This window comes from Paraburkholderia fungorum, assembly GCF_003610895.1.
GTDB lineage: Bacteria > Pseudomonadota > Gammaproteobacteria > Burkholderiales > Burkholderiaceae > Paraburkholderia > Paraburkholderia fungorum_B.
Window position 1 is genome coordinate 1 of sequence record NZ_MCAS01000041.1, and the last position, 57,671, is coordinate 57,671.

General features: G+C 63.1%; 48 protein-coding genes. 26 read left to right on the forward strand and 22 right to left on the reverse strand.

Going from position 1 to position 57,671, the window contains the following annotated elements; genetic code table 11:
• The first annotated feature begins 61 nt into the window (after positions 1 to 61).
• Positions 62 to 1,197, forward strand: a protein-coding gene (locus tag BCY88_RS30085) for an IS3 family transposase (protein WP_259461555.1) whose coding sequence is annotated in 2 segments (ribosomal slippage) — positions 62 to 320 and positions 320 to 1,197 — 1,137 coding nt in all. Because the reading frame shifts where the segments join, the coding sequence is not laid out codon by codon here.
• A 177-nt stretch (positions 1,198 to 1,374) separates the two neighbouring features.
• Here the strand turns inward: BCY88_RS30085 and BCY88_RS30090 are convergent.
• The 3 genes from BCY88_RS30090 to BCY88_RS30100 form a co-directional block, all read right to left on the reverse strand.
• The gene (locus tag BCY88_RS30090) at positions 1,375 to 2,778 is read right to left on the reverse strand and encodes a methyl-accepting chemotaxis protein (protein WP_120347800.1); all 1,404 of its coding nucleotides are present in this window, start codon (positions 2,776 to 2,778) and stop codon (positions 1,375 to 1,377) included.
• Between the two features lie 337 nt (positions 2,779 to 3,115).
• Positions 3,116 to 4,105: an alpha/beta fold hydrolase gene (locus tag BCY88_RS30095; protein ID WP_120347801.1), complete on the reverse strand. Its 990-nt coding sequence runs from the start codon at positions 4,103 to 4,105 to the stop codon at positions 3,116 to 3,118.
• 87 nt (positions 4,106 to 4,192) lie between these two features.
• Positions 4,193 to 5,683, reverse strand: a complete 1,491-nt coding sequence (locus tag BCY88_RS30100) for a flavin-containing monooxygenase (protein WP_120347802.1) — start codon at positions 5,681 to 5,683, stop codon at positions 4,193 to 4,195.
• A gap of 145 nt (positions 5,684 to 5,828) precedes the next feature.
• Here BCY88_RS30100 and BCY88_RS30105 point away from each other — a divergent pair, with 145 nt between their 5' ends.
• A complete protein-coding gene (locus BCY88_RS30105; RefSeq protein WP_120347803.1) occupies positions 5,829 to 6,518 on the forward strand; it encodes a TetR family transcriptional regulator in 690 nt (229 codons plus the stop codon).
• Between the two features lie 107 nt (positions 6,519 to 6,625).
• Here BCY88_RS30105 and BCY88_RS30110 read toward each other — a convergent pair whose 3' ends face one another.
• The 3 genes from BCY88_RS30110 to BCY88_RS30120 all read right to left on the reverse strand — a co-directional run bounded on the left by BCY88_RS30110 (position 6,626) and on the right by BCY88_RS30120 (position 9,633).
• Positions 6,626 to 7,807: a tetratricopeptide repeat protein gene (locus tag BCY88_RS30110; protein ID WP_120347804.1), complete on the reverse strand. Its 1,182-nt coding sequence runs from the start codon at positions 7,805 to 7,807 to the stop codon at positions 6,626 to 6,628.
• A gap of 100 nt (positions 7,808 to 7,907) precedes the next feature.
• Complete coding sequence (locus BCY88_RS30115; protein WP_120347805.1) at positions 7,908 to 8,588, reverse strand: PspA/IM30 family protein; 681 nt, start codon at positions 8,586 to 8,588, stop codon at positions 7,908 to 7,910.
• A 430-nt stretch (positions 8,589 to 9,018) separates the two neighbouring features.
• On the reverse strand, positions 9,019 to 9,633 hold the full coding sequence (locus BCY88_RS30120) for a MarR family transcriptional regulator (protein ID WP_120347806.1): 615 nt from the start codon (positions 9,631 to 9,633) through the stop codon (positions 9,019 to 9,021).
• A 474-nt stretch (positions 9,634 to 10,107) separates the two neighbouring features.
• On the opposite strand from BCY88_RS30120, the gene BCY88_RS30125 reads away from it, so the two are divergent.
• On the forward strand, positions 10,108 to 12,603 hold the full coding sequence (locus BCY88_RS30125) for a penicillin-binding protein 1A (protein ID WP_120347846.1): 2,496 nt from the start codon (positions 10,108 to 10,110) through the stop codon (positions 12,601 to 12,603).
• 455 nt (positions 12,604 to 13,058) lie between these two features.
• Positions 13,059 to 13,910 (forward strand): lipid A biosynthesis lauroyl acyltransferase, encoded by an 852-nt coding sequence (locus BCY88_RS30130; protein WP_259461557.1) that lies wholly within the window; start codon positions 13,059 to 13,061, stop codon positions 13,908 to 13,910.
• Between the two features lie 724 nt (positions 13,911 to 14,634).
• Here BCY88_RS30130 and BCY88_RS30135 read toward each other — a convergent pair.
• Genes BCY88_RS30135 through BCY88_RS30145 form a run of 3 tightly spaced genes read right to left on the reverse strand, consistent with a single transcriptional unit; the run spans position 14,635 to position 20,475 of the window.
• Positions 14,635 to 16,149 carry an efflux transporter outer membrane subunit gene (locus BCY88_RS30135; RefSeq protein ID WP_120347807.1) on the reverse strand — a complete coding sequence of 505 codons (1,515 nt, stop codon included), beginning with the start codon at positions 16,147 to 16,149 and terminating at the stop codon, positions 14,635 to 14,637.
• 4 nt (positions 16,150 to 16,153) lie between these two features.
• Complete coding sequence (locus BCY88_RS30140) at positions 16,154 to 19,276, reverse strand: efflux RND transporter permease subunit (RefSeq protein WP_120347808.1); 3,123 nt, start codon at positions 19,274 to 19,276, stop codon at positions 16,154 to 16,156.
• On the reverse strand, positions 19,273 to 20,475 hold the full coding sequence (locus tag BCY88_RS30145) for an efflux RND transporter periplasmic adaptor subunit (protein WP_120347809.1): 1,203 nt from the start codon (positions 20,473 to 20,475) through the stop codon (positions 19,273 to 19,275). Before BCY88_RS30145 ends, BCY88_RS30140 begins: the two co-directional genes overlap by 4 nt.
• A 228-nt stretch (positions 20,476 to 20,703) precedes the next feature.
• Here BCY88_RS30145 and BCY88_RS30150 point away from each other — a divergent pair, with 228 nt between their 5' ends.
• On the forward strand, positions 20,704 to 21,321 hold the full coding sequence (locus BCY88_RS30150; RefSeq protein WP_120347810.1) for a TetR/AcrR family transcriptional regulator: 618 nt from the start codon (positions 20,704 to 20,706) through the stop codon (positions 21,319 to 21,321).
• An 85-nt stretch (positions 21,322 to 21,406) separates the two neighbouring features.
• Here the strand turns inward: BCY88_RS30150 and BCY88_RS30155 are convergent, their stop codons facing one another.
• Complete coding sequence (locus BCY88_RS30155) at positions 21,407 to 21,619, reverse strand: hypothetical protein (protein WP_120347811.1); 213 nt, start codon at positions 21,617 to 21,619, stop codon at positions 21,407 to 21,409.
• Between the two features lie 255 nt (positions 21,620 to 21,874).
• Between BCY88_RS30155 and BCY88_RS30160 the strand changes: the two genes are divergently transcribed.
• Positions 21,875 to 22,924: a LysR family transcriptional regulator gene (locus tag BCY88_RS30160; RefSeq protein WP_120347812.1), complete on the forward strand. Its 1,050-nt coding sequence runs from the start codon at positions 21,875 to 21,877 to the stop codon at positions 22,922 to 22,924.
• A 70-nt stretch (positions 22,925 to 22,994) separates the two neighbouring features.
• Here BCY88_RS30160 and BCY88_RS30165 read toward each other — a convergent pair whose 3' ends face one another.
• The 8 genes from BCY88_RS30165 to BCY88_RS30200 form a co-directional block, all read right to left on the reverse strand.
• Positions 22,995 to 23,384, reverse strand: coding sequence for a cupin domain-containing protein (locus BCY88_RS30165; protein WP_120347813.1), 390 nt, complete (start codon positions 23,382 to 23,384; stop codon positions 22,995 to 22,997).
• 159 nt (positions 23,385 to 23,543) lie between these two features.
• Complete coding sequence (locus BCY88_RS30170) at positions 23,544 to 24,395, reverse strand: AraC family transcriptional regulator (protein WP_259461556.1); 852 nt, start codon at positions 24,393 to 24,395, stop codon at positions 23,544 to 23,546.
• A gap of 17 nt (positions 24,396 to 24,412) precedes the next feature.
• The gene (locus tag BCY88_RS30175) at positions 24,413 to 24,643 is read right to left on the reverse strand and encodes a DUF2795 domain-containing protein (RefSeq protein WP_120347815.1); all 231 of its coding nucleotides are present in this window, start codon (positions 24,641 to 24,643) and stop codon (positions 24,413 to 24,415) included.
• A 23-nt stretch (positions 24,644 to 24,666) separates the two neighbouring features.
• Positions 24,667 to 24,921, reverse strand: coding sequence for a hypothetical protein (locus BCY88_RS30180; RefSeq protein ID WP_120347816.1), 255 nt, complete (start codon positions 24,919 to 24,921; stop codon positions 24,667 to 24,669).
• Between the two features lie 278 nt (positions 24,922 to 25,199).
• Positions 25,200 to 26,537: a C45 family autoproteolytic acyltransferase/hydrolase gene (locus tag BCY88_RS30185; RefSeq protein WP_120347817.1), complete on the reverse strand. Its 1,338-nt coding sequence runs from the start codon at positions 26,535 to 26,537 to the stop codon at positions 25,200 to 25,202.
• 142 nt (positions 26,538 to 26,679) lie between these two features.
• Positions 26,680 to 28,413, reverse strand: a complete 1,734-nt coding sequence (locus BCY88_RS30190; protein ID WP_120347818.1) for a ClcB-like voltage-gated chloride channel protein — start codon at positions 28,411 to 28,413, stop codon at positions 26,680 to 26,682.
• 112 nt (positions 28,414 to 28,525) lie between these two features.
• Entirely contained in the window at positions 28,526 to 29,263 is a 738-nt protein-coding gene (locus BCY88_RS30195; protein ID WP_120347819.1) for a glutathione S-transferase, read from the reverse strand.
• A gap of 183 nt (positions 29,264 to 29,446) precedes the next feature.
• The gene (locus tag BCY88_RS30200; RefSeq protein ID WP_120347820.1) at positions 29,447 to 30,538 is read right to left on the reverse strand and encodes a YeiH family protein; all 1,092 of its coding nucleotides are present in this window, start codon (positions 30,536 to 30,538) and stop codon (positions 29,447 to 29,449) included.
• Between the two features lie 120 nt (positions 30,539 to 30,658).
• On the opposite strand from BCY88_RS30200, the gene BCY88_RS30205 reads away from it, so the two are divergent.
• The 8 genes from BCY88_RS30205 to BCY88_RS30240 all read left to right on the forward strand — a co-directional run bounded on the left by BCY88_RS30205 (position 30,659) and on the right by BCY88_RS30240 (position 38,706).
• Complete coding sequence (locus BCY88_RS30205) at positions 30,659 to 31,561, forward strand: LysR family transcriptional regulator (protein WP_120347821.1); 903 nt, start codon at positions 30,659 to 30,661, stop codon at positions 31,559 to 31,561.
• A gap of 159 nt (positions 31,562 to 31,720) precedes the next feature.
• Entirely contained in the window at positions 31,721 to 32,494 is a 774-nt protein-coding gene (locus BCY88_RS30210) for a sugar phosphate isomerase/epimerase family protein (protein ID WP_120347822.1), read from the forward strand.
• A gap of 118 nt (positions 32,495 to 32,612) precedes the next feature.
• Positions 32,613 to 33,596, forward strand: a complete 984-nt coding sequence (locus BCY88_RS30215) for a sugar kinase (protein ID WP_120347823.1) — start codon at positions 32,613 to 32,615, stop codon at positions 33,594 to 33,596.
• 245 nt (positions 33,597 to 33,841) lie between these two features.
• Positions 33,842 to 35,131 (forward strand): MFS transporter, encoded by a 1,290-nt coding sequence (locus tag BCY88_RS30220; protein ID WP_120347824.1) that lies wholly within the window; start codon positions 33,842 to 33,844, stop codon positions 35,129 to 35,131.
• A 4-nt stretch (positions 35,132 to 35,135) separates the two neighbouring features.
• The gene (locus tag BCY88_RS30225) at positions 35,136 to 36,101 is read left to right on the forward strand and encodes a 2-hydroxyacid dehydrogenase (RefSeq protein ID WP_120347825.1); all 966 of its coding nucleotides are present in this window, start codon (positions 35,136 to 35,138) and stop codon (positions 36,099 to 36,101) included.
• Positions 36,098 to 37,300: a LacI family DNA-binding transcriptional regulator gene (locus tag BCY88_RS30230; RefSeq protein WP_120347826.1), complete on the forward strand. Its 1,203-nt coding sequence runs from the start codon at positions 36,098 to 36,100 to the stop codon at positions 37,298 to 37,300. Before BCY88_RS30225 ends, BCY88_RS30230 begins: the two co-directional genes overlap by 4 nt.
• Before the next feature lie 72 nt (positions 37,301 to 37,372).
• Entirely contained in the window at positions 37,373 to 38,182 is an 810-nt protein-coding gene (locus BCY88_RS30235) for a YhfC family intramembrane metalloprotease (protein WP_120347827.1), read from the forward strand.
• A 155-nt stretch (positions 38,183 to 38,337) separates the two neighbouring features.
• A complete protein-coding gene (locus tag BCY88_RS30240; RefSeq protein ID WP_120347828.1) occupies positions 38,338 to 38,706 on the forward strand; it encodes a DUF3022 domain-containing protein in 369 nt (122 codons plus the stop codon).
• 1 nt (position 38,707) lies between these two features.
• Here the strand turns inward: BCY88_RS30240 and BCY88_RS30245 are convergent, their stop codons facing one another.
• Positions 38,708 to 39,145 carry a PGDYG domain-containing protein gene (locus tag BCY88_RS30245; protein WP_120347829.1) on the reverse strand — a complete coding sequence of 146 codons (438 nt, stop codon included), beginning with the start codon at positions 39,143 to 39,145 and terminating at the stop codon, positions 38,708 to 38,710.
• Between the two features lie 278 nt (positions 39,146 to 39,423).
• The gene (locus BCY88_RS30250) at positions 39,424 to 39,912 is read right to left on the reverse strand and encodes a Spy/CpxP family protein refolding chaperone (protein WP_120347830.1); all 489 of its coding nucleotides are present in this window, start codon (positions 39,910 to 39,912) and stop codon (positions 39,424 to 39,426) included.
• A gap of 187 nt (positions 39,913 to 40,099) precedes the next feature.
• Between BCY88_RS30250 and BCY88_RS30255 the strand changes: the two genes are divergently transcribed.
• The 3 genes from BCY88_RS30255 (at position 40,100) to BCY88_RS30265 (ending at position 42,847) form a co-directional block, all read left to right on the forward strand.
• A complete protein-coding gene (locus BCY88_RS30255) occupies positions 40,100 to 40,984 on the forward strand; it encodes a LysR family transcriptional regulator (protein ID WP_120347831.1) in 885 nt (294 codons plus the stop codon).
• Between the two features lie 82 nt (positions 40,985 to 41,066).
• Entirely contained in the window at positions 41,067 to 41,525 is a 459-nt protein-coding gene (locus BCY88_RS30260; RefSeq protein WP_046569023.1) for an Lrp/AsnC family transcriptional regulator, read from the forward strand.
• 224 nt (positions 41,526 to 41,749) lie between these two features.
• On the forward strand, positions 41,750 to 42,847 hold the full coding sequence (locus tag BCY88_RS30265; protein ID WP_120347832.1) for a saccharopine dehydrogenase family protein: 1,098 nt from the start codon (positions 41,750 to 41,752) through the stop codon (positions 42,845 to 42,847).
• Between the two features lie 197 nt (positions 42,848 to 43,044).
• Here BCY88_RS30265 and BCY88_RS30270 read toward each other — a convergent pair whose 3' ends face one another.
• Both BCY88_RS30270 and cydX read right to left on the reverse strand, forming a co-directional pair.
• A complete protein-coding gene (locus tag BCY88_RS30270; RefSeq protein ID WP_120347833.1) occupies positions 43,045 to 43,662 on the reverse strand; it encodes a P-loop nucleotide/nucleoside kinase family protein in 618 nt (205 codons plus the stop codon).
• Positions 43,659 to 43,808, reverse strand: a complete 150-nt coding sequence (gene cydX, locus BCY88_RS30275; protein ID WP_120347834.1) for a cytochrome bd-I oxidase subunit CydX — start codon at positions 43,806 to 43,808, stop codon at positions 43,659 to 43,661. Before cydX ends, BCY88_RS30270 begins: the two co-directional genes overlap by 4 nt.
• 303 nt (positions 43,809 to 44,111) lie before the next feature.
• Here cydX and BCY88_RS30280 point away from each other — a divergent pair, with 303 nt between their 5' ends.
• From BCY88_RS30280 to BCY88_RS30325, 9 genes are all read left to right on the forward strand, one after another.
• Complete coding sequence (locus BCY88_RS30280) at positions 44,112 to 44,552, forward strand: hypothetical protein (RefSeq protein WP_120347835.1); 441 nt, start codon at positions 44,112 to 44,114, stop codon at positions 44,550 to 44,552.
• Between the two features lie 225 nt (positions 44,553 to 44,777).
• The gene (gene corA, locus BCY88_RS30285; protein ID WP_120347836.1) at positions 44,778 to 45,755 is read left to right on the forward strand and encodes a magnesium/cobalt transporter CorA; all 978 of its coding nucleotides are present in this window, start codon (positions 44,778 to 44,780) and stop codon (positions 45,753 to 45,755) included.
• 361 nt (positions 45,756 to 46,116) lie between these two features.
• The gene (locus tag BCY88_RS30290; protein WP_120347837.1) at positions 46,117 to 47,079 is read left to right on the forward strand and encodes a sugar ABC transporter substrate-binding protein; all 963 of its coding nucleotides are present in this window, start codon (positions 46,117 to 46,119) and stop codon (positions 47,077 to 47,079) included.
• 360 nt (positions 47,080 to 47,439) lie between these two features.
• Positions 47,440 to 49,035: a sugar ABC transporter ATP-binding protein gene (locus tag BCY88_RS30295; protein WP_120347838.1), complete on the forward strand. Its 1,596-nt coding sequence runs from the start codon at positions 47,440 to 47,442 to the stop codon at positions 49,033 to 49,035.
• Positions 49,032 to 50,087, forward strand: coding sequence for an ABC transporter permease (locus tag BCY88_RS30300; protein ID WP_120347839.1), 1,056 nt, complete (start codon positions 49,032 to 49,034; stop codon positions 50,085 to 50,087). Before BCY88_RS30295 ends, BCY88_RS30300 begins: the two co-directional genes overlap by 4 nt.
• A 255-nt stretch (positions 50,088 to 50,342) precedes the next feature.
• Positions 50,343 to 51,386 carry a LacI family DNA-binding transcriptional regulator gene (locus tag BCY88_RS30305; RefSeq protein WP_120347840.1) on the forward strand — a complete coding sequence of 348 codons (1,044 nt, stop codon included), beginning with the start codon at positions 50,343 to 50,345 and terminating at the stop codon, positions 51,384 to 51,386.
• Positions 51,387 to 51,926: 540 nt separating this feature from the next.
• Positions 51,927 to 53,708, forward strand: a complete 1,782-nt coding sequence (locus tag BCY88_RS30310; protein WP_120347841.1) for a methyl-accepting chemotaxis protein — start codon at positions 51,927 to 51,929, stop codon at positions 53,706 to 53,708.
• Between the two features lie 329 nt (positions 53,709 to 54,037).
• Positions 54,038 to 54,799 carry a hydratase gene (locus BCY88_RS30315; RefSeq protein WP_120347842.1) on the forward strand — a complete coding sequence of 254 codons (762 nt, stop codon included), beginning with the start codon at positions 54,038 to 54,040 and terminating at the stop codon, positions 54,797 to 54,799.
• Positions 54,800 to 55,636: 837 nt separating this feature from the next.
• The gene (locus BCY88_RS30325; protein ID WP_120347844.1) at positions 55,637 to 57,559 is read left to right on the forward strand and encodes a PrkA family serine protein kinase; all 1,923 of its coding nucleotides are present in this window, start codon (positions 55,637 to 55,639) and stop codon (positions 57,557 to 57,559) included.
• The last annotated feature ends 112 nt before the right edge of the window (positions 57,560 to 57,671 follow it).

The window sequence follows — 57,671 nt, forward strand, 5'->3', positions numbered from 1 at the left end:
TGTAGTGGTCCAATGGTCCTGGACACCTCTAAAGGGGATAATTCTCCAACTGAGGTGAGAGATGAGCAGACGGAACATAACTGACGAATTCAAGGCTGAAGCGGTGCAACTGGTGGTTGCCCAGGGCTATTCATTCTCCAAGGCCTGTGAGGCGCTGGGCGTAGGAGACACGGCCTTGCGGCGATGGGTTGCGCAGTGGCGGGCCGAACAGGCTGAGCCGCCGCGCACTGAGATTCAGGTCAAGGCCGACCAGCGACGCATCCGGGAACTGGAGGCGCGGGTGATCGAGCTCGAAAGGGAGCGCGAGATCCTAAAAAAGTCCACGGCCTTCTTCGTCAAGGAAATGGATCGCTCATCGAAGTGATCCATTCGCTGAAGAAGGCCTGGCCGGTGAGCGTGATGTGCGAGCTGCTGAAGGTGCCTCGAAGCAGCTATTACGCCGTTTCCACACGGCCCGCCAGAGTTGCTGCTGCGCCCGCGCTGCTCAAGGCGGTGCGCGAAATTCACGGCGAAAGCCGCGCCAGCTATGGCAGTCGCAGAATGGCTCAGGCCTTGCAGCAGCGAGGCCACGCGATCGGGCGTTACCGTGCCCGATCGCTGATGCGCGAGGCACAACTGGCGGTGGCGCGACGACGAACGCACCGTTATCGCAAGACTGACGGTGAAGCGCTGGTGGCTCCCAACCTGCTTGAGCGTCGGTTCGAGCCGTCGTCGATCAATCAGGTATGGGCGGGCGATATTACGTACGTGAGAACGCTTCAGGGCTGGTCCTATCTGGCCATCGTGATGGATCTGTATTCACGCCGTATCGTCGGCTGGGCGTTTGCGCAACTGCCCGATACGGTACTGGTTATCAGGGCTTTGCAGCAGGCGCGCGAGCATCGACGGCCGCCACCGGGCCTGATGTTCCACTCGGATCAGGGATGCCAGTACACCAGCGCGCACTTCGTGAACGAGCTGAAGGCAAACGGCATCATCCAGAGCATGAGCAGAAAGGGGAACTGCTGGGATAACGCGCCGGTGGAGCGCTTCTTTAGAAGTCTCAAAAGCGAATGGATCGACGATAAAGGGTACCCCGACCACGCATATGCGGAACGCGACATCGGGGCCTACATCGACGACTTTTATAACTACAGGCGCATCCATTCAGCGGCAGACGGTCTGCCACCGGCACGATGCGAAGCTGCACTTTTTTAGAATTCACCTTTCGGGGTGTCCAGGTTTACTTGACCACTACAGTGCCGCCCCGCACAGGGGCAACACTAATAAACCAATAGCACAACAAGGAAAGGCCAACACCACAAAAACACAGCCAAGCCAGAACAAGGAAAGGCCAAAACCACAACCAAAGCGCCGCGAAGGCAACCTCCCTCATCAAACCTTATACCCAATCCGAACCCCACCCCAATGCCGCCCGGCAACAAACACCGGCGCCGACGCATCCTTCATCAAAACAAACTGCCCACCGCCCATATCGCGCCGATACGTCTGCAGCAAAAACTTCTTCACATGCGACGCAGCCGCAATCCCGGTTCGATCGTCGAACATCCGCCGATTCCGGCAATTCGCCATATTCCAGACCACATCCTCGCACTGCGCCAAAGAAAACTTCAGATTGTGCGTAGGCAAATAGCCGCGCACATCGACTGCGGCACAAAACGCCACGCGTGGGTCAAGCCCAAGCAACGGCTCCTGAATAGCGGGCAAAACCCGATCGGTAAAAGCGGTAAACCGGGTAACGAACTGCGCCGGATTGCTCCCGGCAACGGGCACATAGTGCTGATCGAACAGATCCTCAATCGACACTTCACCACGAGCGACCGCCGTCTCAAACACCTTGCTCACCGCGGCCGCAGCCCGCTGCACGGCTTCGATAAACGGTGTATCCGTCGTCTCCACACCAGTTGCCGCAGTCAGTTCGATCAGCGTCTCGGATACGCCAAGCAGATTCCCGAGCCTGTCCTTCGCCTGCACGAAGTTCTCGCTCGAATCTTCGACGCCGCTCGCCATCTCCAGCACCTGCGCCTCAAGCCCGTTGCATTGCGCCTCGATGTCGCCGGTCAACGCGGCGATCTGTCCAGCCTCGTCGTTGAGCTGCGTAATCGCATCGCCCGTCGCATGCACGACGTCGCCGATCTTGCGGGTGCCTTCGCGGACCCGGTGCGCGCGCGCCGTGTTCACCGAGCCCTCGCTGATCAACTGCTCGGTCTGCTGAGTGAGCTGCGCCAGCGTCGTTTCGATCTGGCCAGTCGCTTGCGCGGTCTTTGCCGACAGGTTCTTCACCTCGGCCGCCACCACCGCGAAACTCCTGCCGGAGTCGCCGGCGCGCGCGGCTTCGATCGCGGCGTTCAGCGCCAGCAAATGGGTCTGGCGGGCAATCAGCGAAATTTCCTCGGAAACGCGGCTCACGTGCGCCAACGCGCTGCGTAACGCGCCAATCTGACTTTCGATCACCGTCACGCCTTCCACCAGCCCGTGGATGTCGGCGAGCGACGCCTCCAGCGTCTGCTGCGACTCCTGCACACCCGTTGCAGCGCCGGCCGACACGCTGCGCATGGCGCGCGCAGCCGTGGCAATGCGATGATTGCCCGCGAGCGTCTGCGCGGCGGATTCGCGCAGCGCGCGGCACACCTGCGCCTGATGCTGCACGCGTGCGGCAACTTCTTCGACGTGGCCCGATACGTCGCAGATTTCAATTCCCAGTTTGCCCGCTTGCGCGGCTATATCGCCGACGACCGTTTGTGAACGGCCGGCCCGGCGAAAGCTGAAACGCGTCATGCTGGTCTCCTTGATGGCGCGGTTGGGTAGCGGTCAATTAGCGCGGTCACCGGTTGCGGATGCCGCGTCTTCTCCCTGTGTTTACGGCGCGCTTTCGGTCGACTTGATGCGGGGTATCCCGCAGTCGTTATGATGTGCACTCGCCGTGCGAACCCGCCGCCACTCACACCGCCATCCGTCTCTTACCCGCCAACCATGCTCGACTCCTTCGCACGCGTTTCAGGCTGGCAGCAGTTCTATCATCTGTGGGAGCTGATTGTGATGCTCTGCAAATTTCTTTGGGGGCTGCTGCGCCTGCTCGGAGGCGGCTGAGCGCGCAGCCTGCAAGCAGGAAGGGTCAGACCGGCGCGGGGCGCACGCCTTGAGCGACCGGAGCTGCGGCGGCGCTCGTGTGGAGAAACGCGCGCAGATCGGTCATCACGCGCTCGGGCGCTTCTTCCATCGGGATATGACCGAGTCCCGGATACATCAGCGATTTTGCCCCGGGAATGCGGCTCGCAAACTCGGCGGCGTGCGCGGGCGGGATCCAGCGATCCTTTGCTCCCCACAACACCAGTGACGGCACCTTCAGCGTCTTCAGCACGTCGGTATCGACGTCCTTGAAGTCGAGCGTCGGCACCATCTTGCCGATCGCCGTGCGCGTGCCTTCGCCGTGGAAGAATTCGACGTAACGCCGCAGTGTCACCGCGTCGATCTTGCGCGGATCGCCGTACACGTTGCGCACGGCGCTCTTGATAATGACTTCGGGTAGCCACCACGGCGAACTGACTCGCACCAGCGCGCTGTTGAAGAGGCCGATGTAAATCGGCAGCTTCATCGGAAAACCCGCCGAGTCGATCAGTACGAGCCGTTCGACGGCCTCGCGGTGGCGCGCCGCGTAGTCCCACGAAATCAGGCCGCCGAGCGAGTTGCCAATCAGCGTTGCGCGCGAGATGCCCAGTGCCTGCATGAACGTATCGATGAAACGCCGGTAGGTGGGCAGGTTCATCGTTTCGATTTCGCCGGTGCTCAAGCGCAGCGGCCCGGTTACGCCGAACGGCGGCAGGTCGAGGCGGATCACGCGGTGCTCGCGCTTGAGTTCGTCCGCGACGCGGTTCCACGTATGCAAGGAAGAAGCGAAACCGTGAATCATCACGAGCGTGTCGCCGCTGCCTTCATCGACGTAGTGCACGTCGGCGCCCATGATCTTGACGAACTTCGAACCGCTTTGCGTATAACGCCGCTGCAGTTCGGCGCGCGAGACGCTGGTGATGCCGAGTCGCGCGGCGAGCGAGCGGGGCGGCAGTGGTGTGGTTGATGCGGGCGTCGCGGATTCGATGCTTGCCATGGTTGTTGTCTCCCTTTAGTTTGAGTTAGATCGCCTCATCATCCGCCCCAGCCTCGCGATGCAGGCCTTCGCTTGCCGCACGCTGCCTCAAGGCGCGAAGCGATAATCGTGCGGCCGCACACGCCGCGTGCGTTTGCGAAAACTGAATGTGAAGCCGGGCCACAACGCGGTGACCTTGCCGCTCTTCGTCTGATACCAGCTATGGCAGCCGCTGACCCACACGGAGTGTTGCATCTGCTTCTGCAGACGCTCATTGAAATCGCGCTGGACGTCCGGCCGCAGGTTCATGGTGCGAGCCTTGCGTTGGCGCAGGACGCGCAGGCAATCGGCGATGTACTGCACCTGCGACTCGATCATGTAGATCATCGAGTTGTGGCCGAGCCCGGTGTTCGGGCCGACGATCATGAAGAAGTTCGGGAAGTTGGCGACACTGGTGCCGAGGTAGGCCTGCGGGCCGTCGCGCAGCCACGCCGCGCCGAGATCTGCGCCTTCGAGGCCTGTCACGTCGAACGGCGCGCCCACGTCGTTGACCTGAAAGCCCGTGCCGCAGATGATCGCGTCGGCTGGGTGATGCGCGCCGTCGTCGGTCACGATGCCGTCAGCGACGACTTCGCGGATGCCGGTCGTCACCACCTCGACGTTCGATTGACCGAGCGCCGGATAGTAATCGCTTGAAAGCAGCACGCGCTTGCAGCCGAGCCGATAATTCGGCGTCACCTTGGCGCGCAGCGCGGGGTCTTTGACGCGCCGCTCCAGGTAGCTCATGCCGAACTTCATCGGGAAATTCATCAACTTGGGATTGACGACGAACGCGATCGCGCGCGATTCGAGTTGCCAGTAGATTGCGTTGCGCACGAAGCGTTGCGTGAACGGCAGATGGCGGAACAACCAGCGCGCGCGAGGGCCGACGGGTTTGTCCGGCTTGGGCATGATCCACGGCGCGGTACGCTGGAACAGTTCGAGTTGTGCGACACGTGGCTGAATCTGCGGCACGAACTGGATGGCGCTGGCGCCGGTCCCGATTACCGCGACGCGCTTGCCTTCGAGCGGATAGTGGTGGTCCCAGCGCGCGGAATGAAACAGCTTGCCTTCGAAGCGTTCGAGCCCCGCGATCTGCGGCATGGCCGGCCGCGATAGCGGACCGCTCGCCGCGATCACCACATCGGCCTCGATGCTTTCGCGTGTGCCGTTCGAGTCGATTTCGACTTGCCACGTTTGCCGCGCTTCGTCGAACCGGGCCGAGGCCACGCCCGCATTGCAACGCACATAGCGCTCGACGCCGTACTTGCGCACGCAATGCTTGAGGTAAGCGAAGATCTCCGCCTGGCCGCCAAACGCGCGCGACCACGCCGGATTGGGTTCGAACGAGAACGAATACAGATGGGACGGCACGTCGCAAGCCGCGCCGGGATAGGTGTTATCGCGCCACGTGCCGCCAATATCGCCGGCTGCCTCGTAAATCGTGAACGACGTGATGCCCATCTGCAGGAGACGGATCGCCATGCCGATGCCCGCAAATCCGCTACCGACAATGGCAATGCGCGGTGTGGCGGGTCGGGCGGATGCGGCAGGCGTCACGGCGGGTCTCCAGGGTAGACAGAATCAGGGTGTCTACATATGTCTACACCCGCATAAGGCGCAGGGTAGACAACTGTACACTTCGCGTCAAGATCGTTTAGAGTACGACTATTAAACGCGCGAGCCACGCTCTGACTGAAAGCTCATGAATTCCGTACCCGAAGCGGCCCCCGCCGCCGACCACGGCGCTGCGGCCGGGCAGGACCTGCCGCCCGGCAAGCGCAAACTGATCGAAGCCGCGTTGCGTCTGACCGCGGGCGGGCGCAGCTTTGCAAGCCTGGGTTTGCGCGAACTGGCGCGCGAGGCGGAGTTGAATCCCAACACGTTCTACCGGCACTTCGATACGCTCGACGACCTGGCGCGCGAGGCGGTGGAATCGGTCAGCCGCCGCTTGCGGCCGATGCTGCGGCGCGAGCGCTGGCTGGCCGCGCACGACGAGCCGCAAAGCGTACCGCGTCGCGCGTGTGTGGCGTTCTTTGCGTTTGCGCTGGAGAATCGCGAAGCGTTTCTGAGCGCGCTGGTGGAGTATCACGGCACCTCGCGGGCGTTGCGCGAAGCGGTACGGGCAAATCTCCACGAGGTGTCGGCGGAAATGGCGGACGACGTCGTGCAACTGGAGTTGATGCCAACGCTTGCCCGCGTCACCGTCGACGAAGTCTGCACGCAGATCGTGCTGCAGCTGTTTCATCTGTCGGCGGAGTACATCGAGGGGAATAGCGCGCGCCGGGAGGCGCTGATCGCGTATGCGGAGCGCTTCATCGTCCGGCTGTTCGCGGGGTCGGTGCTGCTGGCGCAGCATGAGCCGGCGAGGGCGTTTGCGTCAGGCAGAGCCTGAAGAAGAGGGAATCGGCATAAAAAACGGGCTCCATGCAGGAGCCCGTTTTCATTGCGGCGTGATCAATTGAGGTTCGCTTGACGAGATCTCAAGCGGCGCTGAATTTCTCAGGTATCGCTCCAGTTGCTGGAATCGTCGTTACTGCCGAGGTCGACGCCACCGCCGCTGTTGTCGTTCCAGTCGTTCGAGCCCTGGCCGAAGTCGAGGCCGCCGCCATTGCCGCCGTCACCGCCGCGGCGGCGTGTTTCGTCATCGACAATCACGTCACGCTCCACGACGCGCTCACGCCCGGAGTTCAGTGCCTCGCCGAGCAGCACGCCGGTCAGCAGACCACCCATGCCGCCACCGAAGCCACCGCCGCCTTGTTGCACGATGACCTGCGGCTGCTGCTGATACGGTCCTTGCTGCGGATAGGGCTGCGGCGGGTTGCCGAAGCGCTCGGCCTCCTGCGCATAGGGCGACTGCTGCGTGCCGGCAGCCGGCGCGGCATACGGATCGGGCCGCCCCTCGGCCCGGGCGCGCATGCTGCCGATGCGCTGCTCCAGTTCGTCGAGCTGATACGGCGGCACCGGATTCTTGCCGTTCGACAGCGTTTCGACGACACCACGCAACTGCTCTTCGGTCGATTCGACTTCCTTTTCCAGCGCCTCATGACCTTGCGCGGTGGAGAGCTTCACGTCTAGCTTCAGCGAACGCACGGCGTTGAGCATTTCGGTCGCGCGCTTGAGTTGCACGCGACGATCGTCGTCGGCGCGCGAATCGTCTTGCGAGCGGGCGCGCCGCAAGGTCCAGCGCAACACCAGCGCGATCACGCCGATCAGCAGAACGATGCCGATCCACATGCCGATGCCTGGGCCATGCCGTTGCGGCGCTTGCGGCACCATGGCGGATTGCTGCATGACGGCCGGCGAATTCTGTTGTACGAACGGGTTGGCCGCGCGGCTCGTGGTGTTGCCGCCGGCACGCTCCGCGTCTTTCCGGATTCGTGCTTCGGTTTGCGCGAAACGCGTCGGATCGGTGAAGCGGATTTGCGGGTCGAGTGTCTTGGCCTGTTGCACCTGGGCGAGGGCGTCGGCATAGCGGCCTTCGCGATCGAGCACCTGGCTGTACAGATAGTGCGCGCGAGCATTGTTCGGATGCGCCTGCAGGACTTCGCTCAAACCGGCATCGGCTTGCTGCCAGTTGCCTTGCGACATGGCGGATTCGATCTGCTGGACCGTCGGTACGGCGAACGCCGCAGCCGACACGAACAGCAGTGAGGCGAATGTGCTTGCGAGAAATTTTTTCATTTGCGGACCGGGTGCGATGCACCCGTCTCCTTCAGTCGATACCGGTGGCCGGCATACCGGCTGCGTGTGTCACTGCAGCCGGTATTTACTGCTGTTGCGATTACTGAGCCGGCGTATTGATCTGCTTCTTCAACGCTTCGAGACGATCTTCAACGGACGGGCCGCGGTTCAGATCCGCGAGCTTGTCGTCAAGCGCCTTGCCGCTCTTCACATCGGCCGAATTCAGGCGCGCGTCCGAACGGGCATTCGACAACGCAACCTTGTCTTCCAGCTTCTGGAAATCTTCAGACAGATTCTTGCCGCCGATACCGCCCAACGCGGTGGCTGCCACATCTTTAGCCTGAGCGATCTGCTGCTTGGCTTGCAGAATGTTCGAGCGCGCGTTCAGGTCGTTACGACGGCCACGCATGTCGTCGATCTGGCTCTTCAGTTGCGCAACCGACGGCTCCAGCGTGGTCAGTTCCTTCGCCAGCGCATCGCGTTCGGCTTCGGCCGTGGCTTGCGCGCCGAGGGCTTCGCGCGCGAGCGTTTCGTCGCCGGATTGCAGCGCGCGCTTCGCGCCGTCTTCGTACTTCTTCGCCTTGTCGGCGGCAACGTCGCGCTTGCTTTGCTGCGTGGCGACCTGTGCCTGAATCTCGATCAGCGAGTTCTCGGCTTTAGCGATGCTGTCGTCGAGTTCGCGCACGATCTGGCGTGAATCGCGCGACGGGTCCTGTACGGAATCGGCTGCGTCGTTCAGGAGACCTTTAAGCGTGCGTGAAATGCTGTCAAAAAGCGACATGAAAACCTCCAAAGAATGAAATCGGCGCTGAATAATTCCCACGCGCTTTAAATGCTTTCCAATGCTACTTTACGCCGCTGCGCGAGAAGCTGCGCAACGTTCGGACCGGAGTTCGGGGCGCACTCGCCGATTGCAATAGCGGTGCGGTAAATTTACGTTTTGAAACCGATTTACCCATAGCCGCAACTGTTAAAACGCGCGACCGATCATTTAGCCGCTCGCGGATATTACACCACGCACTCTCTTAAAACCGCCTTAAAGGGCGCGATGACACAAGCGCTAACTCTATGCGCGGCCGGCATCCGTGCGACGGGCGTCCGTGCGCTGAGTGTCCGCATGGCGAGTGTCGCGGATGTGAACAGGGGCGGCGTGCCGGTGGCAACGCGTCGATGTGCGGTGGGTCAGGTCGTTCGATCGTGAAATTTTCCCTTCAGGCGAAGCGGCCGCCTTCCGTGCTCGGATCACCTGGCGGGCCGTCTTCGTCCCGTGCGGCGCTGACGCGCGGGCGTTTGAGCACATTGCGCACCTGTGCTTCCGGATCGTCCGGCTTCGGCGCCGAGTCCGCAACGGCTGCGGCTTTGGCAGCGGTGACACGCGCCACGGCTTCGGCTGCTGCGGCGGCTTCGCGTTCCTCGGCGGTAGCGGTGAGCGCGGCCAATACACCGGCCGGCAGCAACGGCCCGGGGCTTCCACCCGCCGGGGTGCCCAGCAATTCATCCGCATGCGATGCGGCCGCGGCGTCTGCCGGCGCGGCGGATTCGTTGCCGCGGCGGGTTGGCTGGGTTGCATCAAGCGCCGCCCGTGCGTTGCGCGTACCGTGCGCGACGCGCTGCAGCGCCGCGTCGAGCGCGTCCGGCGCGCGTGGCGCGCGCAGCCGGTCGACGATGCCGGCCGCTTTCACCTGCTCGCTGGTCGCGCCGAAGCTCAATACCGCGCGCCGCATCAGTTCGCTGACGCTAATGCCCAGGTTTTCGGCGATGGCGGCGATCGCGCGTTTCTGGGCGGGCGAGACAAATACGACGATGCGTTCGCTGGGCTTGTTCATGGTCGGCTCGCATACTTGTTGGCATTGGCGATTCAAAGCGTGTGTCGGGCGTACGCCGGCGCGCGCATCGGTGACGACCCGCGCGCCGAGTCCATCATATGACGAGTTGCACCGATGCGGAACGGGCGCGACATGAAAATCCCGTGACATCAACGAGTTGTAGCGTTTCCGGCGGGCTTGTCCACAGGCCTTTCAACAATTTCTGTTGATAACCCCGGCGGCCTGCGCCGAACCCGTGTCCGCGCGCTTCTCCGGCTGCCGCGATCTACCGCCGTGACGCCGCGCGAAGGGAATTCTTACAAAAAAACTGTCTTGGACCGCAGCTGATTTCTTTAAAATGCGCTGTTACGTTGCGCCGAACGATGTCCTGGGCGTGCCGTGCGGCCGCCCGGGGGCATAGGGCCGCGCGGTGTTTTGCGCCTCATGCGCGCCTCATGCAGCAAGGCGTTCGGTTACGCGCCCACTATTCCAGTCATGCCAATCATCAAACGACCGCATTCTTCAAATTCTCCGGCTGGTGAAGACCGGGACGCCTACCACCGCACGCCAGGACGCAACGCTGCTTCGCGCGACGCCGAAGCTGGCCGGCGCTCGATCGGCGCGACCATCGTCATCTGGTTTGTCGGCCTGCTGGCGACCATCGCCGTGGTGGGCGCGCTGATCGTCGGTTACGCGCTCGTCGTGATGGGGCCGCAGCTCCCCTCGCTCGACGCGCTGACGGACTACCGTCCGAAAGTGCCGTTGCGGGTCTACACCGCGGACCACGTGCTGATCGGCGAGTTCGGCGAGGAGCGGCGCAGCATCGTGCGCTTCCAGGACATTCCCGACCAGATGAAGAAAGCCGTGCTCGCGATCGAAGACTATCGCTTCTATGAGCACGGCGGCGTCGACTTCGTCGGCATTCTGCGCGCGGGCATTTCCGACATCACGCATGGCGGCGCCTCGCAGGGGGCGAGCACGATCACGATGCAGGTCGCGCGCAATTTCTTTCTCTCGAGCGAGAAGACCTATACACGCAAGATCTACGAAATGATGCTGGCGTACAAGATCGAGCGCGCAATGACCAAGGACCAGATCCTTGAGGTCTACATGAACCAGATTTATCTGGGTGAGCGCTCCTACGGTTTTGCCGCGGCCGCGCGCGTGTATTTCGGCAAGGATCTGAAAGACATTACGCTGGCCGAAGCCGCGATGCTGGCGGGTTTGCCGAAAGCGCCGTCCGCGTATAACCCGGTGGTCAATCCGAAACGCGCGAAGATTCGTCAGGAATACATTCTGAAGCGCATGCTCGAGCTGAAATACATCAGCCAGGACCAGTACGATCAGGCGGTCAAGGAAGAAATTCACACCCGCAATCCTGGCAACGAATACAGCGTGCATGCTGAGTACATCGCCGAAATGGTTCGCCAGATGATGTACGCGCAGTACAAGGACGAAACGTATACGCGTGGCCTGAACGTCACCACGACGATCGATTCCGCCGACCAGGACGCCGCCTATCGCGCCGTGCGCAAGGGCGTGATGGATTACGAGCGGCGCCACGGCTATCGTGGACCGGAAGGTTTCGTGCAATTGCCGGCGCCGGGCGACGACCGCGATCAGACGATCGACGACGCGCTCACCGATCACCCCGACAACGGCGAAATCATCGCAGCGGTCGTGACGGATGCCAATCCGAAGCAGGTGAAGGCGCAACTGGTCGACGGCACTGAAGTGACCATCAGCGGCGACGGCCTGCGCTTTGCAGCCGGCGGCCTTTCCGCACGCGCGACGGCTGCCACGAAGATCCGGCCGGGCTCGATCGTGCGCCTCGTCGCCGACGACAAGGGCAACTGGCAAATCACCCAGCTTCCGCAAGTGGAGGGCGCGCTGGTTTCGCTCACGCCGCAGGACGGTGCAATTCGCGCGCTGGTGGGCGGCTTCGACTTCAACAAGAACAAGTTCAACCACGTCACGCAGGCGTGGCGCCAGCCGGGTTCGAGCTTCAAGCCGTTCATCTATTCGGCGGCGCTCGACAAGGGGCTTGGACCGGCCACCATCATCAACGACGCGCCGCTGTACTTCCCGCCGAGCACACCGGGCGGTGACGCGTGGGAGCCGAAGGACGACGACCAGCCGGATGGTCCGATGCCGCTTCGCCTCGCGCTGGAGAAGTCGAAGAACCTGGTGTCGATCCGCATCCTGTCGTTCATCGGCACCAAGTACGCGCAGGATTTCGTCACGCAGCGTTTTGGTTTCGACGCCGACAAGACCCCGCCGTATCTGCCGATGGCGCTCGGCGCGGGCCTCGTTACGCCGCTGCAGTCGGCGGGTGCCTACTCGGTGTTCGCAAACGGCGGCTATCGCATCAATCCGTATCTGATCAGCGAAGTGACGGATGCGCGCGGCGAGCCGCTCTCGAAAGCGCAGCCGCTGACCGCCGGCCGCGATGCGCCGCGCACGCTCGAGCCGCGTAACGCGTACATCATGAACAGCCTGCTGCATTCGGTGGCCACGGCCGGCACGGGTGCGGGCACCAACGTGCTGCATCGTTCGGACTTGCAGGGCAAGACAGGTACGACCAACGACGCGAAGGACGGCTGGTTCGCCGGTTACCAGCAATCGCTGGTGGCGGTGGCGTGGATGGGTTACGACCAGCCGAAGAGCCTTGGCAGCCGCGAGTTCGGTGCGCAGCTCGCGTTGCCGATCTGGGTCGAGTACATGCAGCGCGCGCTGCGCGGTGTGCCGCAAGGCGAGCCGGCTCAGCCGGACGGCGTGACCTCGGTCGACGGCGAGTTGTTCTATACGGACATGACGCCGGGCAACGGGTTTGTGGCGAGTATCGGTCTCGATTCGGCGAATCCGACCGCGGGCGCGAGCGACGCGGTCGGCGGCGTCGGGCCGGCGGGTATGACACCGCCGGCGGTGCCGAGCGTCTCGTCGAATGAGAAAAAGCAGATCATGGATTTGTTCGAGACCAACAAACCTTGATATTTCCCAGTCTCCGAAGGGGACGTCCTTCGGAGGGCGCTTAAGGGGGTGGCGGACGTGTGCGGCTTACCGGGAGCCGCACGCGCAAGTTTTAGAAAGGATGGCGAAATTGTGGCTCTGCGCTGCCCGGCGCGGATCCAGGGCGCTATTCGGGTGAACCCCGCCCGCAGATTTTGTTCCCACCCCTGCGCAGTGTGTTTTAATCACGCCTGCGAATGTTTTCAGACTGGCCCTATACGGACGCCCGATTCCGAAGCGGTTTCGGCCTCCAGCACTGCTGCGTCTAGCCGCGAGTGGGGCGTCCGCCCTCGAAAGTCGCGCCGCACCAGACCCGTTTGACGCGCGCACATGCCACTTCGCCCGTGGGCAGCCGTCAGGTTGCAGCGGCCGGTGTGTTTATCACTCTGCATCCACCGGGCTGTTGCCTCTTGAAAAGTCGAATACTCATCTTCCTGATGACAGGTCTGCTGCGTGCGTTCGCTCTCCTGCCATACGGCATTGTCGCGCGTATCGGCACGGGCATCGGTGCATTGCTGTACCGGATTCCGAGCGCACGCCGGCGCGTTGTGCACACCAATCTGAGGCTGTGTTTCCCCGACATGAGCGACGAGGCGCGTGAACGCCTCGCGCGCGCGCATTTCTGTCATGTCATCCGTAGTTATGTCGAACGCGGCCCGCAGTGGTTCGGTAATGCGCGGTCGCTGGCGCGCCTTGTCGAAGTGGAGAGCGCGATCGACCTCACCGACATGCAAGGGAAGCCGACGATTTTTGTCGGTTTCCATTTTGTCGGTATCGAGGCGGGCTGCATGATGTATTCGACGCGGCATCCGGTTGCGTCGCTGTATACCCCGATGTCGAATCTGCTGCTTGACGCGATGGCCAAGCGCCAGCGTGGGCGCTTCGGCACGGAGATGATTCCGCGTAGCGATAGTGTGCGGCGCGCCTTGCGTGTGCTACGCGAGGGCAAGCCGGTGATGCTGGCTGCCGATATGGATTTTGGGTTGCGGGATTCAGTGTTTGTGCCGTTTTTTGGCGTGCCGGCTTGTACGCTGACTTCGGTGTCGCGGATGGCGCGGGCGGGGAATGCGCGGGTGGTGCCGTTTGTGACTGAGGTTTTGCCGGGGTATCGTGGGTATAAGCTCACTATCTTTGATGCGTTAAGTGATTTTCCTTCGGATGATGTTTCGGTTGACGCCCGGCGGATTACGGAGTTTCTGGAAACGCAAGTGCGACGGATTCCTGATCAATATTATTGGGTGCATAAGAGGTTTAAGAATCGGCCTGTTGGGGAGGCTGGGGTTTATTAGCGGTTTTTTTTTGTTGTTGGCCTTTCCTTGAATTGTTAGTGGTCTATTAGCGTTGCCCCTGTGCGGGGCGGCACTTACTTTCTTTGCCGCCGCAAAGAAAGATAAGCAAAGAAAGCGGCTCACCCCGCTAGCTCATAAGCGGGTCCCCCGCGCAGCCACGGTAGTGGTGCACCTGGAATCTGTGTTCTCGCACACTCCGCGTTAGTGACAAGGGCGTCATTCTTCCGGCGGCGCTGCGCGCGCCGAACGGTACTTCACCTCGCGGCGCGTGGGTGGGCTACCGAAATGTCTACCCCCCATTTCGTTGCGCACTCAAGTACTTACGCCGGATGTCCAGGTGTTATCAACAAGCCTCTCCACAAAATCTGTGGATAAGGCCTCCCTTCACCAAACCCCCTTCCTTGTTATTCTTGCGGGCGATCGACGCTGCCTCGGTCCATGTCGTGCGTAATAAAGCGATTTGCATCAAGTAGTTAAAGGCGTAGCCCCGTAGTTATCAACAACCCTCTCCACATAAACTGGGGATAACGTTGCAGCTTGTTGAGGCCTCCCAACGGCCTTCGGCATCAACACGCTGCTTGTTCAGCACCCCCTGGTTCATTCCGCACCGCAAACAGAAAACCCCGCGCGCTCAACGGGTTAGCCCGCTTGTCAGAACGTTGTCAACAGCCTCATCAACATAAACTGGGGATAAATCCGCCGCCATCCGTACGGAATCCCAGGTTTAGTTGGAAACGCCCCCGTTCGTTGCAGGAACCGCCGGCACCGACGCGGCAGCAGATGGCGCTGATTCGACCGGTGGATTGCCCATCGCCTGGAATAAAGCCGCCGTGTCCGTGAGCCGCGCGCCCATGTAGCGGATCTCATCGAGCTGCGCGTTGCGGAACTGCTGCTCGCTCGAACGCGTCGATGCGATCGGTAACGCGCCTAGCCGGTAGCGTCCCGATGTTTCGTCGAAAATCCCCTGCGCGGAGCGTGCGGCAATGTTCGCGGCGTCGAGCGCTTGCGTGTCGTGCTGTAACGCTGCAAGCGTGTCAGCGACGTTCTGGAAGGCGCTCAGCACAGTCTGCTTGTACTGCGAAACCGTGGCGTCATATGTGTCGATCGCCGCGCGGCGCTGGGCGAACAGGGCGCCGCCGTGAAACAGCGGTTGCGACAACGACGCGCCAATACTCCAGATCGCTCCCGCGCCGGACAACGCGACCGGCCAGCTAAAGCCGCCTTGTCCCATCGACGCACTCAGCGAGAGACTCGGGAACATCTGCGCCGTCGCAACGCCGACATCGGCCGCCGCGGCCTTCAGCGCCGCATCCGCAGCCTGAATGTCGGGCCGGCTGCGCAGCAATTCGGATGGCACCACGACCGGTACCTGCTCAGGCACATGCAGTTGCGCAAGGTCGAGGTCGTCCGGCGCGGCGTCCGGCGTGCGGCCAAGCAGCACCGCAAGGGCATGACGGGTGGTCAGCCATTGCTGCTTCAAACCCGGCAAACTTGCCGACAGGCTCGCCGCGCTTTGTTGCGCGCTCAACTGATCGGCGTGCGAGACCGCGCCCAATGCGTAGCGCCGTTGCGTGTCGCGTGCCTGGTCGTTGGCGAGCGTCACGAGCCGTTCGGTCGTGTCGATCTGCGCACGCAACGCCGCACTGGTGATCGCCGCCGTCACGATGTTGGCGGCCAGCGCGCGGCGCGCGGCGTCGAACTGGTAGGCCTGCACGTTCACGCGCGCGGCGAGCGCGGCATCGGCAAGGCGCGAAGCGCCGAACAGGTCGAACGTGTAGTGCGCCTGCAATTGGCCCACGAAGACGTTGTAGAGGAACGTATTCGGCCCGGCCTCGGGGATCGCCAGCGCGCGGTTGCGGGTGGCCTGGCCGCCCAGGTCGACGGTCGGCAGCATCGAACTGCCGATTTGCGCGCGCAGTTGCTCGCGGGCGGCCGCGAGGCTCTTGTCGGTCGCGGCAAGCGTCGGGCTGTTGCGCAAGCCTTCGTCGACGAGGGCGTTCAACCCCTCCGATTGATAGAGCTTCCACCATTCGGGCACGGGCTTCGCGCCCACCACGAATTGCTGGGTGACGCCCTTTGCGGGCACGGTTTGCGTCGGCTGCGCTTCTGCGCCGTAATGGGCCGGCTGCGGCATCGCGGGCGGCTCGCCGTTCGGGCCGAACGAGCAGGCGGCAAGGGTCAGCGCGGCGCCGCTGAGAAGCGTCACGCGCACATGTCGAGGGAATGCGAAAGTAGCCATGATCTCAGTTCCCCGTATGCGTCGTGCCGGACGGCGCCGGTGGCTCGCGCTCGTCGCTTCGCACTCTGAACGACATCGCGTACAGGGCCGGCAGATAGAACAGCGTAAGGATGGTCGCGCTCGTAATGCCGCCCATCAGCGCGGTGGCCATCGGGCCGAAGAAGTTGGAGCGCAGCAGCGGAATCAGCGCGAGCACGGCGGCTGCCGCAGTCAGCGTGATCGGCCGGAAGCGCCGTACGGTCGCGCCGACGATCGCGTCGAAGCGCTTATGCCCGGCCGCAATGTCCTGTTCGATCTGATCGACCAGAATCACCGAGTTGCGCATGATGATGCCGAACATGGCAATTACCCCGAGCATCGCGACGAAGCCGAACGGCTGGCCGAACAGCAGGAGCGTGGCGACCACGCCGATCAGGCCGAGCGGCGCGGTCAGCACCACCATCAGCACACGCGCGAAACTCTGCAACTGGATCATCAGGAGCGTCAGCACGGCGATGATCATGATCGGCATCTGCGCGTTGATCGATGTCTGCCCCTTGCCGCTTTCCTCGACCGAGCCGCCAATTTCGATCCGGTAGCCGACCGGCAACGTGGCGCGAAGCGGGCTCAGCGCTTTGTCGACCGCATGCGTGACGTCGATCCCTTGCGCGCCTGGCGCGACGTCGGACTGCACGGTGATGGTGGGTTGCCGGTCGCGTTCCCAGATCACGCCGTACTCGAGGTCGTTGCGCAGATGACCGAGCGTGCCGAGCGGCACCGGGCCGTTCGGCGTCGGCATCGCCAGCGTGAGGAGCTTCGAGGGGTCGACGCGTTCCGCTTTGGGCGCGCGCAGATCGACGCTGATCAGCTTGTCGCGCTCGCGATACTGCGTGACGGTGTAACCGGAAAGCGTCATGGCGAGGAAGCTCGAAATGTCTTCCGAACTCACCCCGAGTTCGCGAGCCTTCTTCTGATCGACCTCGAAGCGCACCGAGCGCTCGGCAGGCTCGTCCCAGTCGAACTGGACGTTGCGGGTGCCGCCGTCGGCGCGCAGGGTCGCGGCAACGCGCTCGGCGATCGAGCGCACGGTGGCGATATCGTCGCCGCTCACGCGGAACTGCACGGGATAGCCGACCGGTGGCCCATTTTCGAGGCGCGAGAGGCGGGTGCGGATCGCCGGAAAGTTGTTGCGCAATTCCGGTTCGAGCCATTGCGCGAGCTTCTCGCGATCCTTCACGGATTTCGCCGTGATCACGAACTGCGCGAAATTCGGTTGCGGTAACTGCTGATCGAGCGGCAGATAAAAGCGCGGCGCGCCGGTGCCGACGAAGTTCACCGTATGGTCGATTTCCGGACGGCCTACCAGTACTTTCTCCAGCCGCTCCGCCTGCCGCAACGTCGCTTCGAAAGACGCACCTTCAGGCAGGCGCACGTCGACCAGCAACTCGGGACGATCCGAACTCGGGAAGAACTGCTGCGGCACCAGCGTGAAGCCTGCCATCGCCAGAACAAACAGCACAACAGTGATGTTCAGCACCACGAAGCGCCGCTCGATGCACCAGCCAATCCAGCCACGCAGCCGCGTATAGAAGCGCGTGTCGTAGATGTCGTGTTCGTGATCCTCGGCTTCGTGTGCCTGGCGCTTGCGCTCCGGCAGCATGTGATAGCCGAGTAAGGGAATCAGCACCACGGCCGCGAACCAGGACGCGATCAGCGCGATGGCCGAGACCTCGAAAATCGAACGGGTGTATTCGCCCGTGCTCGACTTCGCCAATGCAATCGGCAGGAAACCGGATACGGTCACGAGCGTTCCGGTCAGCATCGGAAATGCGGTGCTGGTGTACGCAAAGGCTGCGGCGCGCGTGCGGGTCCAGCCTTGCTCGAGCTTCACGGACATCATTTCGACCGCGATGATCGCGTCGTCCACGAGGAGCCCCAAAGCCAGCACCAGTGTGCCCAACGATACCTTGTGCAGCCCGATGTCGAACAGATACATGCACAGCGCCGTGACGGCGAGCACGACGGGTATCGAGATCACGACCACCATGCCGGTGCGCACACCTAAGGACAGCAGGCTGACAACCAGCACGATCGCAATCGCCTCGGCGACGGCTTCGAGGAAATCGTCGACGGAATGCGCGACCGCGTTCGGCATGCTCGATACTTCGACCAGGTGCAAGCCGGCGGGCAGGTAGCTCCGTAGTTTGACCGTTTCCTGATCGAGTGCTTTGCCCAGCCGAATCACGTCGCCGCCCGGCTGCATGGTGATGCCGATACCAAGCACCGCCTTGCCGCCCGAGCGCATTTGCGTGGAGACCGGATCGTCGTAACCGCGCTTGATGGTTGCGATGTCGCCGAGACGGAACGAGCGGTTGTTGATGCGGATCAGCGTGTCGGCGAGCGCATTGACGTCCTTGAACTGGCCGGTGGGGCGCACGAACACACGGTCGTCGGTGGTGGTCAGCGTGCCTGCGGGCGAGATGCTGTTCTGCGAGTTGATGGCCTGGCCCAGCTGCTGCGGCGAGATGCCGAGGCGCGTAAGTTGCGTATTGGCGATCTCGATGTAGATGTGCTGATCCGGATCGCCGAAATAGTCGACCTTGCCGACACCCGGCACACGCAGCAGCACGGTGCGCAACTGGTCCGCGTAATCGTGCAGTTGCGCGGCGGAAAAACCGTCGCCCTCGAGGGTGTAGATGTTGGTGTAGACGTCGCCGAATTCGTCGTTGAAGAACGGGCCTTGAATGCCCGGCGGCAAGGTCGCCGCGATATCACCGACTTTCTTGCGCACCTGGTACCAGGTTTCGGGTACGTCCTTGACCGGCGCCGAGTCTTTCATCGAGAAGAACATCAGCGATTCGCCGGGCCGCGAGTAACTGCGCACGAAATCGATGGCGGGCGTTTCCTGCAATTTCCGGCCGATGCGGTCGGTGACCTGTTCCTGGACCTGGCGCGCGGTGGCGCCCGGCCAGAAGGTACGGATCACCATGACGCGGAAAGTGAAGGGCGGGTCTTCGGATTGGGCGAGGCGGGTATAGGCGAGAACGCCGAAGGCGGTCGCGAGCGCGATCAGGAAGACGACCAGCGCCTGATGGCGCAGCGCCCATGCGGACAGGTTGAAGCGTCCCTCTTCATGCGTAGTGCTCATGAAGCGAAATCCTCGGGATGCAGCGGCGGGATCACGCGGACTTTTTCGCCGGCAGTCACGGTATGCACGCCTTGCAGTACGACGCGTTCACCGTCCTTGAGCCCCTCGCCGATCACGATGGTGCGCTCGTTATAGCGGGTGACTGTCACGCGTCGCAGTTCCAGCGTACCGACGCCTGACGTGCCGGCGGCGGGCGTACCGGCTCCGGGCGCGTTATCCGCCGGACGCACTACCCACACGGCCGGCTGCGTGCCGTCGTGAAACAGGGCGGTGGCCGCGACGGTGAAGGCTGTGCCTGGACTCGCAGACGAACTGGAGGGCGTGGATGTGGCGAGCGCGATGTCGGCAGTCATGCCCAGACGCACGTCCGGGCCGGCATTCTCAAGCGTGAGCCTCGCACGATAGGTACGGCTTTGCGGATCGGCGGCAGGCGACAGTTCGCGCACGCGCGCGGTAAAGCTGCGGCCCGGCAGCGCGGCCAGCGTAATTTTCGCGGTCTGCCCGATCGAGAGCGCGGCGAGCGCGCTTTCCGGCACGTCGCAGACCACGTCGATATCGCCGCTCCATGCAAGGTTGTAGACGGCCTGGCCTGCCGACACGTTCTGGCCGGTGTCGGCCTGTTCGGCGGTGATCACCCCGGCGTGATCGGCAATCAGCGTGGTGTATTGCAACTGGTCTTTCGACAACGCCGCCTGCTGCGCGGCCTGGTCGCGTTGCGCCGCGGCCGACGCGTAGGCGTTGGTGGTCTGTTCGAGCTGAGCGGGCGCGATCAGATTTTCTTTGGCCTGAGCCTGATCACGATCGAGTTGCTGCTTCGCATACACGAGACTGTGTTGCGCGGCTTCCAGTTGAGCCTGCGCGCTGGCGGCATTCTTTTGGGCATCGGCCGGGTCCAGCCGCGCGACTACTTGCCCGTTCTTCACCACGTCGCCCAAACGGACACGACGCTCGATGATCTTGCCGCCAACACGAAACGACAGCGGTGTGGCGTAGCGCGCCTGCACCTCGCCCGGCAACGACGCTGCGGCTGTCGCGCTGCCGTCCGTATGGACAGCGACGGCGACGACCGGGCGCGGCGTGGGTGCAACTGCTTCTTTCTTCGAGCACGCGGCGAGCGTGACGAGACCGGTGAGCGCGAGGGCGAATGCGGCACGGCGCAAACGCGCGGGGCGGGCATGCCGATGGAACTGCTGGCGCATCGCAGGCGATGCGGGAAGACCGGGACGCTTCACAATTACCCCAACTGGAGACAGCGAACGAACACGGCAAGCCGCAGCGGCCCGCCAGCGATGACACGTGAGCCGAAGCATGCAAAACATGCAGTTGGCATACGCATCTGACTTCGAATGGATGGATGCATTCTAATACACACCTGTATTTGAATGTCGAAGTGAATTGGAATTCTTTTCGGTGCTAGACTTGCGCCCATGAAACGGCAACGACTTACACGCGAGCAGAGCAAAGACCAGACGCGCCAGCGTCTGCTTGACGCTGGGCAAGCGATTTTTATGAAGAAAGGCTTTGTCGCGGCGAGTGTCGAGGACATCGCCGGGGCGGCGGGTTATACGCGTGGCGCGTTCTATTCGAACTTCCGCAGCAAGAACGAACTGTTCCTCGAACTACTGCGGCGCGACCACGAGACCATGCAGGCAGGCTTGCATGCCATCTTTGAGGACGCGGTTTCGCGTGAGGAGATGGAAGCGCGCGTGTTGCGCTACTACAGCAGTCTGCATCGCGAGAACAAGTGTTTCCTGCTGTGGGTGGAGGCGAAGCTGCTCGCCGTGCGTGACGGCCGCTTCCGGATACGCTTTAACGCGTTCATGCACGAGAAGCTCGAACAGCTGAGCGCGTACATCCGCGAATTTTCGACGCGGGTCGGCACGCCGCTGCCGCTGCCGGCGGAGACGTTGGCGATGGGCTTGATGGGCTTGTGCGACGGCGTGCAGTTCTTCTACACGGTCGATCCGCAGAATGTGCCGGCGGAGATGGCTGAAACGGTGCTGGCGGGATTTTTCGCGCGCGTGGTGTTCGGGCGCGACGCGTGAGCGCCGTGGCCGGCGCAACTGGCGAATTGGTGTGACGAATTGATGTAACGAAGGCCGGTCCGGCAATGCCGGCATTTCCGACGAATCAGCTCGCCGGCAGCTGCGCGCAGGCGTCCGCAACCGGCGTGGCGCAGACGAACGAATACTGCCCGCTGTAGCGCAGGACTTCTTCACCCACGTGCAGGACGACCTTGATCTCCGGGCACCGCTCGTAAGCGATGAAAGCCGAACAGGCCGCGGCCGACCAGCAAACCAGTGAGAACGCGATTTTTTCGAGAAGCTGGAAACGATGTGGCATAGCGATTAATTCCTTTCGGGCGCTATGTTACCAGTATCTAAGGGTTTATACCTATCTAATATCCGCAATAAGCCTCGCGATAGTGTCGCGAGCGCCTCAGTAACCTGACGGGATTGTCATGTTCGGGTCAGGGTTGGGACATGATCAGATCGATACAATCGAATCGTTGGGCAAATCCGCGCGCGCCTTGTCGTGCGGGTCGACACAGGCGGCAGTATTGCGCCGGCCCGGCTTTACCGAGGCAGGAGTCGTCCCATGAATCAATTGCAGTCGATGCGCGTATTCGTCAAGGTGGCAGACCTTGGCAGTTTCGTCGGCGCGGCTGGCGCGCTTGATCTTTCCACCGCCGTCGTTACGCGCCATGTCGCGGATCTGGAAGCGCGTCTGGGCACGCGGCTGCTCAATCGCACGACCCGCCGTCTCTCGCTGACCGAATCCGGCAGGACCTATCTGGAACGCGTGCGCCATATTCTCGACGACCTTGAAGGTGTGGAGCAGATGGTGGTGGCACGCAATCACGAACCGGTAGGAACCCTGCGCATTGTCGCGCCGGTGGTGTTCGGGCTGCATAGCCTCGCGCCGGTGGTGCAGTCGTACGCCCAGCGTTATCCGGACGTGGTGCCCGACGTCACGCTGCAGGATCGCAACGTCGACCTGGTGGAAGAGGGTTTCGATGTCGGGATCATGGTGGCGCGGCAGATGCGCAGTGCGAGCATCGTCACGCGGCGCCTGACTACCGGTTACATGACGGTGTGCGCGACGCCCGCGTATCTCGAACAGCACGGCACGCCGGTGCGCCCTGAGGATCTGCTGACGCATCCGTGTCTGAGCCGGCCTGCCGAGCAAGGTGGCGACGAAAAGGTATTCACCGGGCCGCAGGGCGAAGTGCGGGTCAGGCCCACCAATGCAATTGCCGCGAATAACACCGAGATGCTGCGGCAGTTCGCGCTGCTGGGCATGGGCGTGGCGATTTTGCCGAGCTATCTGATTGGCCGGGATCTGGCGTCCGGGCGTCTTGTGCCGTTGCTCGGCGATTACCGGCTGCCGCAAATCGAAATCACGATTGCGTATCCAAGCCGCCTTCATTTGCCGGCGAAAGTGCGCACCTTTATCGATCACCTCGTCGCGCATTTCCAGCAGACCGACGAGCACACGCGCGATTCGCGCGCCGCGATGCCGCGGCGTGTCGTGGCCAGTTCACCGGCGTATGCCGACGACCTGCCGGTGTCGGCCTTGCCGGGCGACACGGCCCGGCCGAAGCGTCAGGTTGCGCGCCTGGGAATCGTGGCATCGTCGCCGCTTTGACACGCAAGCGGCGCGCCGGCGCCTGCAGCGAAGCTGCGCTTTCGAAACTCCTGGCGAGGCGCCGGCCTGCCTAGATCCACACGTCGTTCGCCGCCGTGCGTTCGTTGCTTTCTTCGCCGGTGTTCTTCACACCGCGCGGTTCGATCAGCAACAGCTTGACCTCGCGTTCGGCGTACGGTTTGTGCTCGGTGCCTTTGGGCACCACGAACATTTCTCCTGCCGAAAGCAGCACGAACCCATCGCGCATGTCGATGCGCAACTGCCCCTCGACCACGATAAACGTTTCGTCCGTGTCGGCATGCTCGTGCCAGACAAAGTCCCCTTCGATGCGCACCAGCTTGAACTGGTAGTCGTTCATTTCCGCGACGACGCGCGGCTGCCATTGGTCGTTGATGAGCTGCAGTTTTTCGGCGAAATTGATCGCGCGATGAGCTGTTTGAGTCGTTGAATGACTGGACATCGGGGTGTTCCTCCTGAACGGTAGGTGTCAGACAGGAGCGTAGGGCGGGCGGCGCAAACGGGTCTTGTACGTTTGTGTGCGCGGCGGCGATGCAGCGGGCTAGCCGTCGGGTCCCCGCTTAACGCTTTAACGCTGCCTTAATGCTGTCCTGGTGCGGCTCTAGCGCGCTGCGCGCGCTGAAGGTCCCAGCATCTTCAGCCAATGCGCGGGCGCCACGCCCCACGCGCGCTTGAAGTGCCGCGTCATATGGCTCTGGTCGGTAAAGCCGGCCGCCGCGGAGGCGTCGGCGAGCGACACGCCCTGGACCAAGAGGCGGCGCACGAGATCGAGACGGCGCATGGTCAGATAACGGTGCGGGCTCGTGCCGAACAGCGCGCGAAAATCCCGCGACAAACTCCAGCGGTCACGCCCGGCCGCGGCGGCCAGTTCGTCGAGCGTCACGGGGCTGTCGAGCGCGCCGAGCATATACTCGCGCGCCCGCTCCGCCGCGCGATAGTCCACTGGCCGGCGCGGCTGGGCGGCACCGGCCACCGCGTCGAGTGCGATCGCCAGATCGTAGAGCGCATCGTCCTGTTCGAGCGAATCGATCGCGCTATCCATGGCGCGCAACAGGCTTTCGGTCGCCGCAAACAGACGCGGATCGTTCGACAAGCCGCCTTCGACGAAGGGCAGAGGCTTGCCGCCGAGCGCCTGCTGGAACAGCGCCGGGTCGACATAGATCATCCGGTAATGAAAGCCGTCGCGCGTGCCGGCCTGGCCGTCATGCGGCTCGTCGGGATGCAGCACCATCGTGCCGCCCGGCAGGCTGTTACAGGTGCCTCCGCGGTAGTGAAAACTCTGCACGCCCGCGAGCGTGCGGCCGATCGCATAGGTGTCGTGCCGATGCATGGCATAGCCGGCATGATGAAAGAAGGCTTCGATTCGCTCCACGCCGCTCGTGCCGCCCGAATGCGGCGAACGATAGATCCAGTCGGCGGCGGGTTGAGGATCGGACGAAAGCGAGCCAGGCATAACGATCTGCCTGCCGCTCATGCTCCCAGGCCCGGTCCGTAATTGCCGCCGATCAGGCGCGTGACCGACGTGACGTCGGCGTAATCCTGCTCCGGCAGGCCGTCGAGCATCGACAGCACTTCGTTGCTCGCGCCGGCTTCGCGCGCGGCCTCGACTAACGCGTCTTTATAGGTCGGAAAACTGACTTCGCGCAGCACGTCGGTGATCTGCAGATCAATCGATTCACCGGGAATAGTCGATTCGGTCACGCAGGCGCTCCTAAGGGCTGTTGTCAGGTTTGCAAGTGTTCGTTCTGGCCCGCGAAGCTTCGCTCCAGATGCCGCGACTTGGGCAGCGCGATGTATTGCCATTGTTGCGGGCGATTGTCGTCCGTGACAGCCACGTCCGGCGCCGGGGGGGCGACGGGTGCGGCGTCGGCGCGTTCGGCAAGGCTATTGGCGGCCGTGCCGTCCGGCGCGGTATGAACCGGCGCGGCAAAACACGAGGCTGACAGCGTCACCATGGTCAACAGTGTCGAGGTTTTCATCGCCCGACCTCCTATGCTCATGCGGCGCTGACAGTTAAGCACGCGCTGTGCCGTCCCCGCGTCGAAAGGAGGGCGCAACCTGCACGCGGCTCTGCATTATGCGCACGGCGTGCATCTACCATCTTAGATGGCAAACCGCAGTGGCGCGCGCGCAAAAGAGACAAAACCTCATTGCAGATTTCACATGATGGCAGGAAAAAGGCCATGCCGTCGCGAACGACTGTACGGCGGCCATGTTGCGTCGCAATAAACCGTCCGTGACGCGACAGGCGCCTCGTCTAGCGCAGCACCTCGAAGCGCGTCCATGGCCAGGAAGGGCGGTCGCGCATGTAGCCGTTGAGCCAGTTCCATTGTGGATGGCGCTTCATGAACGCCTGGGCGTCGAACGGCCGGCCGCACGGGTGGCCCCAGCGCGCGGTGAAGGCCATGGCGCGTGCCATGTCGCTGTCGACCACCTTGCCGTCGTTGGCGCCCCACGGATTGAACGGCCCCTGATCAGAACCGCCGAAGCGCGCGTCGTCCAGTTCCAGATGCCCGCAGATGGTGCGCGAACAGGGGTTGTCGTTGCGGTCGAGATAGACGTCGTGATGGTCGGCGATCATCTCTTTGGCGAGTTCGGCGTCGATCTTGCCGTGATGCATTTCTTCGAGCTGCATGAAGCGCAAGCGGCGCGCGCCGTTCTTGCGCACGTCCGTATAGTCTTCGCCTTCGCCGATGCATTCCTGGTTGCGGATCTTCAGATCGGTTGCGGTGTTGTAACCACTGTAGAAGCCGTTTTTCGTACTTTCGAAACCGGAATAGTGCAGCCCCAGTTCGTAGCGCGCGATCTCGCCGGTCTTGGTGTCGCCGAGCAGCCAGCTGTTCGCATAGCCGCCGTTATTGGCAACCGCGAACATCTCGCACCATTCGCCGATGTCTTTGGCATATTGCGACGCGCGCCGCGAGCGATAGAACTCCGGTGCGCCCGCCGCGTTGTAGCCGACGAAGTTGGAAATGGTCGTTTCGGTGACCATCAGGCCGGCCTGGGTGACCCAGAAATCGGTGAGGCTGGAGATGCATCCCGGCAGGCCCTGCATCAGGATGCGGTTGCCGCGATCCGGCACGATGTCGAACACCACGTTGAACGCATCGCCCGCGGCGTAGCGGTCCCACGAGTTGTGCGCCATGACGATACGGCCGTCCCGGGTGGCATTGCCGGTGGCGATGAACGCGCTGCAGTGATGGCCACGGCGCCCGCGCCACGGTTTTGCGCCGAGATGCGGTTGCTGGGCCGCCGCGTGGCTCGGCCACCAGCTTTGCAGCAGATCCATGTAGCCGTTCCAGGCCAGCACTTCGGCGAACGGCAGCTTCGCGCCGTCGGCGATACCCTGGATTTCATCGGCGAATTCGGTGTCGAGTTTGTTGGCGAACTGCGAGGTGGCGGCGTCGACGAAGGTATCGAAGTCTTCACCGGTGTCCCATTTCGCCAGGTAGCGGGCGGTGCGGATCGCGTTCTGGATTTCAGTGGCGAGCAACTGACCGTGCTGCTCGCCGCGATCGTACGGCTCGCCTTCGATATGCAGAAAAATCCAGCCGGCCTGATCACGGCGTACGGCGTCAAGGGACGGTTCGCTCATCTTCGCTCCGATCGAAGGGCGGGCGTCTCGGCGCCCGTCCTGGCGTAACGCGCGCTGCTCGCGATCGCGGCAACGGTCTCCTCATTGTAGAGAATCTGCCGCGCTTTGCACGGACGCAGAGCCGCGCCGTGCCGCGCAAATTCTAGCGAGTCGGATTCATGCGGAAATACGCATCGAGCAGCGACGTCTTGTAGACCACGCCCGCCAGTTTCGGATCGGCGGTGCTTTCGACAACCGGCAGCCGCTCGCCCTGAAACGCCATGAAGTGTTGCAACGCGACGCCGAGCGGCATATCCGGCGTCAGCACGTCGAAATGCGGCTGCAGATAATCCGCGGCGGTTTTCGCGGCGGTGTCGCTTTTATCGAGCAGGTCGGAGGTGATGTCCTTGAGCGCGACCACGCCGAGAAACGCACCGGACTCGTTGGCGACATACAGATACTTCACCGGATATTCGAGGAAAACGCGCGTCATGTCGTGCACGGTCGCGTTGGGCGGCACGACGGTTTCGGCGGGGCGGATCAACTCGCGCATCTGCGTCGCGCGCAGACGGGTGCGCTCCTGTTCCTCCTGATTGCGGCGCAGCGTGATTTCGTACATCGAGGTTTTGCCGATCGCGCGCGACACGAAATACGCGACCACGCACGACAGCATCAGCGGCAGCACTACCTGATAGCTGAGCGTCATCTCGAAGATCATCAGGATCGCCATGAGCGGCGCCTGCGTGGCGCCGGCGAGAAATGCGCCCATGCCGACCATCGCATAAGCGAACGGCGCCGAGGTGCCGTGCGGCCACAACGCGTGCATGCCGAGGCCGAACAGCGAGCCGACCACCGCGCCGACGAAGAGCGTCGGCGTGAATACCCCGCCGATCGCGCCTGAACCCACGGTCGCCGAGGTCGCGACGATCTTGAAGACCAGTACGAGGACGAGCGCGGACCACGTCCACGGCGAATGCAGAATGGAATTGACGACGCTGTAGCCGTTGCCCCACACCTCGGGCGTCCACACGGACAGAATGCCGACGATCAGGCCGCCCAGCGCGAGCCGGATGGGCAGCGGCAGGGGCAGTTTGCGAAAGTTGGCTTTCGAGAAATCCATCAGCCGCAGAAACTGCGGCGCGGCGGCGCCGCACAGCAGCCCGAGTCCGACGAACAACAGAACTTCGGCGCCCGTCACAGGCGGAAATACCGGCATTTCGTACGGCGGCTTGTAGCTGGTGAACTCGCGCATCGTGATGTTGGCGACCACCGCCGACACGACCACGGGGCCGAAGCTTTCCATCACGATCGAGCCGAGCACGATTTCCGTGACGAAGAACGCGCCGGCAATCGGCGCGCTGTACGCGGCGGTAATCCCGGCCGCCGCGCCACAGGCGACGAGCAGGCGCAGACGCGGCGGGTCGAAATGCACCCAGCGGCCGATCAGCGACGCGGCCAGCGCCGCCAGTTGCACCATCGGACCTTCGCGGCCGATCGAGCCGCCGCTCGAAATCGTGAACAGCGACGACACGCTGCGCCAGAAGCTCAGCTTGACCGGCACCACGCCGTCGCCGATCGCGACGGCTTCCATGTAGTCGATGTGATTGCCTTTGTCGACGTGACGCCGCGCGATCAGCAGAAAAAAACCGGCGATCAGGCCGCCCGCGGCGGGCAGCCACACGCGCACCGTCCACGGCAGGCCGCGCGCCATTTCGACGAAACTGCCGGACTTGCCGACCGCCGCCAGTTGCAGCAGCGCGATGCCCTCGCGAAAGGCAATCGTCGCGAACGCGCCCGCCACGCCGACTACCACCGACCAGACCAGCATCGTGTGGGCGTCGGACAGACGGAACAGGGTTTGGGCGCGGGTGCGCAGCTTCAGCAGGAATGAAAGCACGTCGGCGGATGAGGATGGGGTGGATGGAAGGAATGCGCGTACGGTAACAGCATCGCGCCCGCAGGCGGAAGCGGGCGCGATGCCGAGGGCTCGCGAAGGCGGATGGCGCGGATCAAGCCGCCGCCTTGTCGAGTTCCGGATAGTGCCGGAAGATGCAGGCTTCGTTATGCTCGATGCGCCGGTCGGACTGGAGGTAGGCGGCGATGTTCGGCCGCTCGATCACCGCGTCGTGCAACGCCGCGAGGCGCGGATACTGTTCGCCGAAACGCTTGAGTGCACGCGGAAACGCGTACAGCAAGCCGTCGATCAGCTGGAACATCGACAGGTCGACGTAAGTGAGCGCATCGCCCACCATGAAGGTGTCGCCTGCCGGGTTCTGTTTCAGCACCCGCTCGAAGTACTTCATGAACTTCGGAATCCGGTTGTCGATGAAGTCGTGCGCGCGCACTTTCGCGGCGTCTTTCTGGTCTTCGTAATACAGGGCGCTGGCGAGCGGATGATGTGTGTCGTGCGCTTCGGTCACCATGTCGGCGATCGTCAGTTGCAGTCCGTTGGCAACGTAGCGCAGGCTGTCGAGCGAGGGCGCGAGATTGAGCTTCGGGCCGAGGTAGAACAGGATGTTGGCGGTCTGCGAGATCACCAGATCGCCGTCTTTCAGAAACGGCGGCGCGAACGGCGGATGGGGCTCGTCCTTACTCTTCATGATCGCCATCATCGCGTTCGTGCCGAGACCGTCCGACGCCTCGCCGCGCGTTACCTCCACATAGTCGGCGCCGGCTTCTTCCAGCGCAAGACGCACGAACTCGCCGCGGCCTTGCAAGCCGTCCCAATAGTAAAGTTCCAGGCTCATCGATCGGTCCTCATTCCGGTTGCATGAACGGGTTTGTACGAACGGGGCTGCATAAGGGATTGCATAAGGGGCAGCATAAGCTGACAACGTCAGCAACCAGTATGCCGCGCATGCGTGCCGGATGGTTCGCCTGAACGCACAAAACCCCGCACGCGGCGGGGTTGGTCAGGAAGCGATGGCGGTTCAGCCGAACAGGTGCTGCACGATCCATGTGATACCCAGTCCACCGGCAATCAACCACACATACAGGATGAAGCCGGTGGTCAAAGCGCGGGGGCCGGCCTGACGGATCTGCGCGATGCGGGTTTCGATACCGAGCGCGGTCATGGCCATGGTGAGCGCGAAGGTGTCGAGCATGTTCAGCGTGCTGGTCGCGTTTTCCGGCAGGACGTGCAGCGAATTGATCACGACGAAGGCGAGGAAGCCGAGTGCGAACCAGGGAATCGCCAGCTTGCGCGGCGCATGGTGCTTGCCGTCTTCAGCCGTCGCCGTGGCGGCGTTGCGTGCCGGGCGGTTCACCCACATGCCCACGGCCAGCAGCACCGGCACCAGCAGCATCACACGGGTCATCTTGACGATGGTCGCGATGTGAGTCGCTTCGGGGCTCACGTTGCTCGCCGCGCCAACCACCTGCGCCACTTCGTGAATCGTGCCGCCGAAGAACAGCCCCGCGCCAACCGTGTCGAGATGCAGCCAGCCCGCCTTGAACAGCACCGGGTACAGGAACATCGAGAGGGTGCCGAACAGCACCACGCTGCCCACGGCCATGGCGCTCTTGTGCGGCTTCGATTGCAGCGTCGACTCGAATGCGAGCACGGCAGCCGCGCCGCAGATGGCGCTGCCTGCGGCCGTGAGGAGCGCGGTGTCGCGGTCGAGTTTCATGATCTTCATGCCGGCCCAGGTGCCGATCGCAAGCGTGCTCACAACGATCAGCACCGATTCGGCGAGACCGGGCAGGCCGACCTGAGCGATTTCCTGCAGGCTGACGCGCAAGCCGAAAAACGCCACGGCGATGCGCAGGAGTTTGCGCGCCGAGAAGTTGATGCCGGCCGCCCAGCTTTCCGGCATGCCGTCACGCAACGCGTTGCCGTAGATGGCGCCCGCCACGATGCCGACGATCAGCGGGCTCAAACCGAGGCCTGCGATGGCCGGGATCGCCGCGATGCGAGTCACGGCAGCGGCGAACAGCGCCACGAAGAGAATGCCGTTGAGCTGGCCGCGGGTCGAGGAAGACCCGGCGGGTGTGGCGGCAGCGGTGAGGTGAGCGGTGGACATGGCGTAGTGCCTTCCTATGGCTGTTCTGATTCGATAGGCCTAATCCTAAATTAGATATATCGATATGAAAAATCATGATTTAGAATGTAAAGTATCAGCTGCACGGATACTTTCTCCATCATGACCCCGGACCAACTTATAACGTTTGCCGCCGTTGCCGAACACCGCAACATCAGCCGGGCGGCTGTGGCGCTGCATTTATCGCAGCCGGCCGTGTCCGGACAATTGCGCCAGCTGCAGGACGAATTCGGCGAGCCGCTTTACCTGCGCGACGGGCGCGGCGTGCGCCTCACGCCCGCCGGCGAGCAACTTGCCAGCTATGCGACCCGCTTGCGCGATACGTGGCGGCAGGCGCATGCGTATCGCGACGCGCTGCGCGGCCTCGAACAGGGCACCTTGCGGATCGGCGCGAGCACCACGCCGGCGAGCTATCTGCTGCCGTACCTGATCGCCGACTTTCATCGCCGCTATCCCGAGGTGACGCTGCATACCGCCGACGGCAACACCACGGAAATCGTCAGCGCGCTGGGTTCGGTGGATATCGCGATGATCGAGGGGCCGGTCGGCGAGGATCTGCCGCCGGACACCGCGGTGCATGCGTGGCGTGAGGACGAGATCGTCGCGATCATGCCGCGCACGCATCCGCTGGCGCAGGCGGTCGGCTCGGGCATGAACAACGGGCGGGTGGAACTGGCGGCCTTCGGCTCGCATCCGCTGGTGTTGCGCGAAGCCGGCTCGGGCGTGCGGCAGATCGTCGAGCGGGCGTTTGCCCGGGCCGGCGTGCCGATGCGCGTGGCGCTGGAGATTGCCGGGGTGGAAGGCGTCAAGGAGGCGGTGCGAGCGGGGATGGGTATCGGTTTCGTCTCGGCGATGTCGATGCGGCACGAAGACGGTGCGCTGTGTCTGTTCTCGTTGGGTCCCGAGCCGCTGACACGGCGGCTCTCGATTCTGGTGCCGCATGCGAGTGCCCCGTCGCGAGTGGTTGAGCAGTTCCTCGCGCTTTGTCTCGCGGATGGCGCCTGATCGGCGCGGCCTGGGGATTTCCACTATGGTGCATGACGCCGCGCTCGGCGCACTATTCGGGCATCGCAAGCGCCTCGGCGTTTTTTTTCGAAATTCATTTGGAACCGGTTCCAAACGCCAGTCAGATGCTGATATGGCACAGGTTTGAGTAAATTCGACATGGCTGAGACAGTGGGCGTGGTGATCGTCGCAAGCGCCTTCGGAATGGACGCGGTCCGCAAGGACGGTCATCTGAAGTGGGCTGGTGCGAGCAAACAGGCAGGCGCCGCGGCTTTTGAAGTGCGCCGCGAACTGTTCGCGGATGACGCCGATGCCGCGCCGCAGGCACTGCGCGCGCTCGGTCGATCGATCGCCGAACTCGGGTTGTGGTCGGTCTATTCGACCCCCGCTTCGCTGTACCTGTCCGACGGACAACTCGACGCCGGCGCACTGCGCCTCGCGCTCGACGAAGCGACCGCGTTCGGCGCGCGTTTCGTGAAGCTGCAACTCGGCGGCTTCGTAGCCGAGGCCCATGGCGCGGCAATTGCCGGGCAACTGCGCGGTGCGAGCGTGCGGCTCGTCGTCGAAAACGGCCAGTTGGCCGAGGGCGGCTCGCTCGCGCAATTCATTGGCCTGTTCGACGCGCTGAAGCGCGAAGGCCACGCGGGTGTCCTCGGCATGACCTTCGACATCGGCAACTGGGCATGGCGCGATGTCGCGCCGCTCGATGCCGCCGGGATGCTGGCCGCACACGTCGAATATATCCATTGCAAGACGGCGGTGGGCGAGGGCGCACGGCGCTTTGCCGCCGCGCCGGCTGCCGGCGACACACAGTTCGCCGCGGTGCTCGACAAGCTGCCGCGCCACGTGCCGCGCGGCATTGAATTTCCCTTCGATGCGAGCCGTATCGAGGCGGACGCGGCGCATTACGTCGCGTGGCTGGCCGCCGCGTAAGCGGCGCGCAGGACCTGAGAGAGCAGTCGCAGGAAAGCGCGGTAAACAGGAAAACGCAGGAAACCGCGGGAAAACGCGGGAACACGCGGGAAAACGCAGGAATCCGCAGGAGCGAAGCATGAGCAACACAAACGCAGCACTCGACGTCATCACCTACGGCGAAGCGATGGCCATGTTCGTGGCCGCCGAAACCGGCGCACTTGCCGGCGTGGGGCAATTTACCAAGCGCGTCGCGGGCGCCGATCTGAACGTGGCGATCGGTTTGTCGCGGCTGGGCTTCAAGGTGGGCTGGATGAGCCGGGTCGGCCAGGATTCGTTCGGCCAGTACGTGCGCGACACGCTGACGAAAGAAGGCATCGACCAGCGCTGCGTCACCACCGACGAGCGCTATCCGACCGGTTTCCAGCTGAAGTCGAAGAACGACGACGGCAGCGATCCGGCCGTCGAGTACTTCCGCAAAGGATCGGCGGCGAGCCACCTGTCGTTGGCCGACTACGCGGCCGATTACGTGCTGCCCGCGCGTCACCTTCACCTGACGGGCGTGGCGCCGGCCATCTCGGCGAGTTCGTGCGAACTTGCCTTCCACCTGGCGCGTGAAATGCGTGCTGCGGGCAAAACCATTTCGTTCGACCCGAATCTGCGCCCGACGCTATGGCCTTCGCGCGCCGCGATGGTCGAAGGGCTGAATGCGCTCGCCGCACTGGCCGACTGGGTGCTGCCCGGCATCGGCGAAGGGGAAATCCTGACCGGTTATACGCAGCCGGACGACATCGCAAAGTTTTATCTCGACCAGGGCGCGCGCGGCGTGATCATCAAGCTCGGCGCAGCAGGCGCGTACTTTCGCACTGCCGACAATGCCGCCGTGATTGCCGGTCAGCCGGTCGCGAAGGTGGTGGACACGGTCGGCGCGGGCGATGGCTTCGCGGTCGGCGTGGTCAGCGCGCTGCTGGAAGGCAAGAGCTTGCCGCTGGCGGTGGCGCGCGGCAATCGCATCGGCGCCCTGGCGATCCAGGTGATCGGCGATTCGGAAGGCCTGCCGAGCCGTGCCGAACTCGATGCGCTCGAACTGGCCGACGCGCCGCGCGTCGTCACCGCGGCCTGAGCGCGGGTGCGCCACGCACCGCGCAGCACGGGGTGCATGCAGTACTGGTCAGCATTGGCTGGTTCGATAACAGCAAGAGCGCCCGAACAGCGCCCGGTGACCGTCCATCGTTGCTTCGGGAAACCGTTGGCAACTGGCTTGTAGGGGACCAGAGTAGGCGCTAAAGCGCTAACTACGGTCGACAGCTTTGCATGGGACCCGAGTAGGCGCTAAAGCGCCAACTCTGGTCGACAAAGGAGACTTTCATGACTTCATCGCTTGCGATTCGCCGCTGGTGGACGATCATGCCGATCGTATTCATCACGTACAGTCTGGCTTACCTCGACCGCGCGAACTTCGGTTTCGCCTCGGCCGCCGGCATCAACCAGGATCTCGGCATCAGCAAAGGACTCTCGTCGCTGATCGGCGCGTTGTTCTTTCTCGGCTATTTCTTCTTCCAGATTCCCGGCGCGATTTACGCGGAACGCCGCAGCGTGAAAAAGCTCGTGTTCTGGAGCCTGATCCTGTGGGGCGGTTGCGCGGCGCTGACGGGCATGGTCAGCAATATTCCCTCGCTGATGGTGATCCGCTTCGTGCTTGGCGTAGTCGAAGCCGCGGTGATGCCGGCAATGCTGATTTTCATCAGCAACTGGTTCACGAAGAGCGAGCGCTCGCGGGCCAATACCTTCCTGATTCTCGGTAATCCGGTCACGGTGCTGTGGATGTCGGTGGTATCCGGCTATCTGGTGCACTCGTTCGGCTGGCGCCACATGTTCATCGCCGAAGGCGCGCCCGCGATCATCTGGGCGGTGTGCTGGTGGTTCATCGTGCAGGACAAGCCGCAGCAGGTGTCGTGGCTCACGCAGCAGCAAAAGGACGAGCTCGCCGAAACCCTGCGCGCCGAACAGGCCGCGATCAAGCCAGTGCGAAATTACAGCGAGGCGTTTCGCACGCCCGCGGTCATCAAGCTGTGCGCGCAGTATTTCTGCTGGAGCATCGGCGTGTATGGTTTCGTGCTGTGGCTGCCGTCGATCCTGAAGAACGGTTCGACGCTCGGCATGGTCGAAACCGGCTGGCTCTCGGCGCTGCCGTATCTGGCCGCGACGATCGCCATGCTTGCGGCTTCGTGGGCATCGGATAAACTCAACCGCCGCAAAGTGTTCGTGTGGCCGTTCCTGCTGGTCGGCGCGATCGCGTTCGCGGCGTCCTACGCGCTCGGCTCCACGCACTTCTGGATCTCGTACGCGCTGCTGGTGATCGCCGGCGGTGCAATGTATGCCCCGTATGGGCCGTTCTTCGCGATCGTGCCGGAGCTGCTGCCGAGGAACGTTGCGGGCGGCGCGATGGCGTTGATCAATAGCATGGGCGCACTCGGTTCGTTCGTCGGCTCGTACGTGGTCGGCTATCTGAATGGCGCGACCGGAACACCCGCGGCATCGTATGCGTTCATGAGCGTGGCGCTGGTCGCCGCGGTGATTCTGACGTTGATCGTCAAGCCACAGGCGCAGCCGCAGAATCCGGGTGCCAAGCTCGCTACACCGTTGCAAGGAAAATAAGCTGATGAAGAAGATTGTCGTCTGGAAGTCGTTGCCCGAGGACGTGCTCGCGTATCTGCAACAACACGCGCAAGTCGTGCAGGTCGACCCTGCGCAGCACGACACGTTTGTCGCCGCCTTGAAGGAGGCGGACGGCGGCATCGGTTCGAGCGTGAAAATCACCCCGGCGATGCTTGAAGGCGCGAGCCGGCTGAAGGCGTTGTCGACCATCTCGGTGGGTTTCGACCAGTTCGACGTTGCCGACCTCACGCGTCGCGGTATCGTGCTCGCGCACACGCCTGACGTGCTGACCGAGTCCACGGCGGATACGGTGTTTTCGCTAATCCTTGCATCGGCGCGGCGCGTGGTCGAACTTGCGGAGTGGGTGAAGGCCGGCCAGTGGCAGCACAGCATCGGACCCGCGCTTTTCGGCGTCGACGTGCAGGGCAAGACGCTCGGCATCGTCGGGCTGGGACGGATCGGCGGCGCGGTCGCGCGGCGCGCGGCACTCGGCTTCAACATGAAAGTGCTGTACACGAATCGCAGCGCAAACGCGCAGGCGGAACAGGCTTACGGTGCGCGTCGCGTCGAATTGGCGGAGTTGCTCGCCACCGCCGACTTTGTTTGTCTGCAGGTGCCGCTTACGCCCGAGACGAAGCACATGATCGGCGCGGCCGAATTCAGATCGATGAAGAAGAGCGCGATTCTGATCAATGCGTCGCGCGGCGCCACGGTCGATGAGCAGGCGTTGATCGAAGCCCTGCAAAACGGCACGATTCACGGCGCGGGTCTGGACGTGTTCGAAACCGAACCGTTGCCGGCCGATTCGCCGCTGCTGAAAATGGCGAACGTGGTCGCGCTGCCGCATATCGGCTCGGCGACCCACGAGACCCGCCATGCGATGGCGCGCAATGCGGCGGAAAACCTCGTGGCCGCGCTCGAAGGAACGCTCGCCACCAATATCGTCAACCGCGAAGTGCTGAAGCAATGAGCATGACACCCGTTGCCGCCGCGCGCCGCGCGACGATTACCGACGTCGCGCGCGAAGCCGGCACCGGCAAGACCAGCATCTCGCGCTACCTGAATGGCGAGATGAGCGTGCTGTCGCCGGAATTGCGCGCGCGCATCGAAGCGGCGATCGAACGTCTCGACTATCAGCCGAACCAGATGGCGCGGGGCCTCAAGCGTGGCCGCAATCGCCTGATCGGCATGCTGCTCGCCGACTTGACGAATCCGTACACCGTCGAAGTGTTGCAAGGCGTGGAAGCCGCCTGCCACGCGCTCGGGTTGATGCCGCTGATCTGCCACGCGGCGAACGAAGTCGAAATGGAGCGGCGCTATCTGCAACTGCTGACCACGTATCGCGTGGAAGGCGTGATCGTCAACGCGCTCGGCGTGCGGGAGGAAACGCTGCGGCCGGTGGGCGGCGGCGGAATTCCAGCGGTGCTGGTCGACCGTTCGGTGGAGGGGCTTGTCGCCGACATGGTCGGGCTGGACAACCGGGCGGCCGCTGAGCTCGGCACGCGGCATTTGCTCGACAATGGTTTCGACGACATCTGGTTCGTCGTGCAGCCCTTCGAGCAGGTCAGTTCGCGGCAATTGCGCGAGGCGGCGTTTCGCGAGGTGATGAGCGGCGCGGGCGGTAAGGGCCACGAGGGCGGCACAAGCGAAGGCGGCACAAGGGACGGTAAGGGCGAAGGCAGTACGCGCGGCGCGCGTGGGCATACGCTGGTGTTGAACCTTGCGGAGCCGGCAGCCGTGGAGCGCGCCCTCGCCGAACTGGACCGCGCCATCGATGCAGCGAGCGATCCCGCCGGCGCCATGGCCCGTGCGACAGATGGCGCGGCACGCAACGCTATGGACGAGGCCACAGGCAATGCCCCATACAACGCCACCGCCAGATCCAGCCGCATTGCCTTGTTCGCGGCCAACGCGCCGGTCGCGCTATGCCTCGCCCTGCATCTGAAAGCGCGCTACGGTGCCGATTGGCAGGCACGCGTCGCGCTGCTGTCGATCGACGATCCCGACTGGGCCGAATTGGCCGGCATCACCACGATCCGCCAGCCGACGTACGAGATCGGCTACCGCGCGGTCGAGTTCCTCCATGAGCGCATCGAAGGGGTTCAAACCAGCGCGCGCGACTGCCTTCTGCCAGGCGAATTGATCGTCCGCGCGTCAACTTTGCGCTGACTTCGCGCTGATCTGCGATCATTCGGGCTGCGGCGCGCAGCGGGTGCGCGCCGGGCAAACGCAAGGAAACTCATGGTTGTTGCACCGCTTACCCTGTCGAGCCTCGCTGTCGCGACGCTGTTCGTCGCTGCCTTACCGTTTCTGATCTATCGCCGGCTGCGCCGGCCGCTTGCGCTGAACCCCCGCGACGCGATCACCGGCATTGCCGTGTTCGCCTTGTTCGCGATGGTGATCGAGCGCGCGCTGAACGACTACGTGCTGCATCGGAACGAAACTAGCGCCACCTTCCTGTCCAATCCGCTGGCCTTCGTGGTGTATGGCGCGCTGGTGGCCGGAGTCTGCGAGGAGGTGGGGCGTTTCATCGGGATGCGTCTGTTACTGAAGCGCGCGGCGGCGAGGGGCACGTCCAGCGCGGGCACGGGTGACGGCACGGCGCTGACCTATGGCCTCGGCCACGGCGGCGCGGAGGCGTGGCTCGTCGGCGTGCTGGTGCAGATTCAATGGATCCTGTTCGCTGTCTTCGAAAATCGCGGCGAGCTGGACGGCTACCTGAGCAATCTGCCGACCGATTCGCTGATGCGCATCCATCTGATCCTCGCCAGCCTGACGCCGCAGACGGCCGGTATTTTCGCGCTCGAAAGGGTGGCCGCGCTGGTGTTCCAGATCGGTTTGTCGGTGCTGATGTGGCGCGGCGTACGGGCGGGTTGGCGTGGCATCCTGCCGCTCGCGATTGCGTTGCATGCGCTGGTCGACGTGCCGGCCGCGCTGTTCCAGGCGCAACTCGTGCCGCTCGCCGCGGTGGACGGCGTGTATGCACTGGGGGCGGTGATTGTCACGGGCTTGCTGTTCAGGGTGTTCCGCCGTCCGGCGGTTGCCGCGTGAGTCTGCTGTTGGCCACTTACCGGCCAATCGTTAGCCGCTCATTGACCGCTCATTAGCCGCTGTTTAGCTATTTGCCACACGGCCCCTTTGTGACGTTCTAACTTCCGGCGTACCGTTTCGGTACGCCGATCAGGCTCATCCTTTCGGTACATCTCATGGAAGAAGCTTACCAATACGACTGCGCGAACCCCGAGTTCGAGGAATTGGCGCGCGTCATCAGCGATCTGTTTCCCGAGCAGACGCAGTTTATTCAGCGTGCAGCCGAAGATGGCACGCCGACCCTGGCGATTCATTGGGTTGCCATGCGCTTCGGCTCGACCGCGCGCCGCATTGTCATGAGCGTGGTGATTGCGCCGGCGGCGCTGGCGCGTTATCGCGCGTTGCCGGCACGGCTGCGTGGCCGGAGTTTCGCGGTGTTGCGGGCGTATGTCGAAGCGAGCATCGGCTCGCTCGAAGAGCAGTATGCGAACGGCGAAGCGGTGCCGCGCGATGTGACGGTGGATCTCGGCGACGAGTTTGCTTAACTCAATCGGCGAGCCGATAGACCTTCGCAAAGCGGGCGGCCTGCACAACGCCGTAGTCGCCAGGGGCGTACTGCATGATCCAGTCGCCGGCGGCGCCGTGCAGCACATCGCCACCGCTCGCTGAGCGGGCCAGTGAAAACGCTTCGTTCATCTGTTTGGCCAGCACGACGGCCGGCCGGTTGCGGTATGCGCCCGCTTCGCCGTGAGCGAGAGCGGTGTCTTCCGGCAGGTACTTGGCGTCGAAGCGTTCGCGCGAGACGACCCAGCGGTCGCCGGTCGAGCCGGTGATCAGCGCGTCGCCAACGGCATAGCGATTCGGGCCTTCCAGGCTCATCAGCTCGCCTTCGATAGCGGCGAACTCGACGTTCACGGTTTCGTTTTTGACGACGCGCTGGGCGTCGGCATCGTTACTCAGATCGAGATTTTTGAGTTCGGTCATGAAGCCAGTGGGTATGGAGAGATTGACTGCCGCGCCGAGACTTTGCGTCTTGACGCCACATACCCGCAATCATGCCAGATGCATTTGCCGATGGGCTTCTTTTGCCATTCGCGGCGGCTGGGATTGTCCGCAAGGGCAAAAAACTGCTCACGCGGCGCGGATTTGCGCGCCGCGTGCAATCAAGCTGATGCGCCGTGAAGCCGCACTCGTGAAGCGCTGACGGCTTCACGAGCGCGGTAGTACAACTGCGGCGTTGCAACCGCAGCTTCATCACCTCATTACTCAGCCGCCGGCGCCTTCTTGGCACCGCCCTTGCCGTGGTGATGGGCGCCGCCTTCAGGGCCGCCCTGATGGAACGTTGCGTCGGCCAGCTTCTTCTGTTCCGGCGAGAAGCTGGTGTACAGCGGGTCGAATGCATCGACCAGTTTCTTCATGCCGTCCGCGTGGGCTTGTGCGATCGTTGCATATTGCTTCATGTCGTCGAGCGCCGACAGGTTCGTTGCGGCCTTGCGCTGCTGGAACAATTGCCCCATCGTTTCGCCGTTGTTGCGCATGACGTCGGCGAATGCGTTCCACTGCGTCTCCTGCTCCGGCGTGATCTTCAACTTCGTGTGCAGGTAGGTGATGCGGTCTTCGACATTGCGCTCGTGGCCGGCTTTTGCGGCGGGTGCCGAGGCGCTGGTCGGTGCCGAAGCCGGCGCGGAGGTTTGTGCGAACGCGCCGCTCATGGCGACTGCGGTGGCCAGCATTACGAGTGCTTTTTTCATCGAAACTCCTGATGTCTGTTCGAATTGGGACAAGGCGAGCATGGCGAGCGGCCTAACGTGCATCGGCATGGCGACGCAAGGCGACCGGCTGCCCACTTCGCCGTCGCCGCTATTAGTATCACGATATCCCTACACTGCGGTTGCAGTGCGACAAACGCTTACAACCGAAACGATCAGGAAATAGCGGGTGGACAAATTCGTCAGCATGGAAATCTTCGTCGCGGTGGTCGAAGCGGGCAGTCTCACGGCGGCGGCCGAACGATTTGACATTTCGTCGGCAATGGTGGGCAAGCACATTCGCTCGCTTGAAACTCGGCTTGCAACGCGGCTGCTGACGCGCACCACGCGCCGTCAGAGTCTGACGGAAATCGGCCGTCACTATTACGAGCAGTGCCGACGCATTCTGACGGACGTCAAGGAGGCGGAGTCCCTCGCCGAGGCAATGGCAGCCGCGCCGCGCGGCGTGCTGAAGGTGACGGTGCCGCTGACGTACGGCGTCGAAGTGTTTGCCCCGGCGATGACCGACTATCTGACCGCGTGGCCGGACGTGAGCCTCGAACTGGATTTGTCGAATCGCGTGATCGACCTGGTGGAAGAGGGCTTCGACGCGTCGGTGCGAATCGGCCATTTGCCGGATTCCAGTTTCGTCGCGCGGCCCTTGAAGCCGTACCGGATGCGTGCCTGCGCGTCGCCGGCCTATCTGGCGCGCGCGGGCACGCCCCGCACGCCGGCCGATCTGATGCAGCATGAATGTCTGGGTTTTCTGCATTGGGGCCGCGAGGGTTTGTGGCGGCTGGGCGGCGAGACCGCCGACGAAAACCAGTTGCGCGCGGGACGGTTCCGGGCGAACAACGGCCAGGCGCTCAAGGTTGCCGCCTTGCGTGGTTTCGGGCTGGTGTTGCAGCCGGAAGCGCTGCTCGCCAGAGAGATCGCCAGCGGCGAACTGGTGTCGGTGCTGGAGGACTATTTGCCCGAGGGCGCGCCCGTTCATCTGGTCTATCCGCGTGATCGCCGCGCCACGCCGAAGCTCACCAGCTTCATCGATTTCGTGATCGAGCGGTTCGGCGTGTGATGCTTCAGGGTTCCTCTGCCTGCCGCCCGATACCCGGGACGCGCGATAATCCGCTTCACTTCTGACCAACTTCTTGCCCCCGATGAGACCACCGCGCCTCGACCAACTCGACGAACTCGACCGCAACCTCGTTGCGGCGCTGCAGGCCAACGCCCGTGAGAGTGTCGCCAATCTCGCGCGCCAACTGGATGTGGCGCGTACTACCGTGATCGCCCGGATCGCGCGGCTCGAGCGCAGCAACGTGATCGGCGGCTATAGCGTGCGGCTGGGCCAGGACGTGCTCGACTCGAGCATTCAGGCGTACGTCGGCATCATCATCGCGCCGAAGTACGGACCGGCCGTGCAGAAGCGTCTCGGCAAGATGCCCGAGGTGCAACTGCTATGCGCGGTGAGCGGCGAGTTCGACTATGTCGCGTGGCTGCGCGCCGATTCGCCCGACCGCCTCAACGATCTGCTGGACGAGATCGGCGGACTGGAAGGTGTGGAGCGAACCACGACGTCGATCATTCTGGCGCGCAAGATCGACCGCGGCATGGTGTGATTGCACCGCCCAATTTTTACGCCGTTTTAACGTGTTTTCGACGTATCGACTAATTGTGTCGTCATAACGTCGAAAATCATGGTCATAGCGCAGCATTTTGCGCGTATGAACTGTTTTTGCTTCTCCCTAAACTGTGTCTCAAGGGTTCAGCCCGCCGGGCGTGGCGCCTAAGCGCCGCGCACTTCCCAAGCTGGAGACAGCAGACAGAGAATAAGGAGAAGCGCATGAAAGTAGCCATTGTTGGCGCAGGTTTGATCGGTCACACCATCGCCCATATGTTGCGCGAAACTGGCGACTACGACGTTGTCGCGTTCGACCGCGATCAACATGCGCTCGATAAGCTCGCCGCCCAGGGTATCCCGACCCGCCGCGTCGATTCCGCCGACGCCGCCGCGCTGCGCGCTGCCATTCAGGGCTTCGATACGCTCATCAACGCGCTGCCGTATTACCTGGCGGTGAATGTGGCTTCGGCAGCCAAGGGCGCGGGCGTCCATTACTTCGATCTGACTGAAGACGTGCGCGCTACCCACGCGATCCGCGAGATCGCCGACTCCGCCGATCACGCCTTCATGCCGCAGTGCGGTCTGGCGCCGGGTTTCATCGGTATCGCCGCGCACGAACTGGCGAACCGTTTCACCGAAATCCGCGACGTCAAGATGCGCGTGGGCGCGCTGCCGGAGTTCCCGACCAACGCGCTGAAGTACAACCTGACGTGGAGCGTCGACGGTCTGATCAACGAATACTGCCAGCCCTGCGAAGCGATTCGCGACAGCCGCACGCAGTGGGTGCAGCCGCTCGAAGGTCTCGAACACTTCTCGCTCGACGGGACCGAGTACGAAGCCTTCAATACATCCGGCGGCCTGGGCACGTTATGCGAAACGCTGTCGGGCCGGGTCGAATCGCTCGACTACAAGTCGGTACGCTATCCCGGCCACCGCAACCTGATGCAGTTCCTGCTGGAAGATCTGCGTCTTGCGAGCGACCGCGATACGCTCAAGACCATCATGCGCCGTTCGGTGCCCTCGACCGCGCAGGACGTCGTGCTGGTGTTCATCACCGTGAGCGGCATACGTGACGGCCAGCTGGTGCAGGAAGTGTTCACCCGCAAGATTTTCGCGAAGACAGTGTGCGGCGTGCCGATGAGCGCGATCCAGATCACCACGGCTGGCGCGATGTGCGCGGTGCTCGATCTGTTCCGCGAGAAGAAGCTGCCGCAAAGCGGTTTCGTGCGCCAGGAACAGGTCTCGCTGCGCGACTTCCTCTCGAACCGCTTTGGCCAGTTGTACGAAGGGCAGTCGCTGGATGCGATGGCAACGGTATAAGCCGCGACTAGCGCACTGAAGACCCAGACGAGGCTCAAAACCGGGGGCCGTGCGACAACGCGGCAGTGACGGCCGCGAGCAACGAAGAAGCCTCGTAGAAGGCTGTTTCATGAACGCCAGCGCCCCGCATTGCGGGGCGTTGTGCGTTTGAAACGCGGGTGCAACACGGGTTGCAACACGTGCGGTAACACGGCTCGCTACACAGGCAGCGGCGGCATCGCAGACGCCGCATACGGCTCGTCCACCAACCGCGCGAGCAACGCTTCGTAATCCGCGCGGGTCGGTGCGGTGTTGTCGAACATCAGCAGATCTTCGCAGATCTCGCCGCTCGGTACGAAGCGGCGTTGCCGATATTCGTCCCAATGCGCGAGTTTGTAGGCATCGTTCGGATTGCCGCGATCGACGATACGCTGATGCGCCGTCTCTTCCGATGTGGTGACCCACACCACCCGCAGCGTGACGTCCGCGCCGATGCCCAGCCACGCGCGATCGAAGAGGCGCCGCTCACGTACTTCCCGCGAGAGCGGGCCGACCACCAGCGCGCTGACGCCGATCTCGAGATTGTCGCGGGCGGTGTCGAGCAGGCCGCGATACTCAGGGTCGCGTAGGTGCTGGAGGAAAAGCGGGCTGTCGCGGTCGTTCGGGTCGCCGGTCAGCATGCCCATGGCGGCCGCACTGTAGCCGCCGAACAGCGTGTCTTTGTCGAGCAGGCAGAAGGGCGAGGAACTTGCCTGCATGAGTGGGCCGATCAGCTTCTTCGCGAGGCTTGTCTTGCCGGTGCCCGCGTGACCACAGAAGAAAACCAGATGAGTCACGAAGGCGTGTCCTCAGGCGTGGCGGGCGGCGTGCCTGCGATTTGCGGATCGCGCGCGAACTTGCCGCTGGCCTCCAGCCACATCACATTGATGATGCCGAAGCCCAAGGCCACGCCGATGCCGAGAATCCAGGTGAAATACCACATTGCAGTCTCCTTGATCGTAGGTCCGGCGAGGCAGACGCTGAAGCATTGCGCATAGCCGGTACAGAGAAGCAAACTTGCTGGCAAACAAAGGTAGCACGCGGTGGATCCGAGGGTAAATCCGCAGCGCGCGGCGCCCACAGCGCGGCACTTTGCAGCGATCATGAAGAAGAACGCGCTCTGGTGCAAGAGGGGCACGTCGCCCGGCCATTCAGCCAGGATGACGCAATGCGCCTATAACAGGAACACGCGTCATATCACCAGCAACAGCACCAGCAACAGCACCAGAGATACGGGAGACCCAGCATGCCGATGCGCCAGCACTTCCACTGCAAAGCCGCGCTGCTTGCGCTGGCTGTCGCGTCGCTCGCCGGTTGCGCGTCGACGCCTGCCGAACCCGTTGCGTTCAAGGAGGTGCCGCCAACGCGTATCGTCCAGCCCGGCTACACGCAGCCAGGGGCCGGACTGGTCGCCGTCGACGTGCGGCGCGAACGTTCCCGCGACGTGATCGTCCGGTTTCGCGACGCCCTGGTGTACATCGACGGCGACCAGGTCACCGATCTGATGAACGGCGAGCATGTGGTGTTCTATCTCAGCCCGGGCGTGCATCGCATCGGCGTCTCCACGCAATTCGATCCGGTCGTGGAGATGCACTTCACGGTCACGGCGGATACGCGCTACACGAACCATGCGTCGATCAACTTCGGCGACGATCACCGCATCGTTTTGCGCAGAGTTGCCCGGTAGCGTGGGGCGCGGCGCCGGCTTGCGCCGGACCACGGCGAACTGCGCCCGCCGCCGCGCCAGGTTTAGCTGCGAGGCTCAACCGCCCGGTTTAACAATTGGCTACATGATGTTCACGCAGAGCCCTTAACATGGCGGCTGTCGTGTATTCGTTCATGCAGACCGGCCACCGGGCCTGGGTACGGTGCGAAGCGGGCCGGCCTGCTCCGTTTTCAAGGTAATCCAAACATGCTGATCAATTGCGCCGCCTACCAGGACGGCCGGAAGCTGGGCGACATCGATATCGAGAGCATCAGCGACTACGTGGCGCGGCCCGAGTGCTTCGTCTGGGTCGCGCTGAAAGACCCGGGGCCAGAAGAACTGGCCGTGATGAAAGACGAGTTCGGCTTGCACGAACTCGCGATCGAGGACGTGCAGAACGGTCATCAGCGTCCGAAAATCGAGGAGTACGACGAGTCGCTGTTCGCCGTCATGCATACCGTGGAAATGGATGAAGAGGGCGAACTGCTGATCGGCGAAGTCGACGTGTTCGTGGGGCACAACTATGTGCTGTCGGTGCGCCGCGGCACGCGCACCGGGTTCCAGAACGTGCGCGCCCGTTGCGAGCGCGAGCCGCAATTGCTCAAGGAAGGCTCGGCGTTCGTGCTCTACGCGCTGGCCGACGACATCGTCGATCGTTACTTTCCGATCATCGAGGCGATGAACACCGAGATTGAAGCGCTCGAAGACCGCATTTTCGAGCGCAACAGTTCGGCGGCGTCGCGGGCGATCATCGAGGATCTGTACTCGCTGAAACGCCGTCTCGTGATCTTGCAGCACCACATCACCCCCTTGCAGGAAGCGATCGGCAAATTGACGGGCGGTCGCATTCCGAGCATCTGTGAAGGCATGCAGGCTTATTTTCGCGACGTCTACGACCATCTCCAGCGGATCGTCAAAACCATCGACGGCCGGCGCGAAATGGTCGTGACCGCGGTGCAGGTCAATCTGGGGATGATCTCGCTGGCCGAGAGCGAAGTGACCAAGCGGCTCGGTTCGTTCGCCGCCCTGTTCGCGGTGCCGACCATGATCGCCGGCATCTACGGGATGAACTTCGAGAGCATCCCCGGGCTGCATAGCAAGTTCGGCTATCCGATCTGTCTGATCGTGATGCTGGCCGTGGATGTGGTCCTGTACTGGCGTTTTCGCAAGGCCGATTGGCTTTGACAGGCCGGCGGCTTATCGTCCCGCGCCGTTCTCCGCTGTGGTTCCCGCTTGCATCGTGCGCAATAAAAGTCCAGCATAGACGGCCCGCCGGCCGCGAAGTTTGCAGCCGGCGGCAAATTTGCCACGCACGGATCAACCGAGGAACCCTTGCCGATAAGCAGCCTGGCGGTGGGCTTAGCCGCCGCGCCGGATCGAATCCAGCGAGCGCGCCGTATTCACGCAGGTTCTGCGTGCGGGTGCACCGCAACACCGCGAATCGTTGACAGTCCGAATCAGGCACGCTGAGAATAGGCCTCGCAAACGTTTGCGTGAAACTAAAAATACGGCTCGAGCGCGAGCCTGACAAATCCTGGAGAGACGCATGAGCCATCGCATTCGCCGCCGCATCCTGGCGGCCGCCGTTCTCGTCACCGCTACCGCCGCTTTACCGTTTTCCTCCGCTTACGCGCAAAGCGCGGCTGCCCATAAGCCAAGGGTCGCGCTGGTGATGAAGTCGCTCGCGAACGAGTTCTTCCTGACCATGGAAACCGGGGCGAAGGACTATCAGAAGCACAACGCCTCCCAATTCGACCTGATCACCAACGGCATCAAGGACGAGACCGACACCGCGAACCAGATCAGGATCGTCGAACAGATGATCGTCTCGAAGGTCGATGCGATCGTGCTGGCCCCGGCCGACTCGAAGGCGCTGGTGCCGGTGGTCAAGAAAGCCGTCGACGCGGGCATCATCGTTGTGAATATCGACAACCGGCTCGACCCGGACGTGCTCAAGTCGAAAGATCTGAATGTGCCGTTTGTCGGCCCGGATAACCGCAAGGGCGCCCAGAAGGTCGGCGATTACCTGGCCAAAAAACTGAAGGCGGGCGACGAGGTCGGCATTATCGAAGGCGTGTCGACCACCACCAATGCGCAACAACGCACCGCGGGCTTCAAGGACGCCATGCAGACCGTCGGCGCCAAGGTCGTATCGGTGCAATCGGGCGAATGGGAAATCGACAAGGGCAACGCCGTGGCGTCGGCTATGCTCAATGAGTATCCGAATCTGAAGGCGCTCCTCGCCGGCAACGACAATATGGCGATCGGCGCCGTTTCGGCCGTACGCGCGGCGGGCCGCCAGGGCAAGGTGCTGGTGGTCGGCTACGACAACATCAACGCGATCAAGCCGATGCTCAAGGACGGCCGCGTCCTCGCCACCGCCGACCAGTACGCAGCCAAGCAGGCTGTGTTCGGGATCGACACGGCGCTTAAGGCAATCAGCGAGCACAAGAAGCAGTCGCAGTTGTCGGGCGTGGTGGAAACGCCATGTGACCTGGTGACCAGATAGGCGCTGGGCAACCAGCACCGGTAAGTGGCGGGAAGCACCCGGAAGCACCGGAACACGCATCGCGAGCAACACCGCAGTAAACCCGGCGACGCGGGTTCGCGCTAACGCCACGGTGTGCTGGATGCGTGGCAAAAAGCGGGCGAATCCGCGCCAATTCAATAAACGCTCAAGAAACCTGCTGCGCCGCCGTTAATTCCAGAGGTAAGCGTCATGACGGCGGATGCGCGGCGGGAGGGGGCGTGGCCGATAGCGCCTCTCGCATTGCGCGCATTGGGCCGGCATGACACGTGGCTGTCGTTGGCGGCCTCATGCGAGCGAATCGCGTGAAGCCGCGCCGGGAGCTCCGGAACCAGGATTGCGATGGATTCAATCGATCACGATGCCTTGCCTGCGGTGCTGTCTGTGAGCGGCATCGGTAAGACCTATGCCGAACCGGTGCTCGCCGACGTGTCGCTGTCGCTGCGCGCCGGTGAGGTATTGGCGCTCACGGGCGAGAACGGCGCCGGCAAGAGTACGCTATCCAAAATAATCGGTGGCCTTGTCGAGCCGACCACCGGCACGATGCGCCTCGGCGGGGCGCCCTATGCGCCGGCGAGCCGCACCGCGGCCGAAGCGCTCGGCGTGCGCATGGTGATGCAGGAGTTGAACCTGCTGCCGACGCTGTCGGTGGCCGAAAACCTGTTTCTGAACCGTCTGCCGCAAGCAGGCGCGTTCCGCTTCGGCTGGATTGACCGCGCGAAGCTGCGCGAGGACGCGCGCGAGGCGATGGCGCAAGTCGGGCTTGACGCAATCGATCCGGATACGCTGGTCGGCGAACTCGGCATCGGGCATCAGCAGATGGTGGAGATCGCGCGCAATCTGATCGACGACTGCCGTGTGCTGATCCTCGACGAGCCGACCGCGATGCTGACCGCGCGCGAAGTCGACCTGCTGTTCGAGCAGATCGACCGGTTGAAGGCGCGCGGCGTGGCGCTGGTCTATATCTCGCACCGGCTCGAGGAGCTCGCGCGGGTGGCCGAACAGGTCGCGGTGCTGCGCGACGGCAAGCTCGTGCATGTCGACGCCATGGCGAATTTGACGAGCGATCAGATCGTCACATGGATGGTTGGCCGGGAACTGGGCGAGCGGATCGATCTGGGCGTGCGCAACATCGGCGCGCCGTTGTTGAAAGTGGCTGGACTCACACGCGGCAAAGTGGTGCGCGATGTGTCGTTCGAAGTCCGCGCCGGCGAGATTTTTGGCATCAGCGGGCTGATCGGCGCGGGCCGCACGGAGCTGATGCGGCTGATCTACGGCGCCGACCAGAAGGACGGCGGGACGGTGTCGCTGGCGAGCGCGCCGGGCGTGCCGCCCACGCCGGTGCAGATTGCTTCGCCCGTGGATGCCGTGCAGGCCGGCATCGCGCTGATTACGGAAGACCGCAAAGGCGAGGGCCTGTTGCTGCCGCAGCCGATCGCGGCCAACGTCTCGCTCGGCAATATCGGCAGCGTGGCGCGGCACGGCATTGTCGATGCAAAGCGCGAGAACGCGCTCGCGCAACGGCAGATCGACGCGATGCGGATTCGCAGTTCTGGGCCGGGGCAGATTGTCGGCGAGCTGTCGGGCGGCAACCAGCAGAAAGTCGTGATCGGCCGCTGGCTGGCGCGCGATTGCCGGGTGCTGCTGTTCGACGAACCGACGCGCGGCATCGACGTCGGCGCGAAGTTCGATATTTATGGCTTGATGGGGGCGCTGGCTCGTGAAGGGCGCGCGCTGGTCGTGGTGTCGAGCGACCTGCGCGAGCTGATGCTGATCTGCGACCGGATCGGCGTGATGTCCGCGGGAAGCATGACAGGGGTGTTCGAGCGCGACACATGGTCGCAGGACGCGTTGCTGGCCGCGGCTTTCGCTGGCTACCGCAGCCGCGAGGCGTTGCTGCATGCCCCCGGCACGCATGAAGCAGGGAGTCTGTCATGAGCGATCGACCGGCACATGAGGCATCGGGCGGCCCGACGGACGCGCCGCAGGCCGGGACGACCCGCCCGCCGCCCGCCGACCCGTCCGCGCCGCTGGTCAGTGGCAAGCCGGCAGGCACGCGGCTCGGCTTTTCGAACTACCTGGGGCTAGCCGGTGCGCTGCTGGCGATGATCGTGCTGTTCTCGCTGCTGAGTTCGCACTTTCTGACCTACGACACGTTCAGCACGATCGCCAATCAGATCCCTGATCTGGTGGTGATGTCGGTGGGCATGACCTTCGTGCTGATCATCGCCGGGATCGATCTGTCGGTGGGTTCGGTGCTGGCGCTGGGGGGCTCCGTGGTCAGCGTGGCGGCCTTGAAGTGGGGCTGGGGGCCGTTGCCGGCGGCATTGCTCGGGGTCGCCGCGGCGGCGCTGACCGGCGCTGTCACCGGCGCGGTGACCGTGGGTTGGCGGATTCCGTCCTTCATCGTGTCGCTCGGCGTGCTCGAAGCGGCGCGCGGCATGGCGTACCAGATGACCAATTCGCGCACCGCCTATATTGGCGACGCGTTCGATTTTCTGTCGAATCCGATCGCGCTGGGCATCTCGCCGGCATTCCTGATCGCGGTGGCGGTGATGGTGGTCGCGCAACTCGTGCTCACGCGCACGGTGTTCGGCCGTTATCTGGTCGGCATCGGCACCAACGAAGAAGCGGTGCGGCTCGCGGGCGTCAATCCGCGGCCTTACAAGGTCATTGTGTTCGCGTTGATGGGCGCCCTGGCCGGGCTGGCGGCGCTGTTCCAGATTTCGCGTCTGGAAGCGGCCGACCCGAACGCCGGCGTCGGCATGGAGCTGCAGGTGATCGCGGCGGTGGTGATCGGCGGCACGAGCCTGATGGGCGGGCGCGGTTCGGTGATCAGCACGTTTTTCGGCGTATTGATCATTTCGGTGCTGGCGGCAGGCCTCGCGCAGATCGGCGCGAACGAGCCGACCAAGCGGATGATCACCGGCGCGGTGATCGTGGTGGCGGTGGTGCTGGATACCTATCGCAGCCGCCGCAAGCGCGCGTGACGGTGGCGCCGTTGGCCGGTCCGTCAGCCGCTCCGTGGCGGATCTGGAGCAGTTGGAGCGGGAAGTGTTGGAAGTGTTGGAAGTGCTGGAAGTGCTGGAAGTGCTGGAAGTGCTGGAAGTGCTGGAAGTGCTGGAAGTGCTGGAAGAGCGGTAAAGCGTAAGCATTCATGGGTGTGGTCTGTCTTCGATGAAGACGTCCGGTGGGTCGCCAGATGGCGTGGCCGGCGGGAACAACAGGCAGGAGAACAACAGGTTATGGCGACGATCAAGGATGTAGCGGCCGTGGCAGGCGTGTCATTCACGACGGTATCGCACGTGGTGAACAACTCACGGCCGGTATCGGCCGACGTGCGCGCGAAGGTCGAACACGCGATCCGTCAGCTTCACTATGTACCGTCGGCGGTGGCCCGCTCGCTCAAGGCGCGGGCAACGGCAACGATCGGTCTGGTGGTGCCGAACAGTACGAACCCGTATTTCGCGGAGATGGCGCGCGGGATCGAGGATGGTTGCGCGCGCAACGGCTACTGCCTGTTCTTCTGCAATTCCGACGACGATCCGGCCAAGCAGCGTAACTATCTGCGCGTGCTGCAGGAAAAGCGTATCGACGGACTGATCGTTGCTTCCGCGGGCGACGACGCGGTGCTCGCGCAAACGCTCGCCGACGCGCGCGAGCCGCTGGTGGTGGTGGACCGCAATATCGAAGGCGTGAACGCCGATCTGGTGCAGATCGACCACGAAAAAGGCGGCTATCTTGCGACGCGTCATCTGCTCGAACTGGGGCACGTGCGGATCGGCTGTATCACCGGGCCCGTGAAGACGGCGGTGAGCGCCATGCGTCTGCACGGCTTTATCCGCGCCATGACGGAGCGCGGCATCGAGATCCCGGCGGGTGCGATTGTCGAAGGTGATTTTTCGGGGACGGGCGGCCATCGCGCGGCCGGACAGCTGTTCGATACCGTGAGGCCGTCGGCGATTTTCGCCGGCAACGACATGATGGGCATCGGCGCGCTGCGCGCCGCGGCAGAGCGCAATATCAGCGTGCCGCGCGACTGCTCGATCATCGGTTTCGACGATATCGAACTGGGACGATTCACCTATCCGTCGCTCTCGACGGTGGGTCAGTCGGTCCGCGCACTCGGTGATATGGCCGCGCAGACGCTGATCGAACGCATCGCGGGGACCTCGCGAGGCAACCCGCCACGCGCGCCGGGGCGTCGGCGTGTGGTGTCGCCGCGCCTGATCGTGCGCGAATCGACTGCGACATGGGCCGGTGTGGCGCGGCGCGATCTGGCGGCCTGAGATCCGGCGCCGCATGAGGTAGTCGTGGCCGGACGCGAGCTGAATGGCTTCGCGGACGGTCTTTCGTGTCGTTTTTTGCTTTGTCGGGCATGCGGGAGAATCGCTCAAAGCCCCGGGCGTGACCGCTTTGCGCCGGCTTCCTGAATATGCTGTCGCGCACCGCAAGCCAGGGGTTCCGTGTGAACCTCGTATGAACCGCGTACGAACCGCGGTTTAACCCTGCACGAACTTCATTCGAATCCGTCTGACCCGCCCACGTCCGGCTTTCCGGACTTCCGGAATTCACTTCCCCGAATGTTCAAAAACACTGCATGGAAACCGCGTGATCTGCGTGCGGACGCGGCTCGTCAGTATTTTGTAATTTCTTCCAATTGCTTACAACGTCTTTCTTCATACCATATAAATCCTTCAAGTATGCAGATGGAATGCCGTAAACCTGGGTATTAGAGCGCCGCACCAAATCAGCGCCATGTAGGCAGACGCGACACGCTACCCCGCGCTGCGCACGCAGCTTCTCTTTTGCTAAGTACAGGAACAAGCATGTTGAACAAGGGCATCACGATCAAGGCGCGGATTGGCCTCACGATGGCTTTTCTTGCCGCGCTGTTAGTCGCCACAGGCGTTTTCGGTCTGTTCGGTATGAGCCGTTCGAACGACGCTTACCAAGACACTTTCACCAACGCCATGCCGAGCGCGGTCGATATCGGCAACGCCGAACTGTATGCTGCGCGCGAGCGGCTGGCGCTCGACCGGGCGGCGTTCCTGATCGGCACGCCGGACGCCGCGTCGACGATCGAGCGCTCGCGTGAGATGCGCGCGAGCTCCGATCAATGGTGGAAAAAGTATATGGACCTGCCGCGCGACGCTGACGAAGACCGCCTCGCGCAGGACGTCATCGCCAAACGGGACGCATTGCATCAGCAACTGGACGCGTTTGCGGCAATCATCACGGCCAACGACCAGAGCAAGATTGTCGACGGTGCGAAGCGCTTGCAGGTGACATACAACGAGCTCTCCGGCGCGGACGACGCGTTGCGCAAGTTCCAGTTCACGTCGGCGAAGCAAGGTTACGATTCGGCGCAAAGCAATTTCGAAGTGTTCCGCATGGTGAGCGCCGCTGCGCTGCTGGTCGGCGTGATTGCCGCCGTGCTGTCTTACCTGACCCTCAGCCGCGCGATTGCCCGCCCGCTCGACGCAGCGCTCGGTCATTTCGACGCCATCGCCACAGGCGATCTGCGCCGCCCGGTCGTAGTCACCTCGCGCGACGAAATGGGGCGCCTGCTTGAAGGCATCGCCAAAATGCAGCACAACCTCACCGAAACGGTGCGCACGGTGCGCAGCGGCAGTGAGTCGATTGCGACCGCCACGCGCCAGATCGCGGCCGGCAATATCGACCTGTCCTCGCGCACGGAAGAGCAGGCCTCGGCGCTGCAGGAAACCGCGTCGAGCATGGAAGAGCTGACCGGCACCGTCAAGCAGAACGCCGACAACGCTCGCCAGGCAAGCTCGCTGGCGGCCAACGCGTCCGAGATCGCCAATAAGGGCAGCGCGGTGGTCGGCCAGGTGGTCGGCACGATGGGCGACATCAATCAGAGCTCGGCAAAGATTGCCGACATTATTTCGATCATCGAAGGGATTGCGTTCCAGACCAATATTCTGGCCCTGAATGCAGCCGTGGAAGCGGCGCGGGCCGGCGAAGAAGGGCGCGGCTTCGCGGTGGTGGCAGGCGAAGTGCGCAGTCTCGCGCAGCGTTCGTCGGCGGCGGCCAAGGAAATCAAGGAGCTGATCGACACCTCGGTGGAGCGCGTGCAGTCCGGCTCGGCGCTGGTCGACGAAGCGGGCCGCACCATGACCGAGATTATCGGCGCGGTGCAGCGCGTGACCGACATCATGGGTGAGATCGCGGCGGCTTCGGAAGAGCAAAGCAGCGGTATCGACCAGGTGGCGCGCGCGGTCACCCAGATGGATGAAGTGACCCAGCAGAACGCCGCGCTGGTCGAAGAAGCCGCCGCGGCCGCTTCTTCGCTCGAAGATCAGGCCGGCAAGCTGCGTACCGCGGTCGCAGTGTTCCAGCTCGAAGAAAGCGGCTACAAGGCGCCGGTGAGCGCGGCGCCGAAGCGCGTGGCCGCGCCGGTTCGCCCGGCCGCACGCAAGGTGTCGCACGCTGTGTCACATTCCGCCTCGCAAGTGGGTGCGCAGCCCGTCACAGCCGCGCGAGCATCCGCCGCGCCCGCGGCAACGCCGGCTGCCGCCGCGCCGGCGAGAACGCCTGCCAAGGCAGTGGCGAGCGCCGGCAGCGATCAGGACTGGGAAACTTTCTGATCGGTCATCGGCGTTGCAACATTCGTTCCCGATGAAACAATAGACGGAACCATGCCTGGGCGGATCAGCCACGCAGCATGACGATAAAGACCGCGATTGCGCACGCAACCGCGGTCTTTTTTCATGGTTTGCGGACTAAGTAACGGTCACAATCGTCGGCCGCGCCCTGGCAAGCGTCGCGATCCGGTACATTGACGGGCGCGACGACGGCTTCTATCGGCGACAGTGCCCTTTCAGGCCGTTCGCGCGCGGACCGTGAGCCCGCTATCCCGCTGTCGCAACCCGGCGCAGCGGCCCACTGCTCAACGCGCCAGCCATAAAGGACCGACATGACGCAATACGACCTCGCGCACCGCCTCGTCGAAGCACGCCGGCAGCATCGCCCGATCGATGCGCCTCCACCCGACAGCCTGCCGCCCGATGCGGCCACCGCCTACGCGATCCAGCAGGCTGTCATTGCCGGCCTCGGCGATTCGACGGGGGCGTGGAAGATCGGCGCCAGAGCGCCCGGCGGGGCCGCGGCGGGTGCGCCGATCCCGGCTTCGCTGGTGCTGCCGTCGCCCGCGCGGGTGATCCATACGGGCTTCTTCAGGGTGCTGGTGGAGCTGGAGATCGCTTTCCGCTTCGCCGAGGCCATTGAGCCGCGCGGCCGGGCCTATGCGCGCGACGAGGTGCTCTCGAAGGTCGGCGTCGTGCTGCCGACCATCGAGATCGTCGATAGCCGCTTTGCCGAGTGGCCCAACGTCGCGCCGCTCGCGCAGCTGGCCGACGCGCAGAACAACGGCGCGTTGATCACCGGGCATCCGGTTGCTTACGCGGGCCTCGCGCGTGGCTTCGACTTCGTGTCGCCCGAGCTGGAACTGACTTTCGACGGAAACTCGCTGGTGCCGGACGCCACCGGCAATCCGGCCGGCGATCCACGGGAACTGCTGGTGTGGTTCGTCAACCATTGCGCCGCCATGGGCATCACCATCGAGCCCGAGTGGACGCTGACCACCGGTTCGTACGTTGGTGCGCACAATGTGGGCAAACCGGGCATTGTGCGCGGCCACATCGACGGTCTTGGGGAAGTGGAGATCGAGCTGACCTGAGTACGGCGGGGGATACCCGTATGGGTCGGCTCGCAACCGGCGCGCCTGTCACGGCCGCGCCTGTAACGACTGATTGCCAGCATCGAACAAACGGCTGCCCGCGGGCAGCCGTTTTACATTTGTGGCATCTGCACTGAACGTTTTGCCGTATACACCTATGAAGCAAGCCATTGCGTGGCCGTGATCCAGTTATGCACGCGGCCAACCATGCCGCCAACGCGGTTAATAGGAGGACCACGACGAGAACGAGGCAGGAGCGGCAAGCGTACGTCATGCGCCATGGTGTGGAACAAAACTTCCAGTGCGTGGACGAACCGTTAGACGATGCGCCGATGAACAGTGCGGCTGGTCAGCATGGCGAACCAACATGTAACACAGTGTTGGTCGCTGTAGACCGAATGGCGCTGCCGTGCGTTATGAAAAAAAGTACCGGGGTACAGGAAATGGCATGACGTCCGCATTAGACACGACAAAGTGTGTGCATGCAGACAGGCTGTCCGGTACAGCAGTGAGATCGTTTGATGAACAGGACGATTCGTGCAATGGAGCACCGCGGGCTATGCTGAACAGCACGGCAAGCAGAAGGCGTTGGAGAGGCAGTAACGTGGGCCGGCAGTCGCTGCGTATCGTTGAGTAAGCAGTTGTGTGTGCGCGCAAGATTGTAGGTGAGCGAATGTGTGTTTCCAAGTGAGGATTGTAGGGAGGGCAACACGGCACGATTTTCATCACGTAGTCCGTGAAAAAAAATTTAAAAGGGTTTAGGATGAATTCGAGCGATGTCGTTTCCGAATAGCGCGCCGCGCACGACATCGGTCTAGACTTCGGCGAGGAGGTAGCATGGATATCTACAGCAGTTTCGCGACCCGCTTCGAGAAAACGCGAGAAGACGAACTCTCGCTCGAGGAGTATCTCGCGCTCTGCAAAGACAATCCCGCCGCGTACGCTACGGCTGGCGAACGCATGTTGACGGCAATCGGTGAACCAGAACAGATCGACACTCGCAACGATCCGCGCATGTCGCGTATCTTCGCGAACAAGGTCATCAAGGTATACCCCGCATTCCGTGAGTTCTACGGAATGGAAGAGGTGATCGAGCAGGTGGTCGCCTACTTCCGGCACTCGGCCCAGGGGCTTGAAGAACGGAAGCAGATTCTGTATCTGTTGGGACCGGTCGGCGGCGGCAAATCGTCGATCGCGGAGCGTTTGAAGCAACTCATGGAACGGGTGCCGTTCTACGCGATCAAGGGATCGCCCGTCAACGAGTCGCCACTGGGTCTGTTCGATTACGACGAGGACGGTCCGATCCTCGAAGAGCAATACGGTATTCCACGCCGCTACCTGAAAAACATTCTGAGTCCGTGGGCAGTGAAGCGCCTGCACGAATACAACGGCGACATCCGCAAGTTTCGCGTGGTGCGCCGCTACCCGTCGATCCTTCGTCAGATCGGTATCGCCAAGACCGAACCGGGTGACGAAAACAATCAGGATATTTCGTCGCTGGTCGGCAAGGTCGACATCCGCAAGCTCGAGCAGTATGCACAGGACGATGCGGACGCATACAGCTACTCCGGTGGCCTTTGCCTCGCGAATCAGGGCCTGCTCGAATTCGTCGAAATGTTCAAGGCGCCGATCAAGGTCCTGCACCCGTTGCTCACCGCCACTCAGGAAGGGAACTTCAAGGGCACGGAAGGCTTCGGCGCGATCCCGTTCGACGGCGTGATTCTGGCCCACTCGAACGAGTCCGAATGGAAGGCGTTCCGCAATAATCGCAACAACGAAGCACTGCTCGACCGGATCTTCGTCGTGAAGGTGCCGTACTGCCTGCGCTATGGCGAAGAGATCAAGATCTACGAGAAACTGCTGCGTAATTCGTCGCTGTCCAATGCGGTATGTGCGCCGGGTACGTTGAAGATGATGGCGCAGATGTCGGTGCTCACCCGCTTGCAGGAGCCGGAGAACTCCAGCCTGTTCTCGAAGATGCAGGTGTACGACGGCGAGAATCTCAAGGACACCGATCCGAAGGCCAAGTCGTATCAGGAGTATCGCGATTTTGCGGGCGTGGATGAAGGGATGACCGGCGTGTCGACCCGCTTCGCGTTCAAGATCCTGTCGCGCGTGTTCAACTTCGATTCGACGGAAGTCGCGGCGAACCCGGTGCATCTGATGTACGTGCTCGAACAACAGATCGAGCGCGAGCAGTTCCCACCGGAAACCGAGCAGAAGTACCTGTCGTTCATCAAGGACGTGCTCGCCTCGCGCTATGCCGAGTTCATCGGCAAGGAGATTCAGACCGCGTACCTGGAGTCGTATTCCGAGTATGGTCAGAATATTTTCGATCGCTATGTGACGTATGCGGATTTCTGGATTCAGGACCAGGAGTTCCGCGACCACGACACCGGCGAAAGCTTCGACCGCGCGGCGCTGAATGCCGAATTGGAGAAGATCGAGAAACCGGCGGGTATCAGCAACCCGAAGGACTTCCGCAACGAGATCGTCAACTTCGTGCTGCGTGCGCGTGCTGCGAATGCGGGGAAAAATCCTGCATGGATCAGCTACGAGAAACTGCGCGTCGTGATCGAAAAGAAGATGTTCTCGAACACGGAGGAACTGTTGCCGGTGATTTCGTTCAACGCCAAGGGCTCGGCGGAAGAGCAACGCAAGCACGAAGACTTCGTCAACCGGATGGTGACGAAGGGCTATACGCCAAAGCAGGTGCGCTTGCTGTGTGACTGGTATCTGCGCGTGCGCAAGTCGTCATGATACGCATTGCGTGCCGCCCGCGCGGCTCGGCTGCGCGGGCACCTTGCGAGGCGCAAGTTGCATGGACATAGCGTTGCGTTTGCGGATATGCCTGTGCAACGTACGTCTCGCG

Bases quoted from the DNA above. Each gene is read 5' to 3' on its own strand.
- BCY88_RS30090 (WP_120347800.1), bottom strand. From the start codon at position 2,778: ATGACGCGTTTCAGCTTTCGCCGGGCCGGCCGTTCACAAACGGTCGTC.
- BCY88_RS30095 (WP_120347801.1), bottom strand. From the start codon at position 4,105: ATGGCAAGCATCGAATCCGCGACGCCCGCATCAACCACACCACTGCCG.
- BCY88_RS30105 (WP_120347803.1), top strand. From the start codon at position 5,829: ATGAATTCCGTACCCGAAGCGGCCCCCGCCGCCGACCACGGCGCTGCG.
- BCY88_RS30110 (WP_120347804.1), bottom strand. From the start codon at position 7,807: ATGAAAAAATTTCTCGCAAGCACATTCGCCTCACTGCTGTTCGTGTCG.
- BCY88_RS30115 (WP_120347805.1), bottom strand. From the start codon at position 8,588: ATGTCGCTTTTTGACAGCATTTCACGCACGCTTAAAGGTCTCCTGAAC.
- BCY88_RS30120 (WP_120347806.1), bottom strand. From the start codon at position 9,633: ATGAACAAGCCCAGCGAACGCATCGTCGTATTTGTCTCGCCCGCCCAG.
- BCY88_RS30125 (WP_120347846.1), top strand. From the start codon at position 10,108: ATGCCAATCATCAAACGACCGCATTCTTCAAATTCTCCGGCTGGTGAA.
- BCY88_RS30130 (WP_259461557.1), top strand. From the start codon at position 13,059: ATGACAGGTCTGCTGCGTGCGTTCGCTCTCCTGCCATACGGCATTGTC.
- BCY88_RS30135 (WP_120347807.1), bottom strand. From the start codon at position 16,149: ATGGCTACTTTCGCATTCCCTCGACATGTGCGCGTGACGCTTCTCAGC.
- BCY88_RS30140 (WP_120347808.1), bottom strand. From the start codon at position 19,276: ATGAGCACTACGCATGAAGAGGGACGCTTCAACCTGTCCGCATGGGCG.
- BCY88_RS30145 (WP_120347809.1), bottom strand. From the start codon at position 20,475: ATGCGCCAGCAGTTCCATCGGCATGCCCGCCCCGCGCGTTTGCGCCGT.
- BCY88_RS30150 (WP_120347810.1), top strand. From the start codon at position 20,704: ATGAAACGGCAACGACTTACACGCGAGCAGAGCAAAGACCAGACGCGC.
- BCY88_RS30155 (WP_120347811.1), bottom strand. From the start codon at position 21,619: ATGCCACATCGTTTCCAGCTTCTCGAAAAAATCGCGTTCTCACTGGTT.
- BCY88_RS30160 (WP_120347812.1), top strand. From the start codon at position 21,875: ATGAATCAATTGCAGTCGATGCGCGTATTCGTCAAGGTGGCAGACCTT.
- BCY88_RS30165 (WP_120347813.1), bottom strand. From the start codon at position 23,384: ATGTCCAGTCATTCAACGACTCAAACAGCTCATCGCGCGATCAATTTC.
- BCY88_RS30170 (WP_259461556.1), bottom strand. From the start codon at position 24,395: ATGCCTGGCTCGCTTTCGTCCGATCCTCAACCCGCCGCCGACTGGATC.
- BCY88_RS30180 (WP_120347816.1), bottom strand. From the start codon at position 24,921: ATGAAAACCTCGACACTGTTGACCATGGTGACGCTGTCAGCCTCGTGT.
- BCY88_RS30185 (WP_120347817.1), bottom strand. From the start codon at position 26,537: ATGAGCGAACCGTCCCTTGACGCCGTACGCCGTGATCAGGCCGGCTGG.
- BCY88_RS30195 (WP_120347819.1), bottom strand. From the start codon at position 29,263: ATGAGCCTGGAACTTTACTATTGGGACGGCTTGCAAGGCCGCGGCGAG.
- BCY88_RS30200 (WP_120347820.1), bottom strand. From the start codon at position 30,538: ATGTCCACCGCTCACCTCACCGCTGCCGCCACACCCGCCGGGTCTTCC.
- BCY88_RS30205 (WP_120347821.1), top strand. From the start codon at position 30,659: ATGACCCCGGACCAACTTATAACGTTTGCCGCCGTTGCCGAACACCGC.
- BCY88_RS30210 (WP_120347822.1), top strand. From the start codon at position 31,721: ATGGCTGAGACAGTGGGCGTGGTGATCGTCGCAAGCGCCTTCGGAATG.
- BCY88_RS30215 (WP_120347823.1), top strand. From the start codon at position 32,613: ATGAGCAACACAAACGCAGCACTCGACGTCATCACCTACGGCGAAGCG.
- BCY88_RS30220 (WP_120347824.1), top strand. From the start codon at position 33,842: ATGACTTCATCGCTTGCGATTCGCCGCTGGTGGACGATCATGCCGATC.
- BCY88_RS30225 (WP_120347825.1), top strand. From the start codon at position 35,136: ATGAAGAAGATTGTCGTCTGGAAGTCGTTGCCCGAGGACGTGCTCGCG.
- BCY88_RS30230 (WP_120347826.1), top strand. From the start codon at position 36,098: ATGAGCATGACACCCGTTGCCGCCGCGCGCCGCGCGACGATTACCGAC.
- BCY88_RS30235 (WP_120347827.1), top strand. From the start codon at position 37,373: ATGGTTGTTGCACCGCTTACCCTGTCGAGCCTCGCTGTCGCGACGCTG.
- BCY88_RS30240 (WP_120347828.1), top strand. From the start codon at position 38,338: ATGGAAGAAGCTTACCAATACGACTGCGCGAACCCCGAGTTCGAGGAA.
- BCY88_RS30245 (WP_120347829.1), bottom strand. From the start codon at position 39,145: ATGACCGAACTCAAAAATCTCGATCTGAGTAACGATGCCGACGCCCAG.
- BCY88_RS30250 (WP_120347830.1), bottom strand. From the start codon at position 39,912: ATGAAAAAAGCACTCGTAATGCTGGCCACCGCAGTCGCCATGAGCGGC.
- BCY88_RS30260 (WP_046569023.1), top strand. From the start codon at position 41,067: ATGAGACCACCGCGCCTCGACCAACTCGACGAACTCGACCGCAACCTC.
- BCY88_RS30265 (WP_120347832.1), top strand. From the start codon at position 41,750: ATGAAAGTAGCCATTGTTGGCGCAGGTTTGATCGGTCACACCATCGCC.
- cydX (WP_120347834.1), bottom strand. From the start codon at position 43,808: ATGTGGTATTTCACCTGGATTCTCGGCATCGGCGTGGCCTTGGGCTTC.
- BCY88_RS30280 (WP_120347835.1), top strand. From the start codon at position 44,112: ATGCCGATGCGCCAGCACTTCCACTGCAAAGCCGCGCTGCTTGCGCTG.
- corA (WP_120347836.1), top strand. From the start codon at position 44,778: ATGCTGATCAATTGCGCCGCCTACCAGGACGGCCGGAAGCTGGGCGAC.
- BCY88_RS30290 (WP_120347837.1), top strand. From the start codon at position 46,117: ATGAGCCATCGCATTCGCCGCCGCATCCTGGCGGCCGCCGTTCTCGTC.
- BCY88_RS30295 (WP_120347838.1), top strand. From the start codon at position 47,440: ATGGATTCAATCGATCACGATGCCTTGCCTGCGGTGCTGTCTGTGAGC.
- BCY88_RS30300 (WP_120347839.1), top strand. From the start codon at position 49,032: ATGAGCGATCGACCGGCACATGAGGCATCGGGCGGCCCGACGGACGCG.
- BCY88_RS30305 (WP_120347840.1), top strand. From the start codon at position 50,343: ATGGCGACGATCAAGGATGTAGCGGCCGTGGCAGGCGTGTCATTCACG.
- BCY88_RS30310 (WP_120347841.1), top strand. From the start codon at position 51,927: ATGTTGAACAAGGGCATCACGATCAAGGCGCGGATTGGCCTCACGATG.
- BCY88_RS30315 (WP_120347842.1), top strand. From the start codon at position 54,038: ATGACGCAATACGACCTCGCGCACCGCCTCGTCGAAGCACGCCGGCAG.
- BCY88_RS30325 (WP_120347844.1), top strand. From the start codon at position 55,637: ATGGATATCTACAGCAGTTTCGCGACCCGCTTCGAGAAAACGCGAGAA.